The 56,218-nt window shown below is 59.9% G+C and carries 55 protein-coding genes and 2 pseudogenes (2 of these 57 running past the window's edge); 32 read left to right on the forward strand and 25 right to left on the reverse strand.

What is annotated here, in order from left to right:
- The 3 genes from AKJ29_RS07660 to AKJ29_RS07670 all read right to left on the reverse strand — a co-directional run.
- Positions 1 to 895 carry the 5' portion of an XdhC family protein gene (locus AKJ29_RS07660; protein ID WP_055189582.1) on the reverse strand. It extends 77 nt beyond the left edge of the window, so the window shows 895 of its 972 coding nt (coding positions 1-895); it begins with the start codon at positions 893 to 895; the stop codon falls past the left edge of the window.
- 129 nt (positions 896 to 1,024) lie between these two features.
- Positions 1,025 to 1,612: a YeeE/YedE thiosulfate transporter family protein gene (locus AKJ29_RS07665; RefSeq protein WP_055189584.1), complete on the reverse strand. Its 588-nt coding sequence runs from the start codon at positions 1,610 to 1,612 to the stop codon at positions 1,025 to 1,027.
- A 3-nt stretch (positions 1,613 to 1,615) separates the two neighbouring features.
- Positions 1,616 to 2,185, reverse strand: coding sequence for a YeeE/YedE thiosulfate transporter family protein (locus tag AKJ29_RS07670; RefSeq protein ID WP_235477344.1), 570 nt, complete (start codon positions 2,183 to 2,185; stop codon positions 1,616 to 1,618).
- 299 nt (positions 2,186 to 2,484) lie between these two features.
- Here AKJ29_RS07670 and AKJ29_RS07675 point away from each other — a divergent pair.
- The 13 genes and pseudogenes from AKJ29_RS07675 to AKJ29_RS07735 all read left to right on the forward strand — a co-directional run.
- A pseudogene (locus tag AKJ29_RS07675) lies at positions 2,485 to 2,865 on the forward strand (glycosyltransferase family 2 protein); the annotation flags it as partial.
- On the forward strand, positions 2,831 to 3,559 hold the full coding sequence (locus AKJ29_RS07680; protein ID WP_235477346.1) for a sulfotransferase: 729 nt from the start codon (positions 2,831 to 2,833) through the stop codon (positions 3,557 to 3,559). The pseudogene AKJ29_RS07675 and the gene AKJ29_RS07680, both read left to right, overlap by 35 nt.
- The gene (locus AKJ29_RS20415; protein ID WP_055189587.1) at positions 3,559 to 4,182 is read left to right on the forward strand and encodes a hypothetical protein; all 624 of its coding nucleotides are present in this window, start codon (positions 3,559 to 3,561) and stop codon (positions 4,180 to 4,182) included. Before AKJ29_RS07680 ends, AKJ29_RS20415 begins: the two co-directional genes overlap by 1 nt.
- Positions 4,183 to 4,225: 43 nt before the next feature.
- Entirely contained in the window at positions 4,226 to 4,375 is a 150-nt protein-coding gene (locus tag AKJ29_RS20420; RefSeq protein ID WP_314732194.1) for a hypothetical protein, read from the forward strand.
- A 62-nt stretch (positions 4,376 to 4,437) separates the two neighbouring features.
- Complete coding sequence (locus AKJ29_RS20425; protein ID WP_314732197.1) at positions 4,438 to 4,635, forward strand: glycosyltransferase family 2 protein; 198 nt, start codon at positions 4,438 to 4,440, stop codon at positions 4,633 to 4,635.
- Positions 4,547 to 6,079 (forward strand): bifunctional glycosyltransferase/class I SAM-dependent methyltransferase, encoded by a 1,533-nt coding sequence (locus tag AKJ29_RS20430; protein WP_314732198.1) that lies wholly within the window; start codon positions 4,547 to 4,549, stop codon positions 6,077 to 6,079. The genes AKJ29_RS20425 and AKJ29_RS20430 overlap by 89 nt, the downstream gene beginning before the upstream one ends.
- Positions 6,080 to 7,120 carry a glycosyltransferase family 2 protein gene (locus tag AKJ29_RS07705; RefSeq protein ID WP_055189596.1) on the forward strand — a complete coding sequence of 347 codons (1,041 nt, stop codon included), beginning with the start codon at positions 6,080 to 6,082 and terminating at the stop codon, positions 7,118 to 7,120. It begins immediately after the preceding gene.
- 187 nt (positions 7,121 to 7,307) lie between these two features.
- Complete coding sequence (locus AKJ29_RS07710; RefSeq protein ID WP_082392548.1) at positions 7,308 to 8,315, forward strand: hypothetical protein; 1,008 nt, start codon at positions 7,308 to 7,310, stop codon at positions 8,313 to 8,315.
- Between the two features lie 169 nt (positions 8,316 to 8,484).
- On the forward strand, positions 8,485 to 8,928 hold the full coding sequence (locus tag AKJ29_RS07715; protein WP_055189598.1) for a hypothetical protein: 444 nt from the start codon (positions 8,485 to 8,487) through the stop codon (positions 8,926 to 8,928).
- 50 nt (positions 8,929 to 8,978) lie between these two features.
- Positions 8,979 to 10,019 (forward strand): dihydroorotase, encoded by a 1,041-nt coding sequence (gene pyrC, locus AKJ29_RS07720; RefSeq protein ID WP_055189600.1) that lies wholly within the window; start codon positions 8,979 to 8,981, stop codon positions 10,017 to 10,019.
- A 124-nt stretch (positions 10,020 to 10,143) separates the two neighbouring features.
- Positions 10,144 to 10,824 (forward strand): orotate phosphoribosyltransferase, encoded by a 681-nt coding sequence (locus AKJ29_RS07725; protein WP_055189602.1) that lies wholly within the window; start codon positions 10,144 to 10,146, stop codon positions 10,822 to 10,824.
- Between the two features lie 179 nt (positions 10,825 to 11,003).
- Positions 11,004 to 12,509, forward strand: a complete 1,506-nt coding sequence (locus tag AKJ29_RS07730) for a replicative DNA helicase (RefSeq protein ID WP_055189604.1) — start codon at positions 11,004 to 11,006, stop codon at positions 12,507 to 12,509.
- 130 nt (positions 12,510 to 12,639) lie between these two features.
- Positions 12,640 to 13,043, forward strand: a pseudogene (locus AKJ29_RS07735) (VOC family protein).
- Positions 13,044 to 13,189: 146 nt separating this feature from the next.
- Here the strand turns inward: AKJ29_RS07735 and AKJ29_RS07740 are convergent.
- A complete protein-coding gene (locus AKJ29_RS07740; protein ID WP_074963615.1) occupies positions 13,190 to 13,615 on the reverse strand; it encodes a DUF6314 family protein in 426 nt (141 codons plus the stop codon).
- A complete protein-coding gene (locus AKJ29_RS07745; protein WP_055189605.1) occupies positions 13,612 to 13,965 on the reverse strand; it encodes a hypothetical protein in 354 nt (117 codons plus the stop codon). Before AKJ29_RS07745 ends, AKJ29_RS07740 begins: the two co-directional genes overlap by 4 nt.
- Before the next feature lie 83 nt (positions 13,966 to 14,048).
- Between AKJ29_RS07745 and purB the strand changes: the two genes are divergently transcribed.
- From purB to AKJ29_RS07765, 4 genes are all read left to right on the forward strand, one after another.
- Positions 14,049 to 15,353 carry an adenylosuccinate lyase gene (purB, locus tag AKJ29_RS07750; protein WP_055189607.1) on the forward strand — a complete coding sequence of 435 codons (1,305 nt, stop codon included), beginning with the start codon at positions 14,049 to 14,051 and terminating at the stop codon, positions 15,351 to 15,353.
- A gap of 66 nt (positions 15,354 to 15,419) precedes the next feature.
- Positions 15,420 to 15,581 (forward strand): hypothetical protein, encoded by a 162-nt coding sequence (locus tag AKJ29_RS19635; RefSeq protein WP_161805385.1) that lies wholly within the window; start codon positions 15,420 to 15,422, stop codon positions 15,579 to 15,581.
- Between the two features lie 97 nt (positions 15,582 to 15,678).
- The gene (locus AKJ29_RS07760) at positions 15,679 to 16,791 is read left to right on the forward strand and encodes a flagellar motor switch protein FliG (RefSeq protein ID WP_235477349.1); all 1,113 of its coding nucleotides are present in this window, start codon (positions 15,679 to 15,681) and stop codon (positions 16,789 to 16,791) included.
- Between the two features lie 356 nt (positions 16,792 to 17,147).
- A complete protein-coding gene (locus tag AKJ29_RS07765) occupies positions 17,148 to 18,041 on the forward strand; it encodes a lysophospholipid acyltransferase family protein (protein ID WP_055189611.1) in 894 nt (297 codons plus the stop codon).
- 82 nt (positions 18,042 to 18,123) lie between these two features.
- On the opposite strand, the gene AKJ29_RS07770 is transcribed toward AKJ29_RS07765, so the two are convergent.
- Entirely contained in the window at positions 18,124 to 18,840 is a 717-nt protein-coding gene (locus tag AKJ29_RS07770) for a DUF1223 domain-containing protein (RefSeq protein ID WP_055189613.1), read from the reverse strand.
- Positions 18,841 to 19,049: 209 nt separating this feature from the next.
- On the opposite strand from AKJ29_RS07770, the gene AKJ29_RS07775 reads away from it, so the two are divergent.
- A complete protein-coding gene (locus AKJ29_RS07775) occupies positions 19,050 to 19,760 on the forward strand; it encodes an SDR family NAD(P)-dependent oxidoreductase (RefSeq protein ID WP_055190489.1) in 711 nt (236 codons plus the stop codon).
- A gap of 236 nt (positions 19,761 to 19,996) precedes the next feature.
- Here the strand turns inward: AKJ29_RS07775 and AKJ29_RS07780 are convergent, their stop codons facing one another.
- The 9 genes from AKJ29_RS07780 to yajC all read right to left on the reverse strand — a co-directional run bounded on the left by AKJ29_RS07780 (position 19,997) and on the right by yajC (position 27,071).
- Complete coding sequence (locus tag AKJ29_RS07780) at positions 19,997 to 20,569, reverse strand: DsbE family thiol:disulfide interchange protein (RefSeq protein ID WP_055189614.1); 573 nt, start codon at positions 20,567 to 20,569, stop codon at positions 19,997 to 19,999.
- Positions 20,562 to 20,714 (reverse strand): heme exporter protein CcmD, encoded by a 153-nt coding sequence (locus AKJ29_RS18665; RefSeq protein ID WP_082392549.1) that lies wholly within the window; start codon positions 20,712 to 20,714, stop codon positions 20,562 to 20,564. Before AKJ29_RS18665 ends, AKJ29_RS07780 begins: the two co-directional genes overlap by 8 nt.
- Positions 20,707 to 21,495 carry a heme ABC transporter permease gene (locus tag AKJ29_RS07785; RefSeq protein WP_055189616.1) on the reverse strand — a complete coding sequence of 263 codons (789 nt, stop codon included), beginning with the start codon at positions 21,493 to 21,495 and terminating at the stop codon, positions 20,707 to 20,709. Before AKJ29_RS07785 ends, AKJ29_RS18665 begins: the two co-directional genes overlap by 8 nt.
- Before the next feature lie 90 nt (positions 21,496 to 21,585).
- The gene (gene ccmB / locus AKJ29_RS07790) at positions 21,586 to 22,242 is read right to left on the reverse strand and encodes a heme exporter protein CcmB (RefSeq protein WP_055189618.1); all 657 of its coding nucleotides are present in this window, start codon (positions 22,240 to 22,242) and stop codon (positions 21,586 to 21,588) included.
- A complete protein-coding gene (gene ccmA / locus AKJ29_RS07795; protein ID WP_055189620.1) occupies positions 22,239 to 22,907 on the reverse strand; it encodes a heme ABC exporter ATP-binding protein CcmA in 669 nt (222 codons plus the stop codon). The genes ccmB and ccmA overlap by 4 nt, the downstream gene beginning before the upstream one ends.
- 9 nt (positions 22,908 to 22,916) lie before the next feature.
- Complete coding sequence (locus AKJ29_RS07800; RefSeq protein WP_055189622.1) at positions 22,917 to 23,267, reverse strand: Mth938-like domain-containing protein; 351 nt, start codon at positions 23,265 to 23,267, stop codon at positions 22,917 to 22,919.
- Positions 23,268 to 23,280: 13 nt separating this feature from the next.
- Positions 23,281 to 24,039, reverse strand: coding sequence for a sulfite exporter TauE/SafE family protein (locus AKJ29_RS07805; RefSeq protein ID WP_063139425.1), 759 nt, complete (start codon positions 24,037 to 24,039; stop codon positions 23,281 to 23,283).
- Entirely contained in the window at positions 24,032 to 26,665 is a 2,634-nt protein-coding gene (secD, locus tag AKJ29_RS07810) for a protein translocase subunit SecD (protein WP_055189626.1), read from the reverse strand. Before secD ends, AKJ29_RS07805 begins: the two co-directional genes overlap by 8 nt.
- Positions 26,666 to 26,741: 76 nt before the next feature.
- Positions 26,742 to 27,071, reverse strand: a complete 330-nt coding sequence (gene yajC / locus AKJ29_RS07815; RefSeq protein ID WP_063139426.1) for a preprotein translocase subunit YajC — start codon at positions 27,069 to 27,071, stop codon at positions 26,742 to 26,744.
- 74 nt (positions 27,072 to 27,145) lie between these two features.
- Here yajC and AKJ29_RS07820 point away from each other — a divergent pair, with 74 nt between their 5' ends.
- A complete protein-coding gene (locus tag AKJ29_RS07820; protein ID WP_139231321.1) occupies positions 27,146 to 28,648 on the forward strand; it encodes a pentapeptide repeat-containing protein in 1,503 nt (500 codons plus the stop codon).
- An 85-nt stretch (positions 28,649 to 28,733) separates the two neighbouring features.
- Positions 28,734 to 30,026 carry a serine--tRNA ligase gene (gene serS, locus AKJ29_RS07825; protein WP_055189630.1) on the forward strand — a complete coding sequence of 431 codons (1,293 nt, stop codon included), beginning with the start codon at positions 28,734 to 28,736 and terminating at the stop codon, positions 30,024 to 30,026.
- 122 nt (positions 30,027 to 30,148) lie between these two features.
- On the opposite strand, the gene AKJ29_RS07830 is transcribed toward serS, so the two are convergent.
- The 4 genes from AKJ29_RS07830 to AKJ29_RS07845 form a co-directional block, all read right to left on the reverse strand.
- The gene (locus AKJ29_RS07830) at positions 30,149 to 31,006 is read right to left on the reverse strand and encodes an ATP-binding protein (RefSeq protein WP_055189631.1); all 858 of its coding nucleotides are present in this window, start codon (positions 31,004 to 31,006) and stop codon (positions 30,149 to 30,151) included.
- Between the two features lie 218 nt (positions 31,007 to 31,224).
- A complete protein-coding gene (tatC, locus tag AKJ29_RS07835; RefSeq protein WP_055189633.1) occupies positions 31,225 to 32,181 on the reverse strand; it encodes a twin-arginine translocase subunit TatC in 957 nt (318 codons plus the stop codon).
- Entirely contained in the window at positions 32,178 to 32,960 is a 783-nt protein-coding gene (gene tatB / locus AKJ29_RS07840) for a Sec-independent protein translocase protein TatB (RefSeq protein ID WP_055189635.1), read from the reverse strand. Before tatB ends, tatC begins: the two co-directional genes overlap by 4 nt.
- A 74-nt stretch (positions 32,961 to 33,034) precedes the next feature.
- Positions 33,035 to 33,250 carry a twin-arginine translocase TatA/TatE family subunit gene (locus tag AKJ29_RS07845; RefSeq protein ID WP_055189637.1) on the reverse strand — a complete coding sequence of 72 codons (216 nt, stop codon included), beginning with the start codon at positions 33,248 to 33,250 and terminating at the stop codon, positions 33,035 to 33,037.
- 336 nt (positions 33,251 to 33,586) lie between these two features.
- Between AKJ29_RS07845 and AKJ29_RS07850 the strand changes: the two genes are divergently transcribed.
- A complete protein-coding gene (locus AKJ29_RS07850; RefSeq protein ID WP_055189639.1) occupies positions 33,587 to 34,762 on the forward strand; it encodes an MFS transporter in 1,176 nt (391 codons plus the stop codon).
- A 47-nt stretch (positions 34,763 to 34,809) separates the two neighbouring features.
- Here AKJ29_RS07850 and AKJ29_RS07855 read toward each other — a convergent pair whose 3' ends face one another.
- Positions 34,810 to 35,916 carry an ABC transporter ATP-binding protein gene (locus AKJ29_RS07855; RefSeq protein ID WP_055189641.1) on the reverse strand — a complete coding sequence of 369 codons (1,107 nt, stop codon included), beginning with the start codon at positions 35,914 to 35,916 and terminating at the stop codon, positions 34,810 to 34,812.
- Between the two features lie 203 nt (positions 35,917 to 36,119).
- Between AKJ29_RS07855 and AKJ29_RS07860 the strand changes: the two genes are divergently transcribed.
- From AKJ29_RS07860 to AKJ29_RS07895, 8 genes are all read left to right on the forward strand, one after another.
- Positions 36,120 to 37,388: an MFS transporter gene (locus AKJ29_RS07860; RefSeq protein WP_055189643.1), complete on the forward strand. Its 1,269-nt coding sequence runs from the start codon at positions 36,120 to 36,122 to the stop codon at positions 37,386 to 37,388.
- Positions 37,389 to 37,442: 54 nt separating this feature from the next.
- Positions 37,443 to 38,771 (forward strand): Hsp70 family protein, encoded by a 1,329-nt coding sequence (locus AKJ29_RS07865; RefSeq protein WP_235477353.1) that lies wholly within the window; start codon positions 37,443 to 37,445, stop codon positions 38,769 to 38,771.
- Positions 38,772 to 39,030: 259 nt separating this feature from the next.
- Positions 39,031 to 40,746 carry a methionine--tRNA ligase gene (gene metG, locus AKJ29_RS07870; RefSeq protein WP_055189645.1) on the forward strand — a complete coding sequence of 572 codons (1,716 nt, stop codon included), beginning with the start codon at positions 39,031 to 39,033 and terminating at the stop codon, positions 40,744 to 40,746.
- A 461-nt stretch (positions 40,747 to 41,207) separates the two neighbouring features.
- Positions 41,208 to 41,708 carry an NUDIX hydrolase gene (locus AKJ29_RS07875; protein WP_055189646.1) on the forward strand — a complete coding sequence of 167 codons (501 nt, stop codon included), beginning with the start codon at positions 41,208 to 41,210 and terminating at the stop codon, positions 41,706 to 41,708.
- A gap of 261 nt (positions 41,709 to 41,969) precedes the next feature.
- Complete coding sequence (locus AKJ29_RS07880; RefSeq protein ID WP_055189647.1) at positions 41,970 to 42,449, forward strand: DUF1178 family protein; 480 nt, start codon at positions 41,970 to 41,972, stop codon at positions 42,447 to 42,449.
- An 80-nt stretch (positions 42,450 to 42,529) separates the two neighbouring features.
- Positions 42,530 to 43,174, forward strand: a complete 645-nt coding sequence (locus tag AKJ29_RS07885) for an SDR family NAD(P)-dependent oxidoreductase (RefSeq protein WP_055189648.1) — start codon at positions 42,530 to 42,532, stop codon at positions 43,172 to 43,174.
- Between the two features lie 298 nt (positions 43,175 to 43,472).
- Complete coding sequence (locus AKJ29_RS07890; protein ID WP_055189650.1) at positions 43,473 to 44,708, forward strand: aspartate kinase; 1,236 nt, start codon at positions 43,473 to 43,475, stop codon at positions 44,706 to 44,708.
- Between the two features lie 300 nt (positions 44,709 to 45,008).
- A complete protein-coding gene (locus AKJ29_RS07895; RefSeq protein ID WP_139231322.1) occupies positions 45,009 to 46,187 on the forward strand; it encodes a hypothetical protein in 1,179 nt (392 codons plus the stop codon).
- 408 nt (positions 46,188 to 46,595) lie between these two features.
- Here the strand turns inward: AKJ29_RS07895 and AKJ29_RS07900 are convergent, their stop codons facing one another.
- From AKJ29_RS07900 to cysK, 3 genes are all read right to left on the reverse strand, one after another.
- Entirely contained in the window at positions 46,596 to 47,603 is a 1,008-nt protein-coding gene (locus AKJ29_RS07900; protein WP_139231323.1) for a hypothetical protein, read from the reverse strand.
- 224 nt (positions 47,604 to 47,827) lie between these two features.
- Positions 47,828 to 48,112, reverse strand: coding sequence for a hypothetical protein (locus AKJ29_RS07905; protein ID WP_055189653.1), 285 nt, complete (start codon positions 48,110 to 48,112; stop codon positions 47,828 to 47,830).
- 63 nt (positions 48,113 to 48,175) lie between these two features.
- Positions 48,176 to 49,246, reverse strand: a complete 1,071-nt coding sequence (gene cysK / locus AKJ29_RS07910) for a cysteine synthase A (RefSeq protein WP_055189654.1) — start codon at positions 49,244 to 49,246, stop codon at positions 48,176 to 48,178.
- Positions 49,247 to 49,689: 443 nt separating this feature from the next.
- Here cysK and ptsP point away from each other — a divergent pair, with 443 nt between their 5' ends.
- Positions 49,690 to 51,963 (forward strand): phosphoenolpyruvate--protein phosphotransferase, encoded by a 2,274-nt coding sequence (gene ptsP, locus AKJ29_RS07915; protein ID WP_055189655.1) that lies wholly within the window; start codon positions 49,690 to 49,692, stop codon positions 51,961 to 51,963.
- Positions 51,964 to 52,335: 372 nt separating this feature from the next.
- Here the strand turns inward: ptsP and AKJ29_RS07920 are convergent, their stop codons facing one another.
- The gene (locus AKJ29_RS07920; RefSeq protein ID WP_055189657.1) at positions 52,336 to 52,827 is read right to left on the reverse strand and encodes a GNAT family N-acetyltransferase; all 492 of its coding nucleotides are present in this window, start codon (positions 52,825 to 52,827) and stop codon (positions 52,336 to 52,338) included.
- An 83-nt stretch (positions 52,828 to 52,910) separates the two neighbouring features.
- On the opposite strand from AKJ29_RS07920, the gene AKJ29_RS07925 reads away from it, so the two are divergent.
- Complete coding sequence (locus AKJ29_RS07925; RefSeq protein ID WP_055189658.1) at positions 52,911 to 53,516, forward strand: flavin reductase family protein; 606 nt, start codon at positions 52,911 to 52,913, stop codon at positions 53,514 to 53,516.
- 77 nt (positions 53,517 to 53,593) lie between these two features.
- Here the strand turns inward: AKJ29_RS07925 and AKJ29_RS07930 are convergent, their stop codons facing one another.
- Positions 53,594 to 55,231: a SulP family inorganic anion transporter gene (locus AKJ29_RS07930; protein ID WP_055189659.1), complete on the reverse strand. Its 1,638-nt coding sequence runs from the start codon at positions 55,229 to 55,231 to the stop codon at positions 53,594 to 53,596.
- 312 nt (positions 55,232 to 55,543) lie between these two features.
- Here AKJ29_RS07930 and AKJ29_RS07935 point away from each other — a divergent pair, with 312 nt between their 5' ends.
- On the forward strand, positions 55,544 to 56,218 hold the 5' portion of the coding sequence (locus AKJ29_RS07935; protein WP_055189660.1) for an S-methyl-5'-thioadenosine phosphorylase. 195 nt of this gene lie beyond the right edge of the window; only the first 675 of its 870 coding nucleotides appear in the window; the start codon lies at positions 55,544 to 55,546; its stop codon lies off the right edge, out of view.

Consider the following 56,218-nt stretch of genomic DNA (forward strand, 5'->3'; position numbering starts at 1 on the left):
CGATATCCAGCCCGACCGGGCCATGGATACGGGACAGGTTTTCAGCAGAAACCCCGCGCGCCCCCAGCCGCTCCAGCCGCTGCGCCTGGGTGCGTTTCGACCCCAGGCTACCGATATAAAACGCCTCGGACCCGAGGGCTGCGCCAAGTGCGGGATCGTCAATCTTGGGATCATGGGCCAGCGTGACCAGGGCCGTATGCGCATCAAGCCCAATCGCGGGCAACACATCCTCCGGGAAATCGACGTGCAGCGCCACGCCGGGAAACCGATCTTCCGTGGCAAAGGCGCTGCGCGGGTCGATCAGGGCAATGTCATACCCCACCGCCTGCGCCATCGGGATCAGCGCCTGCGCCACATGCACGGCCCCGACAATCACCAGCCGCAAGGGCGGGTGATGGAGATGTGTGAAGCACGCCCCCTCAAGTCCCGTCACATCCTCCGGGTCCGCCACGGCAATCTGGCGGGACCAGTCCCGGACCCCAACCCGATAGGCCAGCGGCTGGCGCGCGGACCGTGCCGTGACGATCTGTTCCAGCATCGTGGGCGATAGCACCTGCCCCGCGCCCTGCGCACCAACCGGTTCGACCAGCACCGTGATCCCCCCCCCGCAGGCCAGCCCGGCGGCAAACGCGTCCTCACTGGAGACGCCGAAAGTAAGCAGCCGGGGACGGCCCTGCCCGATCGCCTCCTGCGCGGCGATCACCACTGCTGCCTCCACACAGCCCCCGGAGACCGAGCCTTCGATGGCGCCGTCCAGCGCCACCACCATCTGGCTGCCGACAGGACGTGGCGCACTGCCCCAGGTGGCGGCAACGGTGGCAATCGCCACGGCGCGACCCGCGCGGTGCCATTCGAGGGCAATTTCAGGGATGCGATCAAATCGGCTGGGGGTCATGTGGGCCTCTTCAGGTAGACTTGCTGACAAATTATATGCAAAATGTCACAGCTTCAAGCTCGCAAAGAAAAAGGCCGCGGCAAAACCGCGACCTTTCTGACCCGTCCGAAGGGACGTCTCGGGACAGGATCATTCAGCCGGTTGCACACAGCCTTCCTGCCCTCGCGGTGCCTCGGGCACCACAAAGGCGATCACGATAAACAAAAGCCCCAGCGCGATGCCAAGAACATCGCCGGGAAGCGCGGTCAGCCCGTCATATTTGGCCCCCGGCACCGTGCCCAGGGTCACTTTCCCCCCGGCAATCGCATCAAGCAGCCCGGTGGCTTTCACCGATGGGGAGGTGATCATGTAGGCCGCCGCCCCCAAGAACCCACCCAGAATGAAAAACAGCGCATCTTTCCGGCCCGTGACCGCCGCGCACACACCGGTGCCGGGGCAAAACCCGGACATCGCCCAGCCCGCACCAAGCAGCAGCCCACCGACAAACACGCCCAGATTGGCGGTTTTCACCGACATGTGCCCGACATCAATCGGCCCCACCATCTGACCACCGAACATCAGGATCGCCCCGACCCCGATGGCCAGCAGGATGGCTTTCATCAAGCCCAGCGCGCGCAGGCTCAGCATACGGATCAGCACGGTCGGGTTGGTGGCCCCGATGCGGTCCAGCACAAAGCCAAACAACGCACCAATCACAAGAGCAAGTATGATCTGCATGGCTTATCCTTTCTTATACATCAGCATGGCCACGGGCACCGCGGCAGCAAAGGCCTCGGCTGCAAAGATATAGCCCGACAGCGCCGTCTGCATCATGCCGGACATCATGTGGCCCGAGGTGCAGCCGCCCGCCAGCCGTGCCCCGTAAAGCACGACAAACCCGCCCACCAGGGCGATGGCATACCGCATCACCGGCGTGTCGCCAAAATTGTCATAATGGATCGCAGGCAGCGTGTTCTCATCCTTGCCATTGCCGCCCCGCAGAAACATCGACAGGGCCGCCCCGGCCATCATCGCCACCACGAAAACAAAGCTGTAATTCAGCGGGTTCGCCACGGATTTGGCATATTTCCCACCAGATTTCGCAAGATAGGCGTTGGTCGAGCTGTACCCATCTTCGGTTTGCGTCACCAACTCACTGTTTACGGCGTCACCGACAATGCCGTTCAGGATCACGAATTGCGTCGATACGCCAATGGGTTTGACCAGAGCGACGGCGAGGAAGAACACAAGGCCCAGCGCCACCCCTCCGAATTTCCAGTGCATGCGCATGGCATCCTCGACTTCATACATTCATATGTTTTTATGCTTTGATTTCACCCGTGCGTCAATGCACCCGTCCGGGCAAACTCTCCCCATCACACCAGCCCCTACACCTCAGGGCGGGCTGCGGCAGGAGGAGCACAGGAACTGTTTATCTATTTGCATAAGTTAACGAATTTTCGCAGCTCTGACGGAAATACGGAAACAATGTTAAGGATTTTGCGCGATAAGCATGAAACCCCCGAAAAACGGCCCAAAAGTTGCCACAACAGGCCGTCAGCAGGCAGTGTAATGACCAAGTATTCTCCTTTCCCGGCCGAGGGCATCCCATGCCCATAACAGCCGTGGCCTGCGTGAAGAGCGAGGACCCGTTTCTGATCGAATGGATCGCCTTCAACTCTGTGCTGGGCGTCACGGATTTCCTTTTTTATTCAAATGACTGCACCGATGCGACAAACCGGCTTCTCGATGCGCTGGCGGCGCGGGGCATCGTCACCCATCTGCCCAACCCGGCCGAAGGGCGCAATTACCAGATGGAGGCACTGAAGGCGGCAAAATCCCATGACCTCGTGCTGTCCTCGGACTGGATCTGGATTGCCGATGTGGACGAGTTTCTGAACATTCATGTCGGTCAGGGCACGATCCCCGAACTGATCGACGCCTGCGACAACCCGCATGCGATCTCGGTCACGCTCCAGTTCTTTGCCAATTGCGAAAGGGCTGAAAGTCATCAATCCGGGCCTGCCGAAATCCGGCACCACCACATTGGGTCAGGCGCTGAAACAGGCCGGGATGAATGTTGCGGACTGGCGCATCCGGCGCGGGCAGAGCAAGGAGGATCGCCTGGCCCGCACCTTTGTCGGCAAGCTGATGTATGATGGTTATTTCCAGGACGGGGATCCCCTGTCGAAAATGGCCGAGTTTGATGCGTTCACCGAAATCGACGTGGTGCGCGAAGGGCTGAACCTCTGGCCGCAATGCGACTGGGGGCTGCTGGCGGCCATTCGTGCCCACCATCCGGGGGCCAAGTTTGTTTTGACCCATCGTGCCCCGGTCAAGCTGTCCGACAGTATGGGACGGTGGTCCCATCTGGGCCGCACCCGCCTTCCCTCCAACGCCATTACCGGCCAGCCGGAAGGCTATGGCAGGACGGATGCGGAACGGATCCGCTGGATCGAGGGGCATTTCGCCTTTTGCCGACAGGTTTTCGCCGGGGCGGGTGATTTCCTGGAATATGACATCGAGGACGACGACGCCCGCGACCGGCTGTCGGATTTCCTCGGGCTCGACCTGCCCTGGTGGGGGGTGGCAAACGCCAATGAGAACCGCCCCGCCGAAGCGGCACAGGACGGGCCGCCTGCCCCTGAGAGTAGTGACATGCGTAAGAGTAAGGAAAACAGCTGATGCGGATTGTGCTCCATATCGGTCTGGAACAATGCGGCGCGGAGCGCCTGCAGGAGGTGCTGGACGCCAAGCGCGATCAGTTGACCGACAAGGGTGTGCTTTACGCGCGCAGTCCCGGCCGCAAGAACCACACACGGCTTTACATGGCGGTCACCGACCCTGACCGGGTGGACATCCTGCGCCACAATCGCGGCTATGCCCCTGCCGACAAGCAGGACATGCTGCGCCGGCAGGTCGGAGAGGATCTGCTCAAGGAAGTTGAAAAGCACCGGCCCGAGACACTGATCCTGTCCGCAAGCCAGCTCTGCACCCTGCCCTATGACAGCGAGATTGCCCGGCTGAAATCCCTGCTGCAACCACTGTCGGATGATATTCAGGTCATTGCCCATGTGGATGAACAGGGCCGGGATCCGCGCCAATATCGGCAAGGCCCCGGAAGGATCGGGCTATCCCCGTCCCTCCGCCGCCAGCCTGACCCGCGCGCCTATGATGAACGAGGTGCTTGTGGCCCTTCTTGCCAAGGGGCGCCTGTTCCCTCCGGTGCTCTGGCGCAGGCTTCTGGGGCAGGTTCTGGTGCCCGGCGCGCCTATCGCTCCGGGGGAACTGGTGGAGTTTTCCCGTGAATTTGAAAAAAGCAACAAAGAGCTTTTAAAAAACCATACCCTGTTGCCTGAGACCCTGAAACGCGACCGGGCCGTGCCCGGCGGCTGGCAGGAGGCCGACCCGACCATGGGGTTTCGCGCCACGCAATATGTGGCCGCCCTGCTGCCGCGCATTGATCAGGCCACCCGTGAACAGCGCAAAACGGGCGGGTGATTGTGGGCTGCATGAAGAACGAGGCCCCTTATATTCTTGAATGGGTCGCCTATCACCGCGCCATGGGGATCGACAAATTCCTGATCTACACCAATGACTGTTCCGACGGCACGTCAGAGATCCTCGACCGGTTGCAGGATCTGGGCATTTTGCAGCATCGAACAATGACAATTGGAAGGGCAACTCCCCCAGCAATACGCGCTGAACCCGTTGCTGAAGGAAAACGTGATCCAAAACGCGGAATGGGTCATTCATATTGACGTGGATGAGTTCATCAATGTGCGCTGTGGCAATGGCACGATGCAGGACTTCCTTGACCGCGTGCCGAATGCCACCAATGTGGCAATGACCTGGCGCCTGTTCGGCCATAATGGCGTGACCGAATTTGCAGACGATCTGGTGATTGACCAGTTCGACACCGCCGCGCCGAAATATGCGCCCAAGCCGCATACGGTCTGGGGGTTCAAGACCATGACCAAGAATGTCGGCGCCAATGAAAAGCTTTCCTGCCACCGCCCGAACAAGCTGCGTGACAGCCACCGCGATCAGGTGGTCTGGGTCAACGGATCCGGCCAGGTGATGACCGACGGGTATAAGGACAAGGGCTGGCGCTCGGACCTCAAGACCGTTGGGTATGACCTCCTGCTGCTCAATCACTACGCGCTGCGCTCGGCGGAAAGCTATCTGATCAAGCGCCAGCGAGGGCGTGCGCTGCATGTGGACTGCTCCATCGGCATCAATTATTGGGTGCGGATGGACTGGGGCGGCAACACGGATGTGACCATCAAGCGCAATATCCCGCGCACGGTGGCCGAACTTGGCCGTCTGATGACCGATAAAAAGCTGGTAGCATTGCATCAATCCGGCGTCTACTGGCACCGGGCCAAGGCGGCAGAGCTTCGGCAGCCCCCCGAGCTTTCCGACCTTTACAATCAGGCCCTGGACAGCAAGCTGACAGAGATGGAACATGTGGCCTACGCGCTGGCCCTGGATATGGAAAGCAAAGATCCCTTTGACGCAAAGCAGAAGGGAGTGATAAAAATGAACCGTGAAAAAATGACAGAACACAACCCGCAAATATCTGACCCCAAGCCGGTCATCCAATATCCCGATGACGGGCCGCGCGATGTGAAATCCCGCGGCATGCGCTTTCCCGATGCCCCCCGTTACCTGACACCGGCCCGCCACCGCGCCCTGCGTTCCAACGCCTATGAAGAGCGCAAGACGGACGCCGTCAAGGCCACGGTCACCCGCGATGACGTGGTGCTGGGGGCTGGCGTGGGGGTCATGTCCACCTTCATGGCCCGAAAAATGAAGGTGAAAGAAGTGCATGCCTATGAGGCCAACCCACATATGATCCCTTATATCGAAGAGGTGTATAGCGAGAGCGGCGTCAAAACCGCGCGTATCCACAATGCCATTTTGGGCAAGCGCAAAGGGGCGACCAAATTCTATGTGCGCTCCAAATTCCTTGCCAGTTCGCTTGAGGAAAACCCCAAAGGTGAAAAGGCGGAAGTGACCGAGGCAGAGCTTCTGCCCGGCGCGGATCTCAGCAGCCTCAGGGCCGCCGTGATCGAATTGCATCCACAATGGATTGGGCAAACCGGGGTGCAGGCCGTAGTTGACACCATGCACAAGGCCGGGCTGACCTATTTCCCGCGCCACTCAAACGCCAAGGTCGTGACCTTCAAGAAGGGCTGGTAGATGCGCGCCACCGCCATCCTATGTGTGCGCAATGAAGGCGCGTTTTTGCTGGAATGGCTGGCCCATCACCGGGGCATTGGCTTTACCGATTTTCTGGTGCTGTCCAATGATTGCGACGATGGCACGGATACGATGCTGGACCGGCTGCAGGATATGGGCGAACTGATCCATATCCGCAATGACGGGCCTTATGGGAATGGCGGCATCCAGTGGACCGGCTACAAGCTGGCGGACAAACACCCGCTGGTGCAGCAATCCGATTGGCTGATGACGCTGGATATTGATGAGTTTGTGAACATCCATGTGGGGGATCACAGCCTGTCATCGTTATGGGCCGCCCTGCCCGAAGCCGACGCGATCCCGCTCACATGGCGGCTTTTCGGCAATGCAGGGGTGCTGCGCTATCAGGACCGGCTGGTGAGCGAAGAATTCACCCGCGCCGCGCCCGAAGTGATGTATTGGCCCTGGCGCGCCTTCATGTTCAAAACACTCTATCGCAACACCGGGGCCTATCGCAAACTGGGGGTGCATCGCCCGCGCGCCCCGGTTGATGGCAAGGTAGAGCACACCCGCTGGTTTGACGGGCAGGGCCGCGAGATGGGCCAGAGCTTCCAGAAAGGTAAGATCTTCTCCCCGTTTGGACGGGCCAATTACGGGCTTGCGCAGATCAATCACTATGCGCTTGGGGCGATGGAAAGCTATGTGCTGAAACGGGCCCGGGGGCGCGCGGTGCATGATGGCGATCTACTGGGGCTGGATTACTGGACCGAACGCAACTGGTGCGATGTTGAGGACCTTTCGATCCGGGCCTGCGATGGGCTGCGCGACCCGCATCTTGGGCGCTATCGCAGCGACCCTACCCTCGCAACGCTGCACGCCCAGGCGGTTGACTGGCGCAAAACCCGCTTTCAGGCCCTGATGGCAGAGGAACCCAATCGCGCCCTGATGGGGCGGTTGATGATGTCCCCCCCACCGCGCCCGCTGCCACTGAAACTGGCGCGAGAGCTGTTTAAGCATACACAAAAAGCCCGCAGCGGATAGGATTGAACACCAGACCGGGACAGTCACGAAATCGCACCCGGCATTTCACCTTTTTGCCCCATTGCATACCCAATCCCGCCCGCATTACCTTTTAGCACATCTATTAAGCGTTTCGGTTTTAACCTGACAAAGGGCAAAACCGAAACGCCGCAAGCGAGAGCGATGTTGTGGGCGTTTCAGGATAAACATGTATCTTAAGTTTATCCCGAAACGCTTTAAGGATGGCCGAACCAAAGGTATCAGTATGATGGACGACACCCCGCCCCAGGCAGATGAGCGCGACCAGCGCGAGTGTAATCTCGCCGGGGCGGATTTTGACAAGTGGCTGAGTATGATTGACGAAATGGGCGAAGAGCGCGGCTATTTCGAACCTGTCGGACAGCGCCACTCGGCCATCCTTACCGATGACGGCCCAACCCTGGTGGTCACATTCGAAACCGCCCAATCCGTGCGCCAGAGCAAAGAGGCCCGCCCGCTTGGCTGGGATCTTGCCGATGAAAACGGGTGGTCCAATCTCTGCATCCTTGCCCATGAGGAAAGCTGGTTTCGCGACCCGGACCTTTATGGCTATTTCGACCGGCTTGTGGATGACGGGTTTTTCGAAGATTTCGATCAGGTCGTGTTTTACGGGGCTGGCCCCAGTGGCTACGCCGCCTGTGCCTATAGCGTGGCCGCGCCGGGGGCGACGGTGATTGCCATTGCTCCTCAGGCGACACTCGACATGACCCGCGTCGCCTGGGACCGACGGTTTCCCAAGATGCGCCGCACCGATTTCACCACCCGTTACGGCTATGCCCCTGACATGGTGGAAGGCGCCAAGGCCGTCTATCTTTTACATGATCCGGCCAATGCCGAGGATGCAATGCATGCCAGCCTGTTTCAGGCTGAGCATATTCACCACCTGACCTGCCGCCACATGGGGGACACGCTGGTGGAAGAGCTGTGGTCGATGGCTGCCCTGCCGCAGATGATCGAAGCCGCCACCGAGGGCCAGCTCTCCCCTCATGTGGCGCGAAACATCCTGCGCAACCGCCGCACCCACCTACCCTATCTGCGCCGGCTGCTGAACCGGCTGCAACAGACACACCGCCCCCGTCTGGTGGCCGCCCTGTCACGTCACGTGACCGAACGGCGCGGCGCCCCCAGGTTCCGCAAGGCACTGACCGAGGCCAACCGCCTCCTCGAAGAGGCCTGATCTTCCGACACGGCCTTTTACCAGACCTTAAAGCGTTTCGAGATGAACTTGAGACACAAGTTGATTTCGAAATGCTCGCAACATCAGTAGGTTTCGAGCGTTTCGCCTCATTATTGTATCTCAATAATAAGTCGAAACACTTTAATCAAACCTCGTGCAATCTGGCCCCATGGAACAGACACGTCACCCGTTCAGCGGCACACCGATCAACGCGGAAACTCCCCGGGATCGGCCGCTTTTACCCCTGCACCCGGCCGAGGAACTGGCCGATATTCGCCGCCAGATCTCTCGCCTCAGAAAACGAGAGGCGGAGCTGCGCGACCACCTTTTGTGCTGCACAGATCCGGAAGCGCGAGATGGCCCTGCACCGCTGCACCGGGTGGTGATAAAAACCACCCGCAGCAAGGTGTTTGATACCACTTTGCTGCCCCCGGCCATCCAGTCAAATCCCAGGTTCTTTGCGACACGTGAACAGACCCGCGTCTGCGTATTGCCAACAGAGCGTCCGGCACGACGGTTGGGGCTCTTTTCCGGCAAAGGGCTGCGGTATCGTCCGGACGGGGAAGAGTTCGGGGCGCCAGACCGGTTTTCTGAGGCTCTGCGCGGGGATTGAGGCAATAAAGCCCTTCCCAGCGTGACAGGCTTGGTCTAATCACGGGACTGATGACCCAGACTCTGACAATCCGCCGCCCTGATGACTGGCACCTGCACCTGCGCGATGGCGAGGTGCTGAACGCCGTCCTGCCCGAAACCGCGCGCCATTTTGGCCGTGGTATCATCATGCCCAACCTTGTCCCCCCCGTGGTGACCTTTGACGACGCCCAGGCCTATCACGGCCGGATCATGGCGGCGCTGCCCGAGGGCATGACATTTGACCCGCTGATGGTGCTTTACCTGACCGAAGACACCGACCCCGAGGATGTGGCCCGCGCCCATGCGTCCGGTCTGGTGAAAGCGGTCAAGCTCTACCCCGCCGGTGCCACCACCAACTCGGCCTCGGGGGTGCAGGATTTCACCAAGGTGGCGAAGGTGTTTGAGAAGATGGCCGAGATTGGCCTGCCGCTTTGCGTTCATGGCGAAGTGACCGACCACGACATCGACATCTTCGACCGCGAAGCCGTGTTCATCGACCGGGTGCTGGATCCGATCCGCCACGCCCATCCCGATCTGCGCGTGGTGATGGAACATATCACCACGAAAAACGGTGTCGATTACGCGCGCGCCGGCGGCGACAATCTGGGGGCGACGATCACCACGCACCACCTGATCATCAACCGCAACCACATCCTCGTGGGCGGGATCAAGCCACATTACTACTGCCTTCCGGTGGCCAAACGCGAAGAGCATCGCCTGGCGCTGCGAGAGGCGGCAACCTCTGGCGAGGCCACCTTCTTTCTTGGCACCGACAGCGCCCCGCACACGGACCCGAACAAGGAAAGCGCCTGTGGTTGTGCAGGCTGTTTCACCGCGACAAATACCATGTCCTGCCTTGCGGAAGTGTTCGAGGAAGAGGGCGCGCTGGATCAGCTCGAAGCCTTTGCCTCGCTCAATGGTCCGGCCTTTTACGGCCTGCCCGCCAACGCAGCCACAATCACGTTGCGCAAGGGGGCACCCGTCACCTACCCAACCAAAATCGACAGTGCCGCCGGCCCGATCACCGTGTTTGATCCGGGCTTCCCGCTGCATTGGTCGGTAGAGACCTGAACAGAGCGGTTTCTAGATCCGCGTCGCACCCGGCCCTCCCCCTGGTCGGGTGCGAAACCGCCCCCCCTTCGGGCCGGGAGCAAATCTCGGGGGAGTTTGAGACACACGAACAGGACGCTGCCACATGATCCCTTCCGCCTTCCCCGCCAAAGACGAAATTGCCCGCCTAACAGCCCGTATGCTGCTTGAGATCGGCGCGGTGAATTTCAACACGGATGAGCCGTTCACACTGGCCTCGGGCCTGCCCTCGCCCAGCTATATCGACTGCCGCAAGCTGATCTCTTTCCCGCGCATCCGCTCAACGCTCATGGATTTCATGGCGGTGACGATCATGCGCGAGGCGGGGTTCGAGGCGTTTGACAATATCGCGGGTGGCGAAACTGCGGGCATTCCCTTTTCGGCCTGGGTCGCCGAACGTCTGGCCCTGCCAATGACCTATGTGCGCAAGAAGCCCAAGGGATACGGCAAGAACGCGCGGATTGAAGGGGCCATGTCCGAAGGGCAGCGCGTGCTGCTGGTCGAGGATCTGACCACCGATGGCGGATCGAAACTGTCTTTTGTCGATGCGATTCGCGACACCGGCGCCACCTGCGGCGCCACCGCCGTCGTGTTCTATTACGACATTTTCCCCGAGACCGAGAAAACCCTGTCCGATCATGGCGTTCAGCTTATCCACCTGTGCACCTGGTGGGATGTTCTGGCCGAGGCAAAGGCGCAGGAAGCGTTTTCAACCGAGACGCTGGACGAGGTGGAGCGGTTCCTGAAAGACCCGCGTGCCTGGCAGGCCGCGCGGATGGAAGGCTAACCCGAACACACCAAGTTTAGGCACCCTTTTGCGGGATCCCACCAAATATGGTAGGGTCCTGCCGGTGCTTTGACTTATCCACAGATTGTTCACAGAAACATACATTTTGCGTTGAGGCAGGGATCGGGGGTAATACTCCCCCGACGGGAGCTGCCACCGCTCCGCCGAGGGACAGAGGCATGAACGAGATCAGCACGATACCGGGCAACCTGCCCGCTGCAACAGATGCGCGCCCGGACGAGGTGCAGGGCATTCTGCCGCACCATATCGAGGCGGAACAGCAGCTTCTGGGCGCCATCCTGACCAATAATGACGTCTATGATCGGGTCGCCTCGATCATCAATTCCAGCCATTTCTACGAGCCGGTACACCAGCGCATCTATGAAATCGCCGCAAGCCGCATTGCCAAGAACGCGCTGGCCTCTCCGGTCACGCTGAAGGCGTTCATGGAAGATGACGAGGGTCTGAAGGAACTGGGCGGGCCTGCCTATCTGGCGCGTCTGGCGGGGGCGGCGATTTCCTCTTTTGCGGCGCGCGATTATGCGCAGATGATCTATGATCTGGCGATCCGGCGTGAACTGATCCGGCTGGGGGAAGATATTTCCGCCAAGGCCGCCAAGGTTGATATCTCCTCGGAACCCAAGGAACAGATCGTCGAGGCCGAACAGCAGCTTTACAAGCTGGGCGAGGCCGGACAGGTCGACAGCGGGTTTCAGTCCTTTCTCAAGGCCGTCACCGGTGCGGTGCAGAACGCCAATGCCGCTTATGAACGCGGCGGCGGCATGGCCGGGATTTCCACCGGGCTGATTGACCTCGACAAGAAGATGGGCGGGCTGCACCCGTCTGACCTGATCATTCTGGCCGGGCGTCCGTCGATGGGGAAAACCTCATTGGCCACCAACATCGCCTTCAACGTTGCCAAAGCCTATAAAAAAGGGCTGAAACCGGACGGGTCGGAAGGGGCGATTGACGGCGGCGTGGTCGGGTTCTTCTCGCTTGAGATGTCGGCCGAACAGCTGGCAGGCCGGATCCTGGCAGAGGCGGCCGAGATTTCATCCCACACCATTCGTCAGGGGGATTTCCAGGAGGATGAGTTCCGCCGGTTGGTGCAGGCGGCCAAGGATCTGGAAAGCTGCCCGCTTTTCATTGACGACACCCCGGCCCTGCCCATTTCGCAACTGGCCGCGCGGGCGCGGCGTCTGAAACGGACCCATGGGCTGGACCTGCTGATCGTCGACTATCTGCAGCTCTGCCGCGGCATGGCCGACAACCGGGTGAACGAGATTGCCGAGATTTCCATGGGGATGAAGGCGATTGCGAAAGAGCTGAACATCCCGGTGATTGCGCTTTCACAGCTGTCTCGTCAGGTGGAAAGCCGGGATGACAAACGCCCGCAACTCTCGGATCTGCGGGAATCGGGTTCGATCGAGCAGGATGCCGACGTGGTGATGTTTGTCTATCGCGGCGAGTATTACAAAGAGCGTGAGAAACCCGGGGATCACGAGCTGGACCGGATCGCCGAATGGCAAGAAGAGATGGAGCGCCTGCATGGCAAGGCCGAGGTGATCCTGGGCAAGCAGCGTCACGGTCCGATTGGCACGGTGGAGCTGAGCTTCGAGGCGCGCTTTACCCGATTTGGCAATCTCGTCAAGGAATGGCAGCAGGGGGCGGATCAGCAGTTCTGACGCCCCAACACAGGTGAGGGCTTCCACTCACGGACCCTCTATTGAGCAGATGGCCACGGCAAACGATCCGGCGGCCAGAGAGCAGTAGGGCAAGACAGCCCACGAGGAGGAGGAGGAAGGACAGCGGATGGTGGTGACAGGATTGAACCACATCACGTTGGCCACCTCCGACCTCGCCCGGTCCGTCGGGTTTTATCGTGACCTGCTTGGCGCCACCCTGCGCGCCCATTGGGCGAGCGGCGCCTATCTGGAACTGGGGGACATCTGGCTATGCCTGATGCAAACGGCGGGTGATATCCCTTTCCGCACAGATTACACCCACCTCGCCTTTTCCTGCGAAGCGGCTGAGTTTGCGCCCTGTCCGATCGCATCCAGACGCAGGCCGCGCTGTGGCAGGAGAACAGGTCGCAAGGCGCGTCGCTCTATTTCCTCGACCCGGATGGGCATCGGCTGGAGCGGCATCTGGGGGATCTCGAAACCCGTCTGGCCCATTACCGGGCGCACCCGGAAAAGGGCGTGACGGTGATCGGTTGAGCGCCCATTCCGCCACCTGCGCCAAGGCGTGATGTGCGGTGCCTCCGGCGGGGATATTTAAGACAAGAAAAAAGTGGCAGCGCTGCCCCGGCGACTGGCCGTGGCTCAGCCCCCGGCGGCGCGGGGCCGGACCGCAGCAAGCCGGGTCAGCGGCGAAAATCTGTGATCATCATGTAATCCTTGCGTGGGCCGGTGACGCGCCATGTGGCGCGCCAGTCTGGCCAGCGCGAGAAATTATAACTCACTTCGTAATCATCAGGGGGGCAGTGGTGAAACCCCGTGGCGGTATCCCCCAACAGGCCAATACGGTGGAAATCCCGCCCATCCTCAAACAGCACCAGCACCCCATCCGCATCCGGCCGCCAGAGGTAGCGGCGGGTGGCCTGCATCGCCGTCGGGCCGTTTGGACCGGTGGGAAGACGCAGCTCTCCCACTTCGTCATAGCGCAGCCCCTCTGCATCTGGCGTGAACGTGGCAACCCCTTCGAAACATCCGGTGCTGCCTGCCTTGGCATCTTCTATCCGCCGGGTCAGATGCCAGCGGCCTTCGAAATCGGAAAGTCGCAGCGTCACTTGATCCCTCCTTCATAAATTGTCCCACGCGCGCCGACAAAGCGCACCCGATCCCCGGCGCGCAGCATGTCATAGCAGTCCACATGGGATGCAGGCGGCCAGGAGGAGCAATACTGATCCTCTTTGACAAACCACCGCCCCCAGCTCTCTGCGCCGGCCACGTAAAGTGTGCGCCCATCGGCGTGGAACAGTTGCCAGCGACCCTGATCCTTGCCGGAATACACCACCCGTGCATCCGTAAGGGCGGCGCGAATCTCATCCCCACGCATGGGCAGAAAAGCGTCCCCGGCCTGCGCATTCTGGGCATTTCCCAGCATGATTGTCGCTAACAGCACCGCAATCCGCCCCATCTGCCTCCCCTTCTCTTGATCTGCCGCACCGCAGCAGTCTATGACACCGCCAACCGGAGCCACAACGCAAAAAAGGCCGTGACATGATCCCACGCTATTCCCGCCCCGAAATGGTCGCCATCTGGTCGCCCGAAACCAAGTTCAAGATCTGGTACGAGATCGAGGCCCATGCCTGCGACGCCATGGCCGATCTGGGCGTGATCCCGCGCGAAAACGCCGATGCCGTCTGGAAAGCCAAAGATGTCGAGTTCGACGTCGCCCGCATTGACGAGATCGAAGCGGTGACCAAACATGACGTGATCGCCTTCCTCACCCACCTCGCTGAACATGTGGGCTCGGAAGAGGCGCGCTTTGTGCACCAGGGCATGACCTCATCCGACGTGCTGGACACCTGCCTGAACGTGCAGCTGGTGCGCGCCGCTGACATCTTGCTTGATGGGATGGACAAGGTTCTGGCCGCCCTGAAGAAACGCGCGCTGGAGCACAAGGACACGGTCCGCGTGGGCCGCTCGCACGGTATCCACGCCGAACCCACCACCATGGGGCTGACCTTCGCGCGTTTCTACGCCGAGATGGACCGCAACAAGAACCGTCTGGAAAAGGCCCGTTACGAGATCGCCACTGGCGCGATTTCCGGCGCGGTTGGCACCTTTGCCAATATCGACCCCGCCGTTGAAGAGCATGTCTGTGAGAAGCTGGGCCTGCGCCCCGAGCCGATCTCGACCCAGGTCATCCCGCGTGATCGCCACGCCATGTTCTTCGCCACGCTGGGTGTGATTGCCTCGTCGATCGAAAACATCGCCGTGGAAATCCGCCACATGCAGCGCACCGAGGTTCTGGAAGGCGCCGAGTTCTTCTCGATGGGCCAGAAGGGCTCATCCGCCATGCCGCACAAGAAAAACCCGGTCCTGACCGAAAACCTGACCGGTCTGGCCCGTCTGGTGCGCATGGCCGTGGTGCCGGCGATGGAAAACGTGGCGCTGTGGCACGAGCGCGACATCTCCCACTCGTCCGTTGAGCGCGCGATTGGCCCGGACGCCACCGTGACCCTGGACTTTGCCCTGCATCGTCTGGCGGGTGTGGTCGAGAAAATGCTGATCTTCCCCGACAACATGCTGGATAACATGAATAAATTCCCCGGACTGGTCATGTCGCAGCGCGTGTTGCTGGCCCTGACCCAAGCCGGTGTGTCGCGTGAAGATGCCTATTCGATGGTGCAGCGCAACGCGCTTAAGGTCTGGGAAGAACGTCTGGATTTCCGCGAATTGCTGCTGGCCGATGAAGCCGTGGTTGAAGCCCTCGGCGTTGACGCGATCAACGAGAAATTCGACATGGGCTATCACACCAAACATGTCGACACGATCTTCAAACGGGTGTTCGGCGAATAACCACCGCCCGATTTCGCAAAAATCGTGTTCCGTGCTATCATGGGGTCCTTCACCAAGGAGGGCCCCATGTTTTTTAAGAGATTTCTGGTTGGGTGCGTCCTGACCATCACCGCGTTTCTCACCCCCGCCTATGCCTGCGAACAGCATGAAAAACAGGCGCAGAGCTGTCTGGCAGGTCATGAGTGGAATGACGACGCCAAGACCTGCGCGCCTGTGGTGTCAAGCTGACATCCGGCCTGCCGAATTGCAGTTTCTTCTCAGCGGGTAAGCGGCTGTTAACATCGCTCTGCCACAATACCTGCAAGACGGGATTGAGGAGCAGGCCTTGAACAACGCGCTTACACCGATGGACAATGATGTGGTTTTGCCCGGTGAGCTGCCGGAATTTGGCGTAATGCCAAAAGGTGCCCCCATGGGGCAGCCCCCCTTCATGTCCCCACCCCGGCAATTGTCCAAGAAACAAAAGGCGGCGATCATCATCCGCCTTTTGCTCGCAGAAGGGGCGGAGCTTCCCCTCTCTGGTCTGCCTGAGGCCATGCAGAGCGATCTGATTGAAAACATGTCAGAAATGCGCCTCATCGACAAAGGCACCGTGGCGGCCGTGGTCGATGAGTTCATCAGCGAAATGCAGGAGGTGGGTCTTACCTTTCCCGGCGGGCTGGAAGGGGCGCTGGACATTCTCGATGGCACGTTGGACCCGACCATGATCGCGCGCGTGCGCAAAAATGCTGGCGTCAAGATCACGGGCAATCCGTGGGAAACCATTGCAGGGATCGACCCCAAGAAACTGTTGCCAATCCTGGAAGAGGAAAGCACCGAAGTGGCGGCGGTTCTGCTGTCGAAGCTCAAAGTCTCTGTGGCGGCTGAGCTTTTGGGGCAATTGCCCGGCCCGCGCGCGCGGAAAGTGGCTTATGCGGTCTCACTGACCGGAAATATCTCGCCGGAAGTGGTGCATAAAATTGGCCGGTCTCTGGCCGAGCAGCTTGATGCCCAACCGGTCAGCGCCTTCACGGACGGGCCGGTGGAACGCGTCGGCGCGATCCTCAACTTCTCTCCCGCGGCCACTCGCGACGATGTACTGAACGGGCTGGACGAAGAAGATCAGGTCTTTGCCGAGGAAGTGCGCAAGGCGATCTTTACCTTCGCCAATATCCCCGCCCGTGTCGACCCGCGCGATGTGCCGAAGATCACCAAGGATATTGATCAGGCGGTGCTGATCACGGCATTGACGGCTGCAACCGGCGAATTGGAAGCCTCGGCCGAGTTCATCCTCGGGGCCATGTCGAAACGCATGGCAGAGCAGATCCGCGAAGAAATGCAAAGCCTTGGCAAGGTCAAAGCCGCAGATGGCGAGGCTGCCATGAATGCCGTTATCTCTCGCATCCGAGAGATGGAAGGCGCGGGAGAAATTCTTCTGATCGCGGAGGATGAAGAGTAGAGCATTTCGCGATCACCCTGTGTCGGTTCTCTGTCCTGAACCGCCAGCAGGTTTGAGACCTCCCGCCGTATTTCAGTTTCCCCCGAATCTTCGGTCAAAACCAAAACACCTTGCCCAGTCAAAACGCGTTTCCTTCGCTGCACAAACCACCCCGCAGCTTGCCCTTTGCCAGAGCCGCTTTTATACCATGGAAAGAATGCGGCAATCTGCCCGTCAGATTGGATAAAGCGTTTCTACATATTGTTAGATCACAATAATAAGTAGAAACGCCCATGCCATGTCGATGTTTCGTGCGTTTCGAGAGTATGCTGCTATGCAACCTGATCTCGAAACGTTTAGTGCAATAAAGGGATCCCATGGCCGAAACGAAATTTGAACCCAAGGCCTATCTTGCCTATCTGGGCCTTCGCGCGGTTCTTGGTCTCCCCCGGCTTTTGCCCTACACAACCCGCATCGCCACCATTGGCTGGCTGACATCCGCTGTCGTGGCCCCCATAGCCGGGTATCGCAAGCGGGTGCGCAACAACCTGTTGAAAGTGTTTCCGGACATGCCCCCTGCCGAAGTGGCCCGTCTGGAACGCGAGGTGCCAAACAACGCGGGGCGGGTGCTGGCGGAGCTGTTTTCCTCGGATGATTTCGTGCGCCATCTTGGCAAGCTGGAGCTGAAAGGTCCGGGGGTTGAGGCCCTTCTCAAGGCACGCGACGCGGGACGCCCGATCATTGGCGTGTCCGGGCATTTCGGGAATTACGACGTGATGCGCCTTGCCATGGTTCAGAACGGGTTCTCGATCGGGGGGCTATATCGTCCCTTTACCAACAAATATTTCGACATGTTCTATCGCCGCGCGCTGGAAACCGTGGCCAAGCCGGTCTTTCCCCAGGGGCGCAGAGGTCTGGCCGACATGTTGCGGCATCTCAGATCCGGCAACATGATCGCCATCCTTGCCGACCAGCGCGCCAATGATGGCGAGCGGTTGAAGTTTTTCGGACAGGACGCGCTGACACCAATTTCAGCGGCGGAGATGGCCCTGAAATATGACGCACATCTGTTCTGCGCCTATGGGGTGCGGCGCGCCAACGGGGTCGATTTCGACATGGTGATCGAAGAACCGATCCCGCATGGCGATCCCAACGAGATGATGCAGGCCATCAATGACAGTCTGGAAGCACAGGTTCGTCAGAACATGGGGCAGTTCCTTTGGGTTCATAACCGCTGGCACATTCCGGCCCGCCGTCAGGACGGCAGTTAAGGCGTTTCAGACAGAACTGAACCACGTGCTTATTCCAAGCCCCCCCACGACAGTGGCATCTCTTACGGCGCGCGCCCGCAGGTCACTTCAGCCGAATGGCCGCCTGTATCGGCCCCGGATAGCCTTTGGGGGTAAGCGACTGAAGCACCAGGGCTGCGGCCTGACCCTCCAGAACCGGCAAGGTCAGTTCCAGCTCCCCCGCCCCGTCCCATGTTGTCAGGGGGGTCAGTTCGGTCACGATATTGGTATATTCAATCTGCTGACCGGCATTTTCCCCACGGGTGATTGTCACCATTTCAGAGGGGATGAAATACACCAGGAGCGCAACCATCTCGGCCTCAAGTGCCGCGCGGGTCACCGTTTTGGCCGAAACCACCACGCCCTGATCCGTCTTGCGAGAGGACAACATCACCTGCCCCATCCGGTCCCGGTGATCGTCAAGTGCTGCAAAAACATCCATCGGACGGTTGCCCACCACCTGCGTCACACCGCCAATCACCATTTGCGGCGTATATTTATAACGGGCTTCCGCAACCCGGCGATACCCTTCCTGCCTTTGGGTGAATTGTGGTTGGGCAAAGGTGTCTTTCCAGCCGATATAGTCCCAGTAATCCACGTGGAACGCAAGCGGCAGCAGGTTGGGATGGTCGGACATATCAGCAAGAAGCTGGTCCGCCGGAGGGCAGGAGGAACAGCCCTGTGAGGTAAACAGCTCAACCACCATCAACGACCGATCTTGCGCCGTGGCCACCCCAACCGCCATTACCATGGCCATAGCAGCTCCAAAAATCACCCGCATTCGGTCACCTCTTTTTTCGTCTTACCCCGTAATAGCGCAGGCCAACCTCTGGGACCAATCAAGGTTTTGCGAGCGTTTTGTTACAGTTTGCAGCATGGCGAAATGGCCACGCTTGCGGGGATGCGCATGCCAACCAGAGGTGCAAATCGGATTTGCATTCTCCTGAGATGTGCAAGCTGTTATCCACGACAGGCGAACAGGAGGAACACATGCGTAAAACCGTTCTCGTCACCGGCGGGGCGCGCGGCATCGGGCGCGCAATTGCCGACGACCTGGCGCGCGACCATCATGTCGTCATCACCTATTTCTCAGACAAAGCAGCGGGCAAGATGTTTGCAGTCAAACATCCCGGCAGCCTCGCCATCCGCGCCGATTTCACCAATGCCGAAGAGCCTGCAGAGGTGGTCAAACTGGCCATTTCCGCCTTTGGAAAGATCGACGCGATCGTGAACAATGCAGGCCGGGTCACCGAGACAGCCTGCGACAGCGTGGCCCCGGCAGAGCATGCGGCGCTTTATCAGGTCAATGTCACCGCCCCCGCGGCCATTCTGGCCGCGACCCTGCCGCATATGCCAAACGGTTCTGCCGTGGTGAACATTGCATCCGTCAATGCCGCGTCGCCCCCCGCAACCGCAGGCGCCTATGCGGCGAGCAAAGCGGCGCTGGTGGCCATGACCAAGGCGCAGGCCAAGGCACTTGGGCCACGCGGGATCCGGGTCAATGCCCTCGCCCCGGGCCCGGTCGAAAGCGCCCATGCGCCACGCCCGGATGCGTTGCAGGCTGAGGTCCGCGCGAACACCGCCCTGGCACGAAATGGCCTGCCATCTGATATGGTGGGACCCACCCGATTTTTGCTGAGCGACGCTGCCGGTTTCATCACCGGTGAGGTTTTGACGGTTTCTGGCGGATACCGTCTCTGACACTCACCTTATCTTAAGCTTCGGATGCAAAAAGGGGATATGCGGCGTCTTTTGCGACATATCCCCTTTCCTATCATCGAAGCCCTCGGTTTTACCGGGTTTCTGATCCTGCTGCACCTCGCGGCGTAACGCGTTTTGGAATAGACGTGAAACACAGGTTTTTTCTGAAACGCCCAGGGCAGTGATATCTCTTACGCCGTTTGGGCTTTTCCCTGTTTCAGGTAAGCCCAAACGCTTTAGCTACCCTCGTCAGAGCTCTGCACCTCTCCTGCCTTGGCAATTGCCGGGCGGATGATACTGTCGAGCACCTCTACGGTGATTGGACCGGCAAAACGTTTCAGGATCACCCCGTCCTTGTTGATCACAAAGGTCTCCGGCACGCCGTAAAGCCCCCACTCCAGACCGGTGCGCCCCTTCTTGTCAGCCATCAACGCGACATAGGGGTTGCCCAGCTCTTCAAGGAAACGCAGCGCATTGGCGTCTTCGTCCTTGTAGTTGATACCATAGATGGTCACACCTTCGCGGGCCAGTGTTTCCAGTTGCGGGTGTTCGACCCGGCAGGGCGCACACCAGCTGGCCCAGAAATTGACCAGCTTCACGCCGCCCGTCATCAGGTCTTCCCGGGTGAACTCCCCCCCGGTGCCCAGGGGGGACACCGAGAGCGCGGGCACCGTGCCCCCTTCGCGGGTTGATGGCAATGCATTCGAGTCTTTGCCATTGGACATGCCCCACAGGAACATACCAGCCAAAGCGGCAAACAGCACCGGCGGCAGGATCATAAAGGGAGATATCTTTTTCTTCTCAGCCATTTTTACGACGCTCCTCAGCGACATTCAGGTCAGTTTTCACCTTGCGGCCCGACCGGATCGTGACAAAAATCAACGCGCCCACCAAGGCCAGGGTCAATCCCCAAGACCATAGTATCGCGTCCGCATATTTTCCAAGTTCAAGCATCCATCATCCTTTCACGGGCCATCAGGGCATGCAGGCGGCGGCGGCGGATCTCGGTGCGGGTGCGCATCAGCAAGAGCACCACGAAAAGAAAACCGAACCCGATGATCGTCAGGACAAGCGGCTGCCAATAAACATTTGCCACATGCTCTTTCTTATCAAGCGACAGGGACGCGCCCTGATGCAGGCCCTGGTTCCAGAAATTCACCGCATAGCGCGACAAAAGCGCAAAGACCGACCCCACAACGCAGAGAACAGATGTCAGGTCGGCTGCTGTATCCGGGTTCTCGATCGCGGCCCAAAGCGCCATGTAGCCCAGGTAAAACAGGAACAGAATCAGAAACGAGGTCAGGCGCGGATCCCAGGCCCAATAAGTACCCCACATCGGCTGTCCCCAAACGGCCCCGGTGATCAGAGAAATCACCGTCATGGTCACCCCGATCAGCGCAGCCGCCTTTGCCGCAAGCGCGGACACATGGTGGCGGCGCACCAGCCAGATCAGCGAGGTCACCAGCATCATCACCCAGATATTGATCGCCATGGTTGACGACGGCACATGCACATAGATGATCTTGACCGAATTTCCGAAATTCGCGGCCTCCGGGGTGAAGAAGAAGCCCCAGATCAGGCCCGGCACAAGGGTGAGGACACACAGGGCAATGGCCCAGGGCAGCACCTTGCCCGACAGGGCCATGAATTTCACCGGGTTTGCATATTCCCACAACGCATTCATGCGCTGGCCCAGCGACCTTTTTTCGGAACGGTTGGTCGTTGTTTGTGTCATCGGGTTTCCTCTACGGCTCCCATAATCGGTGGCAGGTCTGGGCGCAACACTAACCCAGGTCACAAGTGGGTGACTTGATTTATCTCAGGCTTATCTAAGATTAACACGCAAAGCAGCCGAGGCGGCAAATGGCAGCAGGGCGATGGATCCCGCGGTGATGCCCGCCATCATCAGAAGCGGCGTGGTGGCGGAAAACCCGGCCATGCCACGGGTGGCGGCCTCGGCCCCGAAAATCAGCGTCGGGATGTAAAGCGGCAGCACCAGAAGCGACATCAAAAGCCCGCCGCGTTTCAGCCCGACGGTCAGCGCAGCCCCAAAGGCACCGATCATGGAAAGGGCGGGTGTGCCCAGCAAAAGCGTGACGAAGATCCATGAAAACCCCGGGCTTTCCAACTGCATCAGCGCTCCGAAAAACGGAGCAGCCAGCGTCAGCGGCAATCCGGTGACCAGCCAATGCGCAAGCGCCTTCACCGCCACGATCCCCTCCAGAGGGATCGGGGAGGTGGCCAGCAGGTCCAGCGAGCCATCTTCGAAATCAAGCTGAAAGATCCGGTCAAGCGACAAAAGGCAGGCAAGCAGCGCCCCCACCCACAAAATACCGGGGGCAATGCGCGACAGGATATCGCCCTCTGGCCCGACGCCAAATGGCACCAATGTGGACACGATCAGGAAAAACGCCAGCCCAAGGCCAAAGCCTCCGCCTGCGCGCATCGCAAGGCGCAGATCCCGGATCAGAAGTGCAATCATAGGAAGGCCCCCTCACCTGCATCGTCAAAACCGTCAGAATGGGCAAGATCAGCGGCGGTGGTGGGATCCGCTTTGTAAGGGCCGATATCAAAGCTTGCCGCGTCCAGCCCCAGATCAATATGGGTGGCGATCAGCGCCGCCCCGCCCCGCGCCTGATGGGCGCGAACCGCATCGGCAAACAGCCCGACCGAAGGCACGTCAAGCGATACGGTCGGCTCATCCAGCAGCCAGATCGGACGCCCGGTCACCAGCAGCCGTGCCAGTCCCAGGCGCCGCTTCTGTCCGGCGGAAAGATTTGCGGACGGGCGGCTCAAGAGCCCGGCCAGGTTGAACCCTTCCACCGCGCCGGAAATGTCTTCCTGCCCATGCACCGATGCCCAGAACCGCAGGTTTTCCTCGACCGTCAGCGTGGCTTTCAACCCATCGGCATGGGCGCCATAGGTCAAGGTCTCCGGCCCGGACAGCACCTCTCCGTGCAACGGGGGCTGCAACCCGGCAAGGGTGCGCAGAAGCGTGGTCTTACCCGATCCGTTCGGCCCGCGCAGGATCAGCACCTCACCGGGATCAAGCGAAAAGCCCACCCCTTGCAGGATCGGCACGCCACCACGGGTGACGGTCAGGTTCTCGGCCGCGAGTCGGGCGGTATGTCGGGACAAATCAGTCATGCCAGAGGCTTAGACCGGAAGGGCCGCCAAGGCAATGCGCCGCCCCTCGGCCAGAAGCACATTATAGGTGCGGCAGGCAGCGGCGGTGGCCATGGGTTCCATGCCGATCCCGGCCGCCTCAAGCGCCTCGCGCAGGGGGGTGGGGGCATGGGCAATCTCGGCACCGGAGCCATAAAACAGCACGTCGATCCCGCCGGCCAAGGCCGCAAGCGGGGTCACGTCTTCACCATCCCAGCTGATCACCTTCTCTGCCGTCAACAGGATCGGGCCGCGGATCACCTCACCGCCCACACGAAAGAAACCGGGGCCATAGCCATCCACCGGGGTGGCCCCCTCAAACACGACTTCATGGAATTGCATCGGGTGACACTCCTCAGCTGTTCAGAACCGAAACCAGCCCGGACAGGGCGGATCCCGCGATGATGATATAGGCAACCCGGCGGTAAAGCCCGCTCAGGCGGGGACGAAACAGCCAGTTGCCCAGAAGGTTTCCAGCAAGGTTGGGCAACAGCGCAACCAGCCCCAGCACAAGCGGCAGGCCCACAAGCCGGCCCAGAAGCAAGAACACCGCCAGCAAGATCACGTCATAGGCCAGCAGAAAAGCCGTATTGTTGGCGCGGATCACCCTGGCCGGAAGGGGGGAGGCCATATAGAGCAGGATCACCGGCGGGCCCGGAATGCCAGCCGCCCCGCCCAGCAACCCCGCCATCCCCCCTGTGCCCCAGACCAGCCGTGGGGTCAGCTCGCCGTGATAGCGAAACCCCGAAACCAGCGCCAGGACCATTGCAAGGCTGACCAGTGAAACCGCCAGTTTGAACACGGACGGGTCCACCGCAAACAACACCGCAAGCCCCAGCGGCAAAGCGAGGATCAGCCCGCCGATCAGGCGCATCAGGTCCCGCGGATGCCCGTCACGCAACGCGCCGGGCAAGGCAGGCAGCGGGCCGGCAATATCCATCACAATCAGCACCGCCACAGCGGCCACCGGGTCAATCACCTGCGCTGCGATGGGAAGAAAGATAAGCGCGGTGCCAAAGCCTGCGAACCCGCGCACAAGCCCCGCCAGAAAGGCGGCAGCCAAAAGTCCTCCAAGCCCCGGCAGGGCCAGGGCTTGGAGCAGGATATCAGGCATCAATATTGGCAAACTCGTTGCCCAGGTCCTTCGTCTCGGTCTTGTCCCAATTGCGTTTCACACCGAGGCGCAACAGGATGGCCGAGGCCACGAAGATCGACGAGTAGGTCCCGACAACAACACCCCAGATCATCGCAAACACAAACCCGCGGATCACGTCACCGCCCAGCACGTAAAGCGCGATCAGCGCGATCAGCGTGGTAAGCGAGGTCATCAGGGTGCGCGACAGGGTTTCATTGATCGACAGGTTCAACACTTCCCTGAGCTCCAGCGTCTTGTAGCGGCGCAGGTTCTCACGCACCCGGTCAAACACAACCACGGTATCATTGAGCGAGTAGCCGACAATGGTCAGAAGGGCTGCGATAATCGCAAGGTCGAACTTGATCCCGAGAAGCGCAAACACGCCGATGGTCAGCACAACGTCATGCACAAGAGCGGCCACCGCCCCCAGCGAGAACTGCCATTCGAACCGCAGCCAGATATAGACCAGCACCGCGCCGATCGCTGCCAGAACGGCATAGATCGCCGTCAGGATCAGCTCTCCCGAGACTTTCGGGCCAACCGATTCCACGCTTGGAAAGGTGATCGCAGGATCCACCGTGGCCAGCGCGTTTTCGATGGTCGCCATGGTCTCGGGCGTCATCGCCTCCTGACCTTCCTGCGCCTCGATGCGGATCTGGCTGACATGCTGGTCGTCGCGGAAATTCACGTCATTCACTTCCACAATCGTGATGTCCCCCAACGCAAGCGGCGCCAGTGCATCCCGATAGGCCCCAACATCCACGGCCTGCGTGCTTTCCGTGCGGATCGTGGTGCCGCCGCGGAAATCGATGCCGAAATTCAGGCCGATCACGAAGAACAGCACAACCGAGGCCACCATCGCCAGCCCAGACGCCCCAAGCGTCGCAAGCGTGGTTTTGAAAAAATCGAACACACGGTTTTGCGGCGCCAGACGAATGCCCTTGATCTCCAGATCACGCGGCTCTTTTCGCTCATGCCACATGACAATCATCAGCCGGGTCAGGAAAATCGCGGTGAAGACCGAGGTGATGATCCCCAGCCCCAGCGTGACCGCAAAGCCGCGCACCGGACCAGAGCCCATGACAAACAGGATCACGGCGGTGATGAAGGTGGTGATATTGGCATCCAGAATGGCCGACAGCGCCTTTTCATACCCCAGCTCGATCGCCCGCGCGGGCCCTTTGCCCGCCTTGAGCTCCTCCCGGATCCGTTCAAACACCAGCACATTGGCGTCAACCGCCATCCCGATGGTCAGCACGATCCCGGCGATACCGGGCAGCGTCAGGGTTGCCCCGATCATCGACAGAAGGCCAAAGATCATGCCGACATTCAGGATCAGCGCCACATTGGCGATCATGCCGAACCAGCCATAGGCCAGCCCCATGAAGATCAGCACACCGGCAAACGCCACCAGCGAGGCAATCTTGCCCGCATCAATGCTGTCCTGCCCCAGTTCCGGGCCGATGGTGCGCTCTTCCACATAGGTCAGTTCGGCAGGCAAGGCGCCCGCCCGCAGCAGAATCGCCAGATTGGTCGATTCCTCGATTGAGAAATTGCCGGTGATAATGCCCGACCCGCCGCAGATCTGTTCATTGATGCGCGGGGCCGAGATCACCTCTTCATCCAGCACAATTGCAAAAGGCGAGCCAACATTTTCGCCGGTATAGTCGCAGAACTTGCGCGCACCGGACACGTTGAAGCGGAAATTCACCGCAGGCCGGCCGTTCTGATCAAAGGCAGGCTGCGCATCATTCAGCTCTTCCCCGGTCACAACCGCGGTTTTTTCCAGCGCGTAATAGGTGTTTTCCTCGTCCAGCGACGGGTAGAGAACGCCCCGGGGACCGGGATCTGCATTGGCATTCGACGTACGCGAGGTGACCGGGTGGAAGGTCAGCTTGGCAGTCTTGCCGATGATTTCTTTCAACTCCGAGGCCGATCCGATGCCCGGCACCTGGATCAGGATCCGATCCCGCCCCTGCCGTTGGATGGTCGGTTCCCGCGTCCCCACCTCATCCACACGGCGGCGAATGATCTCAAGGGTTTGCAGGATGGTGCGGTCGTCGGTTGCGATGCGTTCCGCCTCCGACAGCGTCACCACAAACTCGCCTTCACGGCCCGCGCTCACCTCGATATCGGTTGAACCAACACCCTGAAGGCTGACCACCGGCTGGGCCAGTGTCTGCACTTTTGCAATGGCCTCAGGCAGCGCCTCGGGGCGTGAGATCTTCACCCGCAACTCATCAGGCTTGCTGTCCTGACGGCGAATGGTGCCAATCGTGTCGCGCTCATCGCGCAGCAGGTTGCGCACTTCGGGCCAAAGCGCATCCATACGCGCGCCATAGACATCCTCGACCTGCACTTCGGCCAGCAAATGTGCGCCGCCACGCAGGTCCAGCCCGAGATTGACAAGGCCGCTCGGCGCCCAGTCCGGCCAGGCGGAACGATCCGCCTCAAGCTCGGCCGTGGTGCCGGTGGTTTCAATCGCCTTCACCGCGTCATTGTGAACTTCCACACGGGTGTAAAACCCGTTGGGGGACGCAAAATACAGACCCAGGATCACCAGACCCCAGATCACCAGTCGTTTCCAAAGCGGAATTTGCAGCATGTGCCTGCCCGAATTTGCCCGTGTAACAAAGAAAACGCGGCCTCGGGGGGCTTGCCCGGGCCGCGCGATGAGGGGGTTATCCCTCGACCGGTTCGGTTTTCGACACCACCTTGGCGATGGTAGAGCGCATCACGCGCACTTTCACACCGTCAGCGATCTCGACCTCAACTTCGGCCTCGTCCTTGACGTTGGTAACCTTGCCGATGATGCCACCCTGGGTCACCACCTTGTCATTGCGGCGCAGCGCCCCCAGCATCGCCTGATGCTCTTTCATCTTCTTTTGCTGCGGACGGATCATGAAGATATACATGATCGCGAAAATGAGCAGCATCGGGATCAGCAACGAGTTGAGGATGCCGCCCGCAGGCGCACCCGCTGCCTGGGCAAAAGCCGGAGTTACAAACATCTTATTTCCTTTTCTTCCCGGGGCGACAAAGAACCCGCCCCACCTGTCTGGCGCGCACCCTATATGGGGGCCCATTGCTTGTCCAGCAAGGGAGCGCGGGAAGGTTTGCACAAGCGACCAAGAAGGCGGGTGACAGGCGGCGGGCAATGGTGTTTTGTGGGGGCGCATTCAATCTGGGGTTATTTATGCTCGACTTCTGGCAGGCGCTTACCACCCACCCGATGACACCTTGGTTTGGGTGGCTTGGGCTGGGAACCATTCTGATCTTTGCTGCACTTGGACAAGTTCGCCCTTACATCCCCGAAGATCCCATTGAAAAACTTCAAAAAACACTTGGGGCGACAAACCTTCCCTACAGCTTATTTTTGTTCCTGCTGTTATTTTGGGCAACCATTGCCCTGCTCCTGTTCACCGGCCTGCTTTCCGTGATCTGGCAAGTCATCGCGGCAATGCTGCCAGCCGCCCCCGACACAGCTGAAGGCAAAGCCGCCCAATGGGAATATCGCCTGCTGCTCACCAAACTTGCCGCCCTGACCACCGTGTTGGGCGCAACAATTGCCCTGCCCTTCACCATTATCCGCCTGCGCCTGACCAATGAACAAACCCGCCACGCAGAAAATGTTTTGTTCAACACCAAGCTGAACGAAGCGGTGGAAAGCCTGCATGCCCGCTATCAAGCCACCGAATGGAAACGCAAAGATGGCTATGTCGATATCTGGAAAGATGACATTATCAAACGCAATGGGGCCATTGATCGGTTGGAGAACCTGGCGATCGAGCGGCCAGAAGAAGCCCCCCGCATCGCCCGCATCCTATGTGTCTATCTGAAAGAAATGAGCAAGGAACACCCGCCAGAAACACCCCCGAAAGGCACAGCACCTGATGAACTTATAAGGTGGGCAAGGGGGCTCAAGATCAAGCGCGCGGACATGCAAGCTGCTCTTCACGCTTTAGCGCGCATACATCAAGAGACAAAGATCCCACCCAAAGAATTGGGAATTGATTTGTACAAGGTGAATTTACAAGCCATGACATTCAAGCAACCACGTTTCAACGCTCCAAATTTTGAACATGCAGTCTTGAGTGACAGTTACCTTGATGGTGCTAATCTTATAGGCACAAAACTCAATCGGGCGACACTCAATCGCGCAAGTCTTATTGGTGCAAAACTTGATTGGGCCGAGCTTGAAAACGCCGAGTTAAATGGTGCCAAGATCGTCGGAGCCCAACTATCCGAGGCAAACCTGACCCAAGCAAAACTCCAATTTGCAGAACTAGGCTATACCTCATGTTTTAACACATATTTCAATGGGGCAGTGCTCAATGGGACAATATTAACTGGTGTGAAAACAAATGGAGCTTCGTTTAGAAACGTTGATCTGTCGATGCTCATGAATGTCGATGAATTGATAGAACACGCCTTCGGAGATCGCTCTGTGATCCTGCCGGATGATGTGCCCTTCCCGATAGATCGCTGGCCGGATGCGAAACTGGATAATGAGGCCTATTGGCAGGAGTATCGGCGTTTCCTCAGCGATCCCGGCCCCTACATCCCGCCCCAACACCGCAACGACTAATCCCCCTTCCCCTGCCGCGCCCAAACTGGCATATGGGCGATAGCGCCCGTTAGGGGGCGCCCACCTGTGTTTAAGGAACAATGACATGCATGATATTCGCCTGATCCGTGACAACCCTGATGCGTTCGACGCCGCGATGGCCCGTCGGGGCCTCGACGGTGTGTCAGGCGAATTGCTGTCGCTGGATGAAACCCGCCGCGCCGCCATCCTCGCATCTGAGACCGCACAGGCCGAGGCCAACAAAGCCGCCAAGGAAGTGGGCGCCGCCAAGGGCCGTGGCGATGAGGCAGAGTTTGAACGCCTGCGCGCCCTGGTGGGGGAAAAGAAATCCGAAATCGCGCGTTTGAACGACGAAGCCAAGGCACTTGATGCCAAGCTCACCGAGATCCTGATGGGCCTGCCCAACACGATCTATGATGATGTGCCGGCTGGCGAAGACGAAGACGACAACGTGGAAATCAACCGCTGGGGCACCCCGCGCGAGATGGATTTCAAACCGGTTGAGCATTACGAATTGCCCGCCGTGCAGTCGGGACTGGATTTCGAAACCGCCGCCAAACTGTCCGGTTCGCGCTTCATGGTGCTCTCGGGTGCCGTGGCCCGCACCCACCGGGCGCTGGCGCAATTCATGCTCGACGTGCACACCGAAGAAAACGGCCTGACCGAAACCTGGACGCCGGTCCTCGTCAAGGAAGAGATGATGTATGGCACCGGGCAATTGCCGAAATTCGGCGAAGACAGCTACAAGACCGAAGATGGCTGGTGGCTGGTGCCGACGGCCGAGGTGAGCCTGACCAACATCGTCAATGGCGAAACCGTGAGCGAAGGCTATCTGCCGCGCCGCTATGTGGCCCACACCCAATGCTTCCGCTCAGAAGCAGGCAGCGCAGGGCGCGACACCGCCGGCATGCTGCGCCAGCACCAGTTTGAAAAAGTCGAAATGGTGTCGGTCACGAAACCCGAGGAAAGCGAGGCAGAACACGCCCGTATGACCCGCTGCGCCGAGGATATCCTCGAACGTCTGGAACTGCCCTACCGCACCGTGAAACTCTGCACGGGTGACATCGGGTTCGGCGCCAAACGCACCCATGATATCGAGGTCTGGCTGCCGGGGCAAAACACCTATCGCGAAATCAGCTCCGTCTCGACCTGCGGGGATTTCCAGGCCCGCCGCATGAACGCCCGCTACAAGCCGGCCGAAGGCGGCAAGCCGCAATTCGTGCACACGCTGAACGGATCAGGGCTCGCCGTGGGCCGCGCGCTGATTGCTGTCCTGGAAAACGGTCAGCAGGCCGACGGATCCGTTGACCTGCCCGCAGCCCTGCACCCCTACCTGCGCGGAAAAACCCGCATCACCGCCGAGGGTGAGCTGGTTTAAGAGGCTGATTTCATTAAAAAACAAAAGCCCGGCCAAACCTGCCGGGCTTTTTCTTATGCCTTTTTCTTGCGTCAAATACCTCGGGGTGAGGCTGAAAGCCGAGGGGCAGAGCCCCTCCCCCATCAGCCCAGCGCAACCCCTTTGCGCCCCGCCAGATCCACGAAATACTGCCACGCCACCCGGCCCGACCGGGCACCGCGCGTGGCCTGCCATTCGATTGCTTCCGCGCGCAGAGTGTCCGGGTCAACCCTGACCCCATAAGCCTCACAATAGCCTGAAATCATGGACAGATATTCATCCTGAGAGCAGGGATGAAAGCCCAGCCAAAGGCCAAACCGATCCGACAGAGAGACCTTCTCCTCCACCGCTTCAGACGGGTTGATCGCAGATTGGCGTTCGTTCTCGATCATGTCACGCGGCATCAGATGGCGACGGTTCGAGGTGGCGTAAAACACCACATTCTCCGGCCGCCCCTCAATGCCCCCATCCAGCACCGCCTTCAGGCTTTTGTAATGCTGGTCGTCATGGCTGAAACTGAGGTCGTCACAAAAGAGCAGAAAACGGTGTTCAGAGCCGCGCAGAAGGTTCAGAAGCCGCGCCACGCTGGGCAGGTCTTCCCTTTGTAATTCCACGATTTTCAACGCCTCCCCCCGCGCCAGAACCTCGGCATGAACCGCCTTGACCAGCGAGGATTTCCCCATCCCCCGCGCGCCCCATAAAAGCGCGTTATTCGCGGGCAGGCCGCGGGCAAATTGCAGCGTGTTCTCAAGCAGCGTATCGCGCGAGCGATCGACGCCAATCAGCAAATCAATCGCCACCCGATTGACCTGCGGCACAGGCGCCAGCCGATCGGGACCGGTGTGCCAGACAAAGGCGTCCGCCAGACCGAAATCAGGAGCGGCCAGAGGGGCCGGAGACATGCGCTCCAGCGCCTCGGCGATGCGGGTCATTACGTTGGGATCCAAGCTGGTGCTCGCCATAATCGCGTTCCTTTGCGGGGAATGAAAACTTTAAACTCTTTAAAGGCTGAAACAACAAAACTTTAAAGTCTTTAAAGGGCGAGAAGGCGGAACTTTAAAGTTTTTGAAGACGGGCCACCGGGAGCTATGCGGGTCCGAATCCTGTTTGAACCGATGACCCGGAAAAAGAAAAAGCGCGCCTTAATCGGGCGCGCTTCTTCTTTTGGGTCTCTCAAGGGTTACTTGCCTTTGTCAGTGGCGCCCTCGTCGATATCGGCGTCGGCCTCAGCCTCATCTTCGCCTTCGGGGTCTTCGTCGAACTCTGCGAGCAGCTCATCATCTTCATCTGCGTCTTTGTCGCCCTCTTCGCTCTCGTCGTCATCCTCGAACCAGAGACCTTGGGCACGCAGCTCTTCTTCGCGCTTTTTCTCAACCCGGCCCACAAGGAAGATCGAGATCTCGTAAAGGCCATAGACCACCACGAACAGGATCACCTGGGTGATCACGTCCGGCGGGGTGACAAGCGCGGCCAGCACAAGGATCCCAACCACGGCGTATTTGCGCACCTCGCCCAGCCCTTTGGCGGACACCAGCCCGGCCTTGCCCATCAGCGTAAGCAGCACCGGCAACTGGAAGCACAGCCCGAAGGCCACCACGAATTTGATCGTCAGGCGCAGATATTCCTGCACCGAGCCCTGAAAATCGATCGAGGCCTGCACGTCGGTTTCCCCCACGCCGCCGGATTGCTGGAAACCCAGGAAGAAGTCGAAGGCCAGCGGCATCACCACGTAAAAGGCAAAGCTTGCGCCGAGGAAAAACATCACCGGGCTGGCGATCATGAATGGCAGGAAGGCGGCCTTTTCATTTTTGTAAAGCCCTGGCGCCACGAAGCGCCACATCTGGTAGGAGATATAGGGGAAGGACAGCACCAGACCGCCAAACAGCGAGATCGACACCGCGACAAAGAAGCCTTCCTGCAGCTTGATCAGGATCAGCCCGCAATCCGCCTGCCCGCGTTCGGCCATGCTCTGGCACAGCGGCTCGGTGAGGAAGTTGAAGATCGGGTTCCAGACGGTAAAGCAGATCACCATGCCGATGATAAAGGCGATGGCGGAATGGATCAGGCGGGTGCGCAGCTCGGTCAGGTGCTCGATCAGTGGCGCGGCACTGTCCTGGATTTCGTCGGTCTTGGTCATGCGTCAGGTGCGTCCGATGGTTTGGGAGCTGTCTTTTTGGCCGGTGCTTTCTTGGCAGGGGCTTTTGGGGCCGGTGCTTTTTTAGCAGGAGCCTTTGCAGTGGCGGCTTTGGCGGCGGGCTTTTTCGTGGCGGGTGCCTTGGCCGGGGCCTTCTTCTTGGTAGGGGCCTTCTTCGCCGCCGGTTTGGCCGCGCCCTCCCCTTCAGAGGTCCTGCGCTCCACCGGTTTACCTGTCGCCCGTTTCACTGGCGCTTTCTTGGCGGCCGGTTTGGACGTTTCCATGGCCGGATCTGGGGCCGGATCTGGGGCCGGATCTGGGGCCGGATCAGGATCTGCGGACACCGTTTTCTCAGCCGCTTTCTCAGCCGCAGCCTGCGCATTGGCCTTGGCACCAGCCTTTGCGGTGGCCTCGTGGAGCTTGCGGGCCACTTCGGCGCGTTCTTCCGACAGTTCGGGTGTCTTGGTGGCCTCATCCGCCGCCTTCTGGTCGCGCAGTGATTTGGCCGGGTCCCATTTCTCGAACCCATCTGCCGCACGATTAAGCGCATCCAGCCCCATGGATTTGGGGTTGCTCACGCCTTTGAGCGTGCTGGCGATGTCCTTGGCGCCGCTTTCATCCGCGGCTTCATTCATGGCCTGGCTGAATTCGCGCGCCATCTGGCGGGCCCGTGCGGTGAACCGCCCAAGCGTGCGAAACATGCCCGGCAGGTCCTTTGGACCCACCACAATCAGGGCGACCACCCCGATCACCAAAAGCTCGGTAAACCCGATATCAAACATGGAGAGCGTCCCCAGCACGTTGTCCGGGCAAGGCGCGGGTCATCCCCGTCACCCCGGACCGGACCGGTTGCGGCTTACGCCTTTTCCTTGTCTTCTTCGGGGGTGACGTCCTTGGCCACGTCCGCCGCCTGTTCTTCGATCTCTTTCTTGCCGTCATCAACACCTTTCTTGAAGGCGGTGATGCCTTTGCCGACCTCGCCCATCAGCGACGAGATTTTGCCCCGGCCGAACAGGACCAGAACCACAACGGCAATCAGAAGAAGGCCGGGCAGGCCGATATTGTTGAGCATAAGTGTCTCCCTCACCAGGCGGGTCCCCCCGCCATCCAATCTATTCAGAACAGATATGTATTCCCTTGTCGGAAAATATCAAAGCCCGAAAGCACATTTTCCGGCAATTAGCCCCTTTGGCACGGCTTTGGTCCCGTTCCCCGCCCTGCAAGCCCCCGCGCAAGCTCCTGTGCCCGACCCTTTGCGAGTATCGAAGGTGCCCCACGATCCGGCGAGCGGTTTTAAAATAGGAGCGCCGGGTGCGGATTTTCATTGGTTCACCGGTGAAATTCATGTCTGATCAGGGCAGATCCGGCTCCCCGGACCGTGACCCTTCAGACAGGTGGAACAGGCCCGATGCTGCGCGACCCTGCCATTTCTGCGCTTGCCCTTGGTCAGACCCTGATCTGGGCGTCGATTTATTACGTGTTTCCCGCGCTGTTGCTGCGGTGGGAACAGGATCTGGGCTGGTCCAAGACCGAATTGACCGGTGCCATCGCGCTTGCCGTGCTGGTCTCGGCCCTCGCCTCCCCGCTGAGCGGGCGGGTGATCGACATGGGCCGGGGGGCTGCGCTGTTGAGCCTGTCTGCCGCATTGGGGGCGGGCGGGCTCTTTGCCCTCTCCTATATCAGCGCCCTGTGGCAGTTTTACCTGATCTGGGCCGTGATTGGCGGCGCGATGGCAGGCTGTCTTTATGAGCCATGTTTTGCCATTGTCACCCGTGCCCGCGGCGTGGATGCGCGGCGTGGCATCATCCTGATCACATTGGTTGCGGGCTTTGCCGGCACGCTGAGCTTTCCCACCACCCACGCGCTAGCCGAAGCCTTTGGCTGGCGCCACGCGGTGCAGGTCCTGGCCGGGCTGGTGGCCCTTGTGGTGGTGCCGCTGCTGTGGTTTGGCGCACGCCAGCTGGAACGCGGCAGGCCACAGGCCCCGGTGCTGCACGACAGCCCGGAAGCCCCCCGCGCCTTTCTGCGCCGCCCCGCCTTCTGGTGTCTTGCCCTTGCTTTCAGCTGTTTTGCCGTGGCCCATGGCAGCACGCTGCACCATCTTCTGCCGCTTCTGGACGAACGAGGACTGCCACCGGATATGGCAGTGCTGGTGGCCTCGTTCATCGGCCCGATGCAGGTGGCAGGACGCATGGCGATGATGCTGTCGGAACGCTATATCTCAACCCATGGCGTGGCGATTGCCGCCTTCCTGTCGATGGCCCTCTCTGTCCTGCTCCTGCTGCTGGGCGCGCACAGCCCGGCCAGCCTGACCGGGTTTGTCCTTCTGTTCGGCAGCGCGGTTGGGGTGGTCAGCATCCTGCGCCCGCTTCTGGCACGAGAGATCCTCGGGGCGCGTAATTTCGGAGCCAAGACCGGCGCGCTTGCCCTGCCCTTTCTGGCCGGTTCCGCCCTGTCGCCCTTTTTGGGGGCTCTGCTTTGGAAAACAGGCGGCTATGCGCTGATGCTTGCGGCGCTGATCCTTGTGCTGGGGGTCGGCTGCCTGCTTTATCTGGGCGCGCACCGGCTGGGCCGCGCGCGCTGATCGCGCTTGTCCGGCCGGCCCCTCAGCAGGCCAGCCCCCTCAGAGGATCACACCTCGGCCGGGAACACGAAACAGCGGTCGCGGCGAATGGCAATCCACAAGGGCGTGCCCGGTTTGGGCAGAAAGACCGACGGCACGGTTGCGGTCAGGCAGGACCCGTCCTGCATCGAGAACTCAACCAGGCTTTCCTTGCCGATAAACCGTGCCCGGGTCACCTCGCCCCGCGCCCAGACCCCATGGGCCACGGTCGGGTTTGGCCCCTTGCCCTGCCGGTCAAAGTCGATCTTCAGATGCTGCGGGCGGATCACGATATCCACCTTGGTGCCATCCGGCATGCCGGGGGCCAGGAACTGGCCAAAGGCGGTATCGGTCAGCGCGCCCTGCACCAGCCCGGAAATCACGTTGATATCAGAAAAGAACCCGGCGGCCTTTTTGTCCACGGGGGCGTTATACACATTATAGGGCGCACCACGCTGCACGATCTCACCGTCGCGCATCAGGGCGATCTGATCGGCCATGCGCATCGCCTCTTCCGGCTCATGGGTGACCAGCACCACCGCGGTGCCCTCTTCTTTCAAAAGCGTCAGCGTCTCATCACGAATCCCGTCGCGCAGCCGGTTATCCAGCCCCGAGAACGGTTCGTCCATCAGCATGATCGACGGGCGCGGCGCAAGCGCACGGGCCAGCGCCACGCGCTGCTGCTCCCCGCCGGAGAGTTCATGCGGGAACTTGTCGATGAAACGCAGCAGGCCCACTTTTTCCAAAAGCTCCTGCACGCGCAGGCGTTTTTCCGTGCGCGACCCGGTCAGCCCAAAGGCCACATTGTCGGCCACCGACAGGTGGGGAAACAGGGCAAAATCCTGAAACATCAGGCCGATATGGCGTTTTTCCGGCGGCACGAACACGCCCGGACCGGCCATCATCTGCCCATCCATCCACACCTCGCCCGCATCCTGTTCATCCACCCCCGCAATGATGCGCAACGTGGTGGATTTGCCACAGCCGGAGGGGCCAAGCAGACAGGTCACCTGCCCCGCATTCACAGTCAGTGAGATCCCCCGCACCACCTTTTGCCCACCAAAATGGCGTTCGAGGTTGCGGATTTCCAGCCGCGCGGCGGGGCGGGCGACAGGAGAAGGGCTGGCGACCAGCATGGGCGGACCTTTCTTCAGACGGCAATTCCGATTGTTTAGATCAGACTTAGCCCGGATAGCAGCCCTGAGACGCGCCCGCAAGCCACCTGCCCCGCCTGAAGCGGGAAAGCATTGGCAAACGACACTGGTTTTGTCGCAAATGGGCTGGCCTTCTGCGCCCCGCTCTCCGATGCTGGCGCAAACATCCCCGCAAGGAGGGCCCGATGCGCCTGCTGATTTCCTTTGCTGCCCTGCTTCTGTCCGTGATCCTGCTTCAGCTCAGCACGGGCGGGGTGGGGCCACTGGATGCGCTGTCCGGGCTGACGCTGGGGTTTACAAAATCGCAGATCGGCCTGCTCGGTTCCGCCCATTTCATCGGGTTTTTCATCGGTTGCTGGTGGTCGCCGCGCCTGATGGGCAGCGTCGGGCATTCGCGCGCCTTTGCGGTGTTCACGGCGCTGGGGGCCATTGGCCTTCTGGCCCATATGCTGGTGATCGACCCCTATGCCTGGGCGCTGATGCGTGTGGCCTCGGGCCTGTGTGTCGCCGGGGCCTATACGGTGATCGAAGCCTGGATGAATGCCAAGATCACCAATGAAACCCGCGGGCGGGCCATGGGGGGCTATCGCGCGGTGGATATGGGGGGATCGCTGGCGGCCCAGTTGCTGATCGGCGTTCTGACCCCGGCCCATTACGTAAGTTACAACCTTCTGGCGCTGATCTGCTGTGCGGCGATCCTGCCGCTGACACTGACCCGGGCCAGCCAGCCGGAAACCCCGGACACCCCGCGGCTGCGCCCCGGTCTTGCCTGGCACCGCTCCCCCCTGGCGGCTGCGGGCTGTGTGGTTGCCGGCATCACCTCAGCCGCCTTTCGCATGGTCGGGCCGATCTATGGTCAGGAAGTGGGACTGGCGACCGGGCAGCTGGCCTGGTTCCTCGCCGCCTTCGTGCTTGGTGGCGCGCTGGCGCAGCTTCCGACCGGGTGGATTGCGGACAAATATGACCGGCGCTGGGTGCTGATCTGGCTGTCGGTTGCGGCAATTCTGAGCTGCTCTTTGACCGTGGCTTCCAGCGGGATGGGCACTCAGGTGGCCTTCCTGACGGCCGGGCTTTTTGGCTTCACCACTTTCCCGATCTTTTCGGTTTCCGCCGCCCATGCCAATGATTTCGCCAGCTCCGCCGAACGGGTGGAGCTGTCTGCCGCATTGATGTTCTTCTACGCAATCGGGGCCATCGCCTCGCCTTACGTCTCATCAAACCTGATTGATGCCTTTGGCCCTCCCGCCCTGTTTGCCTTTGTCGCCATCGGCCATCTGGGGCTGATCCTATTTGGCCTGAGCCGGATGCGGGTGCGCCCCACGGTTGAGGACAAGACCCCCTATACCTATACACCGCGCACCTCGTTTTCGATGGGCCGGCTGTTTGGGCGGATGCGCGAGCGCAAGAGATCGGCCCCGGCAGCCAAGCTTGACAGAACCGGCGGGACACCGTAGCACCGCGCGTTCACCCCTGCCTGCCACAGCCCGACGCCTGAAAGGACCGTGCACATGTCCGCTTGCATGCCGATGTCCGATGCCACCCCGGAACAGCCCTGCATTCTGGCCGTGGATTTCGGCACCTCCAATACCGCGCTCGCCCTGATCGAAGACAACCGGATCCGCCGGATCCCCGTTGAAGGCGCATATGACACATTGCCCACGGCGGTGTTCTTCCCCGCTGACGGCGGCCCGATGCGGATTGGCCGGGCCGCAGCCGACGCTTTGATCGACGGTGAAGAGGGGCGCTATATGCGCGCGCTGAAATCCATCCTCGGCCAGCCCCTTCTGCACGAAAGCCGCCTGCTCGGAGGGAAACGCCAAACACTTGCCGATGTGATCACCGCCTTCCTGATCGAGGTCAGAACCCGGGCTGAAGCCGCAACAGGCAAGAGCTTTACCCACGCAGTTTCCGGCCGCCCGGTCCGGTTTCACTCGGACAACGACGCTCAGGACCAACAGGCCGAGGCCGACCTGCGCGCCTGCTACCTTGCCGCCGGGTTTGAAAAGGTGGATTTCCTATACGAACCCGAAGCCGCCGCCCTTGCCCGTCACAAACTTGCCTGTCACAAACTTGGTGAGAACGCGACCGCACAGACCGGGATGATCGTCGATATCGGCGGCGGCACGTCGGATTTCACCCTCTATCGTGATAATGGCGGCACGGTCGAGATCCTCGCCAGTCACGGGATCCGGCTGGGGGGAACCGATTTTGACCAGCGCATTTCCCTGACCCATGTGATGGGGCTTCTGGGTCATGGGGGCACCCTGAAACGCAGCTTTGGCGAGGGCGTTTTGCCAATGCCCAAAGCGATCTTCCAGGACCTGTCAACCTGGCCCATGATCCCCTTCCTTTATACACGAGAGACCGAGCGCAAGGTCGACGACCTGCTGGCCCATGCGACCGACCCGGAAAAACTCACCCGCCTCAAAGAGGTGATCACGACCCAGCTGGGCCATGAACTGGCCTTCGCCGTCGAAGCCGGAAAAATCGCCGCCAATGCCGCCACACCCCGCGCGATGATCGACATGGCCTTCATCGAACGCAACCTGTCCGCACCGATCACGCCGGGCAGCATGACCGCCGCCCTGACCGGCCCCGAGGCCCGGTTCGACGAGGCCCTGAAGGGGGCAATCTATCAGACCTTGATGCGGGCGGATTGCCTGCCCGCACAGATTGACAGGGTGATCCTGGTCGGCGGCTCCAGCCTGATGCATCTTGTGTCGGATGTGATCTCGGCAACCTGTCCGCAGGCAAAACTCACCCATTCCGAAGCATTCACCGCCGTGGTGGACGGATTGGCAATCGCAACGGCGCCCGCGCCCCGCCCCCCCGCCTGAATAACCGGGGAAAGGGGCGCTGCCCCTCGCGAGACAAGCTCGCTCACCCCGGGATATTTTCGGCAAGAGGAAAAGAGCACCTGCCATCTTCCTCTTGCCCCAAATATCTTGGGGGAGAGCCGCAGGCTCGGGGGCAAAGCCCCATTCTGCGCGCTAGGCTCCTCAAGGTCACTGCCCTCTGGCCCTTTCACCAAATTCCGCGTAGACAGGCGCGAACCTGAATTCGCCCTCATTACGGCCAATAAACGGAAATCTGCACATGAACCGCGTTCTCATCACCTCTGCGATCCCATATATCAACGGGATCAAGCATCTTGGCAATCTTGTGGGCAGCCAGCTGCCTGCCGATCTTTACGCCCGGTACAACCGCGGGCGGGGGCGCGAGGTCATGTTCATCTGTGCCACCGACGAGCACGGCACGCCCGCTGAACTGGCCGCGGCCAAGGCCGGCAAGCCGGTGGCGGAATTTTGCGCCGAGATGCACGAGGTGCAGGCGGGTATTGCCAATCAGTTCCGCCTGTCTTTCGACAATTTCGGCCGTTCCTCCAGTGCGCAAAACCGCAAGCTGACCCAGCATTTCGCGGGCAAGCTGGCGGAAAACGGCTATATCGAAGAGGTGAGTGAGAAGCAGGTTTACTCCAACGCCGACGGGCGGTTCCTGCCGGATCGTTACATCGAGGGCGAATGCCCGAACTGCGGTTATGACGGTGCGCGCGGGGATCAATGTGAAAACTGCACCAAGCAGCTTGATCCCACCGATCTGATCAACCCGCGCTCAGCCATTTCCGGGTCCACCGATCTGGAAGTGCGCGAGACCAAGCATCTTTACCTGCGCCAGTCCGCCCTGAAAGACAGGCTGGACGCCTGGATCGACACCAAGACCGACTGGCCGGTGCTGACCACCTCGATTGCCAAGAAATGGCTGCATGATGGCGATGGTCTGCAGGACCGGGGTATCACCCGCGATCTGGACTGGGGGGTGCCGGTCAGGAAGGGCGATCAGGACTGGCCCGGCATGGAAGGCAAGGTCTTTTACGTCTGGTTCGACGCGCCGATCGAATATATCGCCGCCACGGCCGAACTGGCTGATGAACGCGGCGAAGGACCGGAGTTCTGGGAGCGCTGGTGGCGCACCGACAAGGGCGCGGACGACGTGCGTTACGTGCAGTTCATGGGCAAGGACAACGTGCCCTTCCACACGCTCAGCTTCCCCGCCACGATCATGGGCTCGGAGGAGCCGTGGAAGCTGGTGGATTACATCAAAAGCTTCAACTACCTGAACTATGATGGTGGGCAGTTCTCGACCTCAAAGGGGCGCGGCGTCTTTATGGATCAGGCGCTGGAGATCCTGCCGGCGGATTACTGGCGCTGGTGGCTGCTGTCGCACGCACCGGAAAATTCGGACAGCGAGTTCACCTGGGAAAACTTCCAGGCTTCGGTGAACAAGGATCTGGCCGACGTGCTGGGGAATTTCGTCTCCCGCGTGACCAAGTTCTGCCGTTCCAAATTCTCCGAAGCCGTGCCCGCGGGCGGGGCATATGGTGAGGCAGAGGCCGCTCTGATCGCGGATCTGGGCGCCAAAATCCGCGCCTATGAGGGCCATATGGAAGCGATGGATGTGCGCAAGGCAGCCTCAGCGCTTCGCGGCATCTGGGTGGCGGGCAATGAATATCTGCAATCCGCCGCGCCTTGGGCCACCTTCAAGACAGACCCCGATCAGGCGGCCGCACAGATCCATCTGGCCCTGAACCTGATCCCGCTTTACGCAGTGCTGTCAGCCCCGTTCATCCCCGATGCGGCGGAAAAACTGGCTGAGGCGATGAAGATCGAGATGGCGTGGCCGGGTGATGTGGGGGAGGCGCTGTCGCGTCTTGAGGCCGGACATGAGTTTACCGTGCCGGACAACCTTTTTGCCAAGATCTCGGACGAAGAGCGCGAAGGCTGGCAGGAGCGGTTTGCGGGCACCCGCGACTGATCGCAGGCCACGCCCCCACACGAAAAACCGACAAAAGCCGTGCCGCCAAGCGCGGCTTTTGCAATTTGGAACCGCCTGCCCTATCCGTTAAAGCGTTTCGGTTTTGCCCTGTGCGTGACCCTGCTCATGCGTCAGGATCTGCTGCCCCCAAGGGACGCCGTGACCGAGGGGGGCCGCCAAACGCCCCAGAAGCGAGCTGGGGCACCCCGTCCGCATGTTGTGCCCCGACATCACCAAACCGCAATATCCTGCCACGCGCCGCCCGTTTTATTTGGCGTTTGGGAAAAGTCGCGCTATCTTAAAAGTGTTTCGACTTATTATTGAGACACAATACTGAGGCGAAACGCTCGAAACCTACTGATGTTGCGGGCATTTCGAAATCAACTTGTGTCTCAAGTTAATCTCGAAACGCTTTAAAGAAAAGATAAGACAATCCCCGAAAAATATGGGGGAAATGAACCATGGGCGACAGCAAAGGCGGCAGTAAATTGACCATCGCCAAGGGAAAACAGAAACCAATCCGGCTTTCGCTTTCCGACAAGCGATCCGTGCGCACCCAGTTTGGCGCGCTGCCTTACCGGATCAAGGATGGCAAGGTCGAGATCTTGCTGATCACCTCACGCGGCAGTGGTCGATGGATTGTCCCCAAGGGCTGGCCGATGGATGGGGAAACCCCCGCAGGCGCCGCTGCGACCGAAGCGTATGAAGAGGCGGGTGCTGAGGGCAAGCTGAGCCATCAGGTGTTGGGATTTTATGCCTATGACAAGGGGCACGCGGGAGAGAAGCTTCCCTGTGTCGTTGCGATTTTCCCGCTTAAGGTCAAGAAACTGTTGAAAAACTTTCCCGAAGCCGGGCAGAGGCGGCGCAAATGGGTGAGCCAGAAAAAGGCGGCTCAGATGATCAGCGAACCGGAGCTGCGCCAGATCATAAAAGCGTTTGATCCCAAGGCGTTGCGCGGCTGATGGCGCGCGGCTCTGCCTAAAGTGTTTCGACTTATTGTTGTGTCTCAAGTTAATCTCGAAACGCTTTGGGGTATCTGCGGCGTTCTGCGCGCGCCTCAAGGCAACAGGATCGCCCTGTTTTCCTGCTATCCTGAGGAACTGGGGCGCAATAATTAGCCTGGGGTTACCCCGCATGTCTGGCTTGTCCCGAAACGCTTTATCCCCCTTGCCATGCCCCGCCTGCCCTTCCATATTAAAGGACGCCGGGAAAATGGGGCCGAGATGATCAGATACGCCTTGAAATGTGACCAGAACCACGGGTTTGAAAGCTGGTTTCAGAACGCTCAGGCCTTTGACAGCCTGAAGGCGGCGGGCATGGTGACGTGCCCCGACTGTGGTTCCACCAAGGTCGAGAAATCCCTGATGGCGCCAAAGGTGCGCCCATCACGTAATGCGGTGGCGACCGCGTCTGAGCCTCTGCCCGCCCCCGCTGCGCCCCCTGCCCCGGACACGCCTGCCCCCGTGGCTGCCGCGCCGGACCCGGAGATCGCCCGCCAGATTGCCAAGCTGAAGGCCAAGGTTGAGGCGGAAAGCGATTATGTGGGGGACAAGTTCGTGTCCGAGGCCCGCGCCATGCATCTGGGCGAACGCCCCGACCGGCCGATTTATGGGGAAGCCCGGCTGGAAGATGCCAAGGAATTGCTGGAGGAAGGCGTGCCGGTCATGCCCCTGCCCTTCACCCCCACCCGCAAGACCAACTGATCCCTGCCCCACAAAGGCCCGTGACCCGGTGCGCGCACTCTGATACCCTGGCGGCATATCGACAGGATCGAGAGGGTGACATGAAAGTGGTGATCACAGGGGCCAATCGTGGCATCGGACGGGCGTTGTATGACAGCTATCTGGCGCGGGGCGAGACGGTGATCGGCACCGCACGGGGCGGCAAGGAGGGCATGGTGGCGCTGGATGTGACCGTGCCCGACAGTTTTGCCACGCTGCAGGAGGCGATCCGGGAGGATCCCGTTGACCTCTTGATCTGCAACGCCGGTGTCTATCTCGATAAATTTGAACGTCTGGAGGATGGATACCCGGCTGAACAATGGGCGGACACATTTGCCGCCAATGTCACTGGCGTTTTTCAGTCTGTGCAGACCCTTTTGCCCAACCTTTTGTCAGCAAAAGGGAAAATCGCAATCATTTCATCCTGCATGGCCAGCCATGAGCGGGCTCCGGGAGGGAGTTACATCTACCGGGCCTCGAAGGCGGCTGTCCTGAACCTGGGGCGCAATCTGGCCACGGATCTGGCTGCGCAAGGGGTTGCGGTGGGGATCTATCACCCCGGTTGGGTCAAGACCGATATGGGGGGAGAGGAGGCCGATATTACGGTAGAAGAGGCCTGTACAGGACTAACCCAGCGATTTGATGCGTTGTCGATGGAGAGCACCGGGTGCTTTGAAACCTGGGACGGGCATCCGCACCCGTTTTAACGCTGCTCTGAGCGTGACGTTGGGATTGGGGGAAAGGGGCGCTGCCCCTCGGGCTGCGCCCTCACCCCGGGATATTTGTGGCAAGAGGAAGGGGGCGGCGGAAAGAGGCGTGTAAAGGCACGAGTTGGGAGGAACGGGATGGGGCTACTGTGAGCAGGCGGGTCGCATTACATCGCAAACATGGGCCATTTCCACGGTTTTATTGCGTCCAGAGGGGCGTGCGGGTTCGATCCTGTCTTGCCCTTTGCGCCGACCCTGCGTAAGACGGGCCGGACGAAAATTCAGGGATGGGGGAACCATGCCAACTCTGGTGATGAAATTCGGCGGCACCTCGGTCGCCAACCTGGACCGGATTGCGCGCGCCTCGAAGCGGGTGGCGCGCGAAGTGGCCAATGGCTATGACGTGATTGTCATTGTCTCGGCCATGTCCGGCAAAACCAATGAGCTTGTGGGCTGGGTCAGTGACACCTCGCATCTTTATGATGCCCGTGAATATGACGCGGTGGTGAGTTCAGGCGAGAATGTGACCGCGGGTCTGATGGCGCTGCGCCTGCAGGAGATGGGCATCCCGGCGCGCAGCTGGCAGGGCTGGCAGGTGCCGGTGAAAACCACCAGCGCGCATAGTTCCGCCCGGATCGAAGAGATCCCCAGCGACAATATCAACGAGAAATTTGCCGAGGGCATGAAAGTGGCCGTTGTGGCCGGTTTCCAGGGGATCAGCCCCGAGGGTCGGATCACCACGCTTGGGCGTGGCGGATCGGACACCACCGCCGTGGCTTTTGCCGCCGCGTTTGAGGCCGAGCGGTGTGACATCTACACCGATGTGGACGGGGTTTACACCACCGACCCGCGCATTTCCGACAAGGCGCGCAAGCTGGACAAGATCGCCTTTGAAGAGATGCTGGAGCTGGCGTCCTTGGGCGCCAAGGTTCTGCAGACCCGGTCGGTTGAACTGGCGATGCGCTATAAGGTCAAGCTGCGCGTCCTTTCAAGCTTTGAAGAATATGACCCGGAAGCAGGCACCCTGGTCTGCGACGAGGAGGAAATCATGGAACAAAACGCCGTATCCGGTGTCGCCTATCAGCGCGACGAAGCCAAAATGACCCTGATTTCGGTGGCGGACCGCCCCGGGATTGCCACCGCGATCTTCACGCCGCTGGCCGAGGCCGGGATCAATGTGGACATGATCGTGCAGAACATTTCGGAAGAAGGTCGCACCGACATGACCTTCTCCTGCCCCGTCGATCAGGTGGCGCGCGCTGAAAAAGCGATGCAGGATGCCAAGGAGCAGGGCCACATCAACTTCCACGACATCGTGGCGGATACGGATGTGGCCAAGGTGTCGATTGTCGGCATTGGCATGCGCAGCCAGACCGGTGTGGCGGCCAAGATGTTTGACGTGCTGTCGCGTGAGGGCATCAACATCAAGGTAATCACCACTTCGGAAATTAAGATCTCGGTGCTGATTGACCGCAAATACATGGAGCTGGCGGTTCAGGCGCTGCATGACGCGTTTGAGCTGGAGAAAGCGTAAGCGCGCCTCCGACCTCAGCTGGTGAATTGAGAGCCCCCGGTGTGATGCCGGGGGTTTTGTTTTTTGGGGGCGCCCCGCTCAAACCACAGCGAAGCGGACGGGGTGCGCCCTTCGATGGCAGTTCTCAGACCGGAGCGGACGCGATTCTAATCGCTGAACACTCTGTTTAACGGGAGCCAATCCTAGATTGGCGACAAGCTTTCTCCGACGCTCAAACAACCCTAAACTGTGGTGACAAAAAAGAGTGAATGTGACATCAATCAATCGTTTCAATGGCTAAGTAGTAGCGAGATCTCAAAGATGAAGCGACGGTGGGTCTGGTTCAGTCGCCAAGGTAATCCAAATCACAATGTTTTTTCGGTATTGGCTTGCTTGGAGACGATTGTAAGCACCGTTATTATTTGGTGGTGCATAGATGTTTTTTTCAACTGGTCAGGTTCACTGCTATTAGCGGCATGCCTCACACCAATATTTTTCCTGAGATCCCCTGAAAGCCAAAAAAGTACTCAGGAATACTTTGAGCGTGCAGTTAATAGGCCTCATCGGTTTCAACTGTATGGAGTAATGGTATGTATCTGGTTGTACCATTTTGAAGCTCCAATTTGGCTGTGGGTTGTGGCTGTTCCCTTCGGTGGTTTGGTCATTGGACATTTATTCAACGCTTGGTACGTCCAGTTCTCTCGCTCTCTCTTTTATTCTCGGCAAGGCATTAAGCAGCTACCCGAAAACTATTACACAGCACTATTCGTCTACGATTTAACGTCGCTCCCAGAAATGTTTCCAGGGAGCGAAGGTATAGACGCAATCCCTCATTGGAAACACTCGGTGTTCTTTTTCCCGCATCCTCGCAACCCATTGACGTTTCTACTTAGTTTATGCTGGACGTTCTCACTGATCAGCATTGTAGTTTTACGCTTCATGGCCAAGGCTTCAGCGTTGATATATCTTCCACTTGTATATCTTTCGTGGCCGAGTGATTTCCAAACCAGCCTTCAGAAACAGATGATCTGGATTAAATCTCAATCAGCAAAATCTATCGAGCTCTTCAAATTCTGGTTTGCGTGCACGACCGTTTTGCTCTTCGCTTTGTCCGCTTTTCAAGCGGCGAACATGCTTGACCTAAACGCCATTTTATCTGATGAAAATCCTATAAGTACGCTGGTTGTCCTATATTATGTTACCGATTTATCAAAAATCATGCCTTGGCATTATTTGTCATTAAGTAATTCCTTACTCTCAATTGCTCTCTATTTTTTGATGGACGGTTGTCGCAAGGAGGCCATTGCGGGGCAGTCGGCGTTTCCTAAAAGAGTGAGCTTGATCATTATTGGCACAAGGCTGCGATCAGTACTTTCGATTTTCTGGATTGCTATCGTTATGTTTTTCACTTTGAAATTCTATTATTTGCGATGCGATATCTCTGGGATCGCAGCCCAAGTATTGGGTTATTTCTTGGGAGAAACGTGCGGGGCCATATAGTTTAGCGATAAGGGCGCGCATGTTTTGAATGTGCCTTGCGACAAGCCAGGGGAGATTTCACGAGCCGAGCAATTTACGCAAAACGAAACGATTATGTGAGTTGAATGAGCGAGGGTTGCAACTTTGGAAAGCCCACTATCTGCCCGTTGCGCATTCCATGGCAATCAGCATGTTGGGCATAATGCTTATATTGGCGCTGTGTTGAACGGGTCAATTTCTTGCTCCCCCTTTCCCCAAAGGCCGGGGAGAAGCTTCGAGGTTGGGCGTTTAGCCCATCCACCCATAAGGCGGGGATTGCAAAATCGCCATGTCATCCTCGGACATTCCTCCCGCGATCCTTCAAGCAGAGGGGGCGAGAGGGAGCGTTCGCGGTGTTGGTCGAGATGGCGAGGTTACAGTCGAAACGCTTTATTCCGGGGGGGTTAGCAAGGTCAGTCTGCTCACACGCTTGTCCTGTCCAAACTCGATCAGCGCAAACCATTTGCCGAAGGGAACCTCCTCCTCTGCCCCCTGACCTTGCGGGCAGGTCTGGATCGCGAAACTCTCTGACCGGGCGGTATAGCTGGCGGGCACCCGTCCGAGGATGCGGATCACCTCGCCACGGGTCAGGCCGACCCTGAGACCCGAGGGCAATTGCCAATTCGGTGAGCTGGCGGAGATCGTAACAACCACATCCTGGAAGAAATCAATATCCGCGCCAATGAGCGTCATCCGATCAATGGGTTCATCACTGAAAGAGGTCTCCTCGGTGGCCTCGGCGGTTCCGAGCTTGCCAAGGGCCGCGAGCGGATCCCCCATCCTGACGCCATTCATGCCAAATTCCGAGGCGGGCAGGCAATCGAAGTCGGCGCCATATTGGCGGGTTTCCATCAGGATCGGCGTGGCCACGGACGTAGAATGCTCCGAGATCCAGGTCTTGCTGTCCCAGTCCCAGCTCTGACCGGCCGCCACTTTGGCATCATAAAGCCCGCCCCCAAACCCATAGGTGACCGTTTCGGGGGTGCATTCGAACCGGGCGGCCCGCACGCCGCTTTCTGTTACCTCAACCCATCCAAACCGCCTTTGTGGCAGCTGCATCTCTTCCTCGGAAAACGGTCGTTCAAAACCGCCGCCGACATTATAGCCATAGTCGTGGTTGTAAAACGTGACGGATTCGCTGATCGCGGTTCCAAGCCCCGACCAGGGTTCAAAATCAACAGTTTCAATGGGTTCTGACAGGAACAGGTCAGGGGTGCCGCCAATCGGCCCATAGCTGTAGGTTGCGACCTGATCATCGAAACACACAAAAACCTCGGTGCCGCGGTCATCAAACCGGCAGGAGGTGAATGCTTCCTGTCCCTGCGGACATCCGGCCATCGCATCCGTGGCCAGCAAAATTCCCAAACAAAACGGACTGACCCCGAACGCGTGTCTCACTCACCCTGCCCCTATGAAATGCCTTTACGATATCCTAAAGTGTTTCGACTTATTATTGAGACACAGTAATGAGGCGAAACGCTCGAAACCTACTGATGTTGCGGGCGTTTCGAAATCAACTTGTGTCTCAAGTTAATCTCGAAACGCTTTAAAGATGATGATCAGGTTTCCCATCAAAGTCTAGCGCCGTATCGTAGGCACTTTGCGCACGCCAAGAAGGGGGGCTATCGGGTCACGGGCCCATGTGTCAGGCCAAGATTTCGTGCCGCCTGCAGCATGGCCGCACCGGCATCCATCGCGGGATCCGAGGCGCAGAGGGCGGATATTTCCGCGTAGAAATCGGAATGCAGCCTTGGGGGCGCCGCCGAGGGGGAATGGAAAAAGGGCTGGGTCAGATCCACCCCCGCGATCTCATTGTCGCGGATGACCTTCTTCATCACGATGAGGAGGGGCAGCACATCCTCCGCAGGCAGGCCGGGATCATCGAAACTGCCGGTTTTGCGCTGCATCCCGCCCCGCCCTGCACTCCCCCGCGCCCCGAAGGCCGGGGGAGCGTGTTCCAGATGAGGCGCTTAGCCCATCTGCCCGTAAGGGGTGGATTGCGAAATCGCCACTTCATCTTCGGACATCCCTTCCGCGATGCCTTCAAACAGCGGCGTGGACAGGTAGCGTTCGCCGGTGTCGGGCAGCATGACAAGGATATTTGCGCCCTCCGGGGCATCCTTGGCGACCTCAAGGGCGGCGGCCAGTGTGGCGCCTGCCGAGATGCCGACGAAGATGCCCTCTTCTGCGGCCAGTCGCTGCGAGAGCGCAATGCCATCCGGCCCCGGCACCTTGATCAACTGATCATAACCGCCCTTGTCCAGCGCCTCTTGCAGCACATGGGGGATGAAATCCGGGGTCCAGCCCTGTATAGGGTGCGGGTTGAAATCCGGGTGGCCTTCGGTGGGCTGGTTTTCCTCGTTGCGGGTGTTCACATAGCCCGAGCTGATCAGCGCCGCATTGGCGGGTTCTGCCAGGATGATCTTGGTGTCGGGGCGTTCACGGCGCAGCACCCGCGACACACCAGAGACCGTGCCGCCGGTGCCATAGCCGGTCACCCAGTAATCCAGTTTTTCCCCCTCGAAATCGGCAAGGATCTCTCGCGCGGTGGTGTTTTCATGGATGTCGGCATTGGCGTCGGTTTCAAACTGGCTGGCAAGGAACCACCCGTTTTTCTCGGCCAGCTCCTTGGCCTTGGAATACATGCCAAACCCTTTGAGCTCCTTGGGGGTAAGCACCACCTTTGCACCAAGAAACCGCATCAGGCGACGACGCTCAACCGAGAAGCTTTCGGCCATAGTCACCACCAGCGGATAGCCCTTGGCAGCACAGACCATGGCCAGACCAATACCGGTGTTGCCCGAAGTGGCCTCAATCACCGTTTGCCCCGGCTTGAGCGCACCGGAGCGTTCCGCCGCTTCGATAATATTCAAAGCCAGCCGGTCCTTGACCGACCCCGCCGGGTTGGCCGCCTCAAGCTTGACGAACAGATTGACATGATCCGGACCGATCCGGTTCAGCCGGATCACCGGCGTGTCCCCCACGGTTTCCAGCACGGATGCGTAACGCCGCCCACGGCCATTGGTTTGTCGCACAGTCATAGCAAAGTCCTTTTGTCTGGAAATCCCGATTTTCGGGAGGAATTTACAACAAAGCTAGGTCAGCTTCCCACCCAGCACCAGATCACGGTGAGGAAAAAGAACATTTTCCCCAGCCCACCCCGGCTCAAAGGGCAATATCCCGGCGCTGAACCCGTTACAAATGGCCTGTTCCTTGGGCCCTCCCCCCGCAGGACTGACCATTTGACAGGCAATGCAGAAAGATTTGAGATTTCACGTTATGGTTGTTGCGACCCCGCCTTCCCACCACCAAAAAGCAAGCCCTTGTTGTCAAAAGGAAAGTTTTCCCCAGACCGATCCTCAGCGCCCCATCCCCCCTTGCCTGCACATATTGCCACGCTGGACAATTCGCCTACCATCGGGCACTCAGGTTCTCAAGGAACACCGCCCAATTGGGCGAAGCCGTGCAAGGGAGAGGCACGACAATGGCAGAACGCCCGCAATCCGACAGTCGCAAGCTCCTGGTCAGCCTGCGCGAAACCCTCGCCGCCGCGTCCGAGGGGCAGGAACGGCTGGACCGGATCACCACGCTGATTGCCGAAAGCCTGGGGGTGGAGGTCTGCTCCATCTACCTGTTTCGTGACGCGGAAACGCTGGAACTCTGTGCCACCGAAGGGCTGAACCCCGAAGCGGTGCACAAGACCCGGCTGCGCATGGGCGAAGGGCTGGTTGGCCGCGTGGCAAAAACCGCAAGCCCGATCAACTCCAAGGATGCCCCCTCGGAAAAAGGGTTTCGCTATATGGCGGAAACCGGCGAGGAGATCTATTCCAGCTTCCTTGGTGTGCCCGTGCAACGGCTGGGCGAAAAGCTGGGCGTTTTGGTGGTCCAGTCGAAAGAGGCGCGCGAATACAGTTCCGACGAGCTTTACGGGCTGGAAGTGGTCGCCATGGTGCTGGCCGAAATGACCGAGCTGGGGGCGTTTATCGGCGAAGGCGCCGCCATGGCCGCCCTGCACCAGCGCCCCGCAACCTTCCAGGGTCAGATCGGCCAGGAAGGTGCTGCAGAGGGCCATGTCTGGCTGCATGAACCGCGCGTGGTGGTCACAAACCCGGTGGCGGATGACCCCGCTGTCGAACTGTGCCGCCTGCAAGAAGCGGTCGAAGAGCTGCGCCTGAAGGTCGACGAACTGCTGGAGACGGCCCAGCGCGGGGCCGGCACCAAGGACAAAGAGCATATGCAGGTGCTCGAAGCATACCGGATGTTTGCCAATTCCAAGGGCTGGATGCGCCGGATGGAAGAAGACATCTCGCGCGGCCTGTCGGCCGAGGCGGCGGTTGAGAAAGAACAATCCGCGGCCCGCGCCCGGATGAGCCAGGTGCCCGATCCCTATCTGCGCGAACGGCTGCATGATCTGGATGACCTGTCAAACCGCCTTCTGCGTATCCTCACCGGTCAGGGGCGCGAAACCGGCGCGGAAATGCCGGAAAACCCGATCCTGATCGCCACCAATATCGGACCGGGCGAGCTGTTGGAATATGGGCGTGGGCTGCGGGGGATCGTCCTTGAGGAAGGGTCCGTCGCCAGCCACGCCGCCATCGTGGCACGATCCTGGGCCATCCCGCTTGTGGTGCAGGCCGGGCGCATCGCCACCGAGGCGCTGAACGGGGATCACATCCTGGTGGATGGCGAACATGCGACCGTGCATCTGCGCCCCGAAGAAAGCATCATTGGCGCGTTTCGTGACAAGATGCTGATGGAAGCTCAGCAACAGGAACGCTACCGCTCCCTGCGCGACAAGCCCGCAAAGGGGCTTTGCGGCACCGAGGTGAAGCTGCATATGAATGCGGGGCTGATGGCCGACCTGCCCAGCCTGGAAAATTCCGGCGCCGAGGGCGTGGGCCTGTTTCGCACCGAGCTGCAGTTTCTGACCGTGTCCAAAGTGCCGCGCCGGGGGGAACTGGTCGACACCTACGCCCGTGTGATGGATGCGGCCCATGGCAAGCGGCTGGTGTTTCGCACGCTGGATATCGGCTCGGACAAGGTGCTGCCTTACATGAACCCGCTGGACGAACCGAACCCGGCCCTGGGCTGGCGCGCAATCCGCGTGGGGCTGGACAAGCCGGGCATGATGCGGATGCAGCTGCAGGCCCTGATCCGGGCGGCGCAAGGGCGCACGCTCACCGTCATGTTCCCCTTCATCGCCCAGCTGGACGAGTTTCGCGACGCCCGTGAAATGCTGCTGTCCGAGGTCGAGCGCGAACGCAAGCTGGGCCATGTGCTGCCCGAAAAGCTTGAAATCGGTGCCATGCTGGAAACCCCCTCGATGGTGTTTGCCCCGCGGCTGTTCTTTGAAATGGCGGATTTCATCTCGATCGGCGGCAATGACCTGAAACAGTTCTTTTACGCGGCAGATCGTGAAAACGAACGGGTGCGGCGGCGCTATGACACGCTGAATGTCAGCTTTCTGAACGTGATCGAAGAGATCGTGGACCGCTGCGCAGAGGTGGGCACGCCGCTCAGCTTCTGTGGCGAAGATGCGGGCCGCCCGATCGAGGCCGCCTGTTTTGCGGCCCTCGGCATGAAACATCTCTCGATGCGGCCCGCATCTATCGGCCCGGTGAAAAGCCTGATCCGACGGATCAACCTGCAAGAGCTGCGCGCCTGTATTGATGATGCCCGCCTGTCGGGGGATCAGTCGGTGCGCGGGGCGGTGGTTGATTGGATTGCGCGCAACCGCCATTCCTTTCAATCCGAATAAGGGGTTTCGACTTTTCCCTGTCTCAGGGTGAGGTCGAAACGCTTTGGCGACACGGATTAACCACTTCTTCACGCACCCGTGGCAGGGTCTCTCCTGAAAGGGGAGGACGTGATGGTTGCCATGATGTTTGTGACGCTCTGCGGGGCGGGGCTGCTGTTTTTATGGGCGGCAAGACGTCAGCTCCCACAGGGGAGAGGACTGGCGAACAAACTGGGACTCGGACTGGGTTTTAAACCGGGCCACGCGGGACGTCACATGGGACGTCACAAGGGAGGCGCGCGCTATGAGGTGCCCGTCAGCGCCTGCACACGCGATCTGCGCCCTCAGCCATCTTACGCCCAGGCACCGAAGGCGCAGTGCGGGCAAGAGCCCTCATTCAGGTCCAAACTTCCGAACCGCTCCCTGAACGCCACGCCAGGCCCCGGGCTGCAATTCCAGCCCCAGAACCCGGTCGGGGTTGGTGGGCGGCGGCATGGTCACATGATCGAGCCGGGTAAAGCCAAACCGACGATAATAGGGCGCATCCCCAACCAGTAGAACCCGCGGCCAGCCTTCCTTGCGGGCCTGATCCAGACTGCCCCGCATCAACAATCCGCCCAGCCCTTCGCCCTGCCGGGTCGGGTGCACTGCAACCGGGCCCAGCAACAGGGTCCGGTACCCACCAATCAGCACCGGCCAGTAGCGGATTGCCCCGGCCAGAATGCCGTCACCGTCGCGCGCAACCATCGACAGGCTGCGCACCGGAGCCACCCCATGACGCAGACGGTAGGAAGACAACGCCTCACGCCCCGGCGCAAAGCAGGTGTCATAGAGGGCTTCCACCTCCCACCAATCCTCATCCCGTTCTACGCTGAGCGTATACACTGCGGCCCCCTCTCCTCTGTCCCTTTCCTCTGTCCCTGCGATGCTGCTAACAAGATCACAGCTCCGAGAAAAGAGAGAAGCGCATGTTTTACGAACCAAAAAACGGGCATGGCCTGCCACATAACCCGTTCAATGCGGTGATCACCCCCCGCCCGATTGCCTGGATTGCCACCCGCGACGCGCAGGGCCGTGACAACCTTGCCCCCTATTCGTTTTTCAACGGGGTCGCCTATGATCCCCCGCAGGTGATGTTTGCCTCAACCGCCGGAAAGCCTGACCGCGATCTGGGCAAGGACAGCTTGGACAATATCAACAATACCGGCGTGTTTTGCGTGCATCTTGTCCAGGAAGATATGACACATGCGATGAATGTCAGCTCGGGTAGCTATGGGCGCGAGGTGGATGAATTTGCCCGCGCGGGGCTTGAGAAAACCGACTGCGAGGTGATCAGCTGCGCCCGGATTGCGGCCGCCCCTGCGGCGCTGGAATGCAAGCTGACCCAGATCACCCGCCTGCCCGGTGCCGAAAATTACGTCTGTTTCGGTGAGGTGGTCGGCGTGCATTTGAATGACGAGTGTATGGTCGATGGGATCTTTGACCCAACCGCAAAGGGGCTGCTCGCACGGATGGGATACCGCAATTACACATTGGTGCGGGATCAGTTTGAACTGAAGCGCCCGGATGAGTGATCTGCCGGTGGATCTTGCACAAAAAAGGGCGCCCCGACCAAACCGGGACGCCCTTTCTTCTGGATCAGAGCGGGGTATTAATGCCCGCCCAGGATCCCCGTTTTGACCGAGTAATCCACGGCAATTTCGTAATCCGGGTCGTCATCGCTATCGACCATCAGGTGCCCCGCCTTGTTCAGCAATTTGTGGCAGTCACGCGACAGGTGGCGCAGCTGGATCGACTTTCCAGCAGCTTCATATTTCACAGCAATCGCTTCGATCGCCTGCAGGGCGGACTGGTCCACGACGCGGCTTTCGGCAAATTCCAGCACCACGATTTCCGGGTCATTTTCCACGTCAAACAGCTCCAGGAACCCCTCCACGGATCCGAAGAACAGCGGGCCTTCGATTTCATAGACCTTGCGATGGCCGTCTTCGTCCACACGGGTGCGGGCATGGATATGCGAGGCGTTCTGCCAGGCGAAGGCCAGCGCCGAAACGATCACCCCCACCACCACGGCCACCGCAAGGTCTTCGTAGACGGTCACGCCGGTCACCAGGATGATCACAAAGGCATCCAGACGCGGCACTTTGGTAAGGATCCGGACAGAGTTCCAAGCGAAGGTGCCGATCACCACCATGAACATCACGCCAACAAGGGCTGCGAGCGGGATCATCTCGATCCAGCTGGAGGCGGCGACGATGAACAGCAGCAGGAACAGGGCTGCGGCGATGCCGGCAATGCGCGTGCGCCCGCCCGATTTCACGTTGATCATCGACTGGCCGATCATCGCACAGCCGCCCATGCCGCCGAAAAAGCCGGTCACCACATTCGACGTGCCCTGCGCGATACATTCCTGCGACGCGCCCCCGCGCTGGCCGGTCATCTCGCCCACAAGGTTCAGGGTCAGAAGGCTTTCAATCAGGCCGATGGCCGCGAGGATCACTGCGTAAGGCAGGATGATCCAGAGCGTTTCCAGCGTGAAGGGGGCAAGCATCGTGCCGTAAAGCCCCTCACCCTCGCCAAACATCCAGTGAAAGCTGGGCAGCCCGCCTTTGATCGAGGCCATATCCCCAACGGTGGGCACGTTGATCCCAAAAGCAATCACCACCCCGGCGACAATACCGATCCCGGCCAGCGGCGCGGGGATGATGCTGGTGATTTTTGGCAGGCCCCAGATGATCAACATGGTCAGGCCAACAAGGCCCAGCATCATGTAAAGCTGGGTGCCGGCAAGCCACGCGTCGGGATTGCCCGGCTGTTTGAACTGCGTCAGCTGGGCCAAGAAAATCACGATGGCCAGCCCGTTCACAAAGCCCAGCATCACCGGATGCGGCACCAGCCGGATGAACTTGCCCCAATGCATGACACCGGCAAAGATCTGCAAGATCCCCATCAGCACCACGGTGGCAAACAGGTATTCCACCCCATGGTCCGCCACCAGAGCCACCATCACCACGGCCAGCGCGCCGGTTGCGCCCGAGATCATGCCCGGACGCCCGCCGATCACCGCGGTGATCAGCCCCACCATGAAGGCTGCATACAGACCCACAAGCGGGTGCACGCCCGCCACGAAGGCAAAGGCCACCGCCTCGGGCACCAGCGCCAGCGCCACGGTCAGGCCCGACAGGATTTCGGTTTTCAGCCGCGACGGTGTCAGCGCGACGCTCGGCGACAGGCGCAGGTCGGGGCGTTCTATACGGGCGGCATAACGGGCCAGAAGAGCTCGGGGCATGGGGTCACCTGATTGGGGCGTTTCGAGGCAAACCTGACACACAGGTTTCTCTTGAAACGTCGACATTATGATATCTCTTGCCGCGTTTCGATTTCTGGCCTGTGCCAGATTGAAATCGAAACGCGTTAAGGATTGTTCGCGTTCAGGCGTTCCTAACGGGGATTGGCGCAAATTGAAACCCCGGCGCGCGCCCCTGTCCCCCTGGATTTGCACGAAAACTGGTGCGGGAGTTGCTGCATCTGCACTGATTCGCTCTTGCACCGCGCCCCCCCTCGGACCAGAGTCGCGCCAGACAGATATGAGGAGGGCAGAATGGACAGGATGATCGGCGTGATCGGCGGCTCGGGCGTCTATGAGATCGACGGGCTGAAAGACGCGACATGGCAGGCGGTGGACACCCCATGGGGGCCGCCTTCGGACGAGATTCTGACCGGGCAGCTTGACGGAGTTCCGATGGCCTTTCTGCCCCGCCACGGGCGCGGCCATGTGCATTCCCCTACCGAAGTGCCCTATCGCGCCAATATCGACGCGCTGAAGCGGTTGGGGGTCACGGATGTGGTTGCGATCTCGGCCTGCGGGTCGTTCCGCGAAGACATGCCGCCGGGGGATTTTGTCATTGTGGATCAGTTCATTGACCGGACCTTCGCGCGGGAGAAAAGCTTTTTCGGCACCGGCTGCGTGGCCCATGTTCCGCTGGCCCATCCGACCTGCGACCCGCTGGGGCAGGCCTGTTTCGAAGCGGCGCGGGCGGCGGGCATCACCGTGCATCGGGGGGGCACCTATCTGGCGATGGAGGGGCCGCAGTTTTCGACCCTCGCGGAAAGCCGGATGTATCGTGAGCAATGGCGCTGTGACGTCATTGGCATGACCAATATGCCCGAGGCGAAACTCGCCCGTGAGGCCGAGCTGTGCTACGCCTCGATTGCGATGGTCACCGATTTCGATTGCTGGCACCCCGACCATGAGAATGTGGATGTGGCGCAGGTG

It is taken from the genome of Aliiroseovarius crassostreae (assembly GCF_001307765.1).
In the GTDB taxonomy this organism is placed as follows: domain Bacteria; phylum Pseudomonadota; class Alphaproteobacteria; order Rhodobacterales; family Rhodobacteraceae; genus Aliiroseovarius; species Aliiroseovarius crassostreae.

What these genes read in the sequence shown, in the direction of transcription:
- metG (WP_055189645.1), top strand. Translation starts at nt 39,031, where the DNA reads ATGAACCGCGTTCTCATCACCTCTGCGATCCCATATATCAACGGGATC.
- AKJ29_RS07730 (WP_055189604.1), top strand. Translation starts at nt 11,004, where the DNA reads ATGAACGAGATCAGCACGATACCGGGCAACCTGCCCGCTGCAACAGAT.
- ccmA (WP_055189620.1), bottom strand. Translation starts at nt 22,907, where the DNA reads ATGACTGATTTGTCCCGACATACCGCCCGACTCGCGGCCGAGAACCTG.
- AKJ29_RS07895 (WP_139231322.1), top strand. Translation starts at nt 45,009, where the DNA reads ATGAAGCGACGGTGGGTCTGGTTCAGTCGCCAAGGTAATCCAAATCAC.
- AKJ29_RS07665 (WP_055189584.1), bottom strand. Translation starts at nt 1,612, where the DNA reads ATGCAGATCATACTTGCTCTTGTGATTGGTGCGTTGTTTGGCTTTGTG.
- AKJ29_RS07875 (WP_055189646.1), top strand. Translation starts at nt 41,208, where the DNA reads ATGGGCGACAGCAAAGGCGGCAGTAAATTGACCATCGCCAAGGGAAAA.
- AKJ29_RS07860 (WP_055189643.1), top strand. Translation starts at nt 36,120, where the DNA reads ATGCGCCTGCTGATTTCCTTTGCTGCCCTGCTTCTGTCCGTGATCCTG.
- AKJ29_RS20415 (WP_055189587.1), top strand. Translation starts at nt 3,559, where the DNA reads ATGCGGATTGTGCTCCATATCGGTCTGGAACAATGCGGCGCGGAGCGC.
- tatC (WP_055189633.1), bottom strand. Translation starts at nt 32,181, where the DNA reads ATGACCAAGACCGACGAAATCCAGGACAGTGCCGCGCCACTGATCGAG.
- AKJ29_RS07830 (WP_055189631.1), bottom strand. Translation starts at nt 31,006, where the DNA reads ATGGCGAGCACCAGCTTGGATCCCAACGTAATGACCCGCATCGCCGAG.
- AKJ29_RS07785 (WP_055189616.1), bottom strand. Translation starts at nt 21,495, where the DNA reads ATGACACAAACAACGACCAACCGTTCCGAAAAAAGGTCGCTGGGCCAG.
- AKJ29_RS07775 (WP_055190489.1), top strand. Translation starts at nt 19,050, where the DNA reads ATGCGTAAAACCGTTCTCGTCACCGGCGGGGCGCGCGGCATCGGGCGC.
- AKJ29_RS07800 (WP_055189622.1), bottom strand. Translation starts at nt 23,267, where the DNA reads ATGCAATTCCATGAAGTCGTGTTTGAGGGGGCCACCCCGGTGGATGGC.
- pyrC (WP_055189600.1), top strand. Translation starts at nt 8,979, where the DNA reads ATGACCCAGACTCTGACAATCCGCCGCCCTGATGACTGGCACCTGCAC.
- AKJ29_RS07770 (WP_055189613.1), bottom strand. Translation starts at nt 18,840, where the DNA reads ATGCGGGTGATTTTTGGAGCTGCTATGGCCATGGTAATGGCGGTTGGG.
- AKJ29_RS07725 (WP_055189602.1), top strand. Translation starts at nt 10,144, where the DNA reads ATGATCCCTTCCGCCTTCCCCGCCAAAGACGAAATTGCCCGCCTAACA.
- AKJ29_RS07705 (WP_055189596.1), top strand. Translation starts at nt 6,080, where the DNA reads ATGCGCGCCACCGCCATCCTATGTGTGCGCAATGAAGGCGCGTTTTTG.
- AKJ29_RS07715 (WP_055189598.1), top strand. Translation starts at nt 8,485, where the DNA reads ATGGAACAGACACGTCACCCGTTCAGCGGCACACCGATCAACGCGGAA.
- purB (WP_055189607.1), top strand. Translation starts at nt 14,049, where the DNA reads ATGATCCCACGCTATTCCCGCCCCGAAATGGTCGCCATCTGGTCGCCC.
- AKJ29_RS07845 (WP_055189637.1), bottom strand. Translation starts at nt 33,250, where the DNA reads ATGCTCAACAATATCGGCCTGCCCGGCCTTCTTCTGATTGCCGTTGTG.
- AKJ29_RS07745 (WP_055189605.1), bottom strand. Translation starts at nt 13,965, where the DNA reads ATGGGGCGGATTGCGGTGCTGTTAGCGACAATCATGCTGGGAAATGCC.
- AKJ29_RS19635 (WP_161805385.1), top strand. Translation starts at nt 15,420, where the DNA reads ATGTTTTTTAAGAGATTTCTGGTTGGGTGCGTCCTGACCATCACCGCG.
- serS (WP_055189630.1), top strand. Translation starts at nt 28,734, where the DNA reads ATGCATGATATTCGCCTGATCCGTGACAACCCTGATGCGTTCGACGCC.
- AKJ29_RS07865 (WP_235477353.1), top strand. Translation starts at nt 37,443, where the DNA reads ATGTCCGCTTGCATGCCGATGTCCGATGCCACCCCGGAACAGCCCTGC.
- AKJ29_RS07925 (WP_055189658.1), top strand. Translation starts at nt 52,911, where the DNA reads ATGTTTTACGAACCAAAAAACGGGCATGGCCTGCCACATAACCCGTTC.
- AKJ29_RS07680 (WP_235477346.1), top strand. Translation starts at nt 2,831, where the DNA reads ATGCGATCTCGGTCACGCTCCAGTTCTTTGCCAATTGCGAAAGGGCTG.
- AKJ29_RS07805 (WP_063139425.1), bottom strand. Translation starts at nt 24,039, where the DNA reads ATGCCTGATATCCTGCTCCAAGCCCTGGCCCTGCCGGGGCTTGGAGGA.
- AKJ29_RS07905 (WP_055189653.1), bottom strand. Translation starts at nt 48,112, where the DNA reads ATGCAGCGCAAAACCGGCAGTTTCGATGATCCCGGCCTGCCTGCGGAG.
- AKJ29_RS07780 (WP_055189614.1), bottom strand. Translation starts at nt 20,569, where the DNA reads ATGGCTGAGAAGAAAAAGATATCTCCCTTTATGATCCTGCCGCCGGTG.
- AKJ29_RS20425 (WP_314732197.1), top strand. Translation starts at nt 4,438, where the DNA reads ATGGGGATCGACAAATTCCTGATCTACACCAATGACTGTTCCGACGGC.
- cysK (WP_055189654.1), bottom strand. Translation starts at nt 49,246, where the DNA reads ATGACTGTGCGACAAACCAATGGCCGTGGGCGGCGTTACGCATCCGTG.
- AKJ29_RS07880 (WP_055189647.1), top strand. Translation starts at nt 41,970, where the DNA reads ATGATCAGATACGCCTTGAAATGTGACCAGAACCACGGGTTTGAAAGC.
- ptsP (WP_055189655.1), top strand. Translation starts at nt 49,690, where the DNA reads ATGGCAGAACGCCCGCAATCCGACAGTCGCAAGCTCCTGGTCAGCCTG.
- AKJ29_RS07670 (WP_235477344.1), bottom strand. Translation starts at nt 2,185, where the DNA reads ATGTATGAAGTCGAGGATGCCATGCGCATGCACTGGAAATTCGGAGGG.
- AKJ29_RS07710 (WP_082392548.1), top strand. Translation starts at nt 7,308, where the DNA reads ATGTATCTTAAGTTTATCCCGAAACGCTTTAAGGATGGCCGAACCAAA.
- AKJ29_RS07890 (WP_055189650.1), top strand. Translation starts at nt 43,473, where the DNA reads ATGCCAACTCTGGTGATGAAATTCGGCGGCACCTCGGTCGCCAACCTG.
- AKJ29_RS07930 (WP_055189659.1), bottom strand. Translation starts at nt 55,231, where the DNA reads ATGCCCCGAGCTCTTCTGGCCCGTTATGCCGCCCGTATAGAACGCCCC.
- AKJ29_RS07850 (WP_055189639.1), top strand. Translation starts at nt 33,587, where the DNA reads ATGCTGCGCGACCCTGCCATTTCTGCGCTTGCCCTTGGTCAGACCCTG.
- ccmB (WP_055189618.1), bottom strand. Translation starts at nt 22,242, where the DNA reads ATGATTGCACTTCTGATCCGGGATCTGCGCCTTGCGATGCGCGCAGGC.
- AKJ29_RS07855 (WP_055189641.1), bottom strand. Translation starts at nt 35,916, where the DNA reads ATGCTGGTCGCCAGCCCTTCTCCTGTCGCCCGCCCCGCCGCGCGGCTG.
- AKJ29_RS07765 (WP_055189611.1), top strand. Translation starts at nt 17,148, where the DNA reads ATGGCCGAAACGAAATTTGAACCCAAGGCCTATCTTGCCTATCTGGGC.
- AKJ29_RS18665 (WP_082392549.1), bottom strand. Translation starts at nt 20,714, where the DNA reads ATGCTTGAACTTGGAAAATATGCGGACGCGATACTATGGTCTTGGGGA.
- AKJ29_RS07885 (WP_055189648.1), top strand. Translation starts at nt 42,530, where the DNA reads ATGAAAGTGGTGATCACAGGGGCCAATCGTGGCATCGGACGGGCGTTG.
- secD (WP_055189626.1), bottom strand. Translation starts at nt 26,665, where the DNA reads ATGCTGCAAATTCCGCTTTGGAAACGACTGGTGATCTGGGGTCTGGTG.
- tatB (WP_055189635.1), bottom strand. Translation starts at nt 32,960, where the DNA reads ATGTTTGATATCGGGTTTACCGAGCTTTTGGTGATCGGGGTGGTCGCC.
- yajC (WP_063139426.1), bottom strand. Translation starts at nt 27,071, where the DNA reads ATGTTTGTAACTCCGGCTTTTGCCCAGGCAGCGGGTGCGCCTGCGGGC.